The sequence below is a fragment of the Mesorhizobium sp. B2-4-17 genome, from assembly GCF_006441275.1.
In the GTDB taxonomy this organism is placed as follows: domain Bacteria; phylum Pseudomonadota; class Alphaproteobacteria; order Rhizobiales; family Rhizobiaceae; genus Mesorhizobium.
Window position 1 is genome coordinate 1 of record NZ_VFUX01000038.1, and the last position, 56,104, is coordinate 56,104.

A 56,104-nucleotide genomic window follows, 5' to 3' on the forward strand; every position below is an offset into this window, starting at 1 on the left:
GGATGGTTACCTGGCGCCGCTCGACCCGAATTTCGGCGGTTGTGGCCGCACCTTATCGGGCGAGGATGGCGGCTACGTCTTCCGCACCGTCAAGCCCGGACCGTATCCCTGGCCGAACGGCCCCAACGACTGGCGCCCGGCACATATCCATTTCTCGGTTTTCGGCCATGGTTTCGCGCAGCGGCTGATCACGCAGATGTATTTCGAGGGCGACCCGCTGATCTGGAAATGCCCGATCGTGCGCGGCATCGCCGACAAGGCGGCCATAGAGGCGCTGACCGCAATCCTCGACACGCAGGCGACCATTCCGATGGACGCGCTCGCCTACAAGTTCGACATCGTGCTGCGCGGGCGGCGCTCATCGCTGTTCGAAAACCGGCTGGAGGGCAATTGATGGCCCAGTCGCTCGACCGGCTCAGGGAGAGCCCCTCGCAGACCGCCGGACCCTACGTCCATATCGGGCTGACGCCCAATTTCTGCGGCATCGGTGGTGTCTATCCCAGCGACCTCGGTGCAACCATGGTCAACGACAGGACCAAAGGCGAGCGCATCAAACTTCACATCCGGGTCCTCGACGGCACCGGCACGCCGCTCAAGGATGCGCTGATCGAGATCTGGCAGGCGGACGCGGATGGGTTTTACAATTCGCCGGCCGAATTGCGCGGTGCCGCCGATCCGAACTTTTTTGGCTGGGGTCGTTGCCCGACCGACATGGAAACCGGTCTCTGCGCCTTCGAGACGGTCAAGCCGGGCCGTGTGCCTTTTCCAGATGGCCGTCTGATGGCGCCGCATATCACACTGTGGATCGTGGCACGCGGCATCAATGTCGGGCTCAACACCAGGCTCTATTTCTCCGACGAGGAGAAGGCCAATGCCGAGGACCCTATCCTTGCGCGCATCGAGCATCGCCTGCGCGTGCCGACGCTGATCGCCGAGCGTCAGGGCAGTACCTACGTCTTCGATATCCATTTGCAGGGCGAAAAGGAGACGGTCTTCTTCGACAGCTGACCGTGGCCGCCATGACCGTTTCGCCCTTCGATCACCCGCTGCTTTCCGGCCTGCTCGGCGATGAAGAGGCGGCCAGGTATTTTTCCGTCGAAGCCGACATCGCTGCGATGCTCGCTTTCGAGCGGGCACTGGCCGAAGCGGAAGCCGAGCGCGGCGTCATTCCACGTGATGCCGCGGCGGCGATCGTGAAAGCACTGGGATCGTTCCGGCCGGATACGTCGGAGCTGAAGGCGGGCGTCGCCAAGGACGGTGTGGTGGTGCCGGAGTTGGTGCGCCAGATCAAGGCTGCTGTCGGAGTGCCGCACGATACGTACGTCCATTTCGGCGCGACCAGCCAGGATGTCATCGATAGCTCGCTGGTGCTCAGGCTGCGCGGCGCGGTCGACCATATCGGCCTGCTGCTCGGCGAGAACATCGTGCGCCTCACCGGGCTGGAACTGGAGTTCGGGAGCCGCGAGCTCATGGCGACGACGCGCATGCAGCCGGCAATACAAATAACTGCGCGGGATCGGGTCGTTTCGTGGCGGGTGCCGCTTGAGCGTCACCAGGAACGCCTGAAAGAGCTCTCGGGTCGGTTGCTAGTGGTTCAGTTCGGCGGCGCCGCCGGCACGTTGGAAAAGCTCGGCGGCAAGGCCGGCGCGGTGCGCGCCGCGCTCGCCGCCAAGCTCGGTCTTGCCGATGCGCCGCAATGGCATAGCCAGCGCGATACGCTTGCCGAATTCGCCGCCTGGCTGTCGCTGGCGACCGGCGGCCTCGGCAAGTTCGGACAGGACGTCGCGCTGATGGCGCAGACGGGCTCCGAGATCAAGCTGTTGGGCGGCGGCGGTTCCTCGGCCATGCCGCACAAGCAGAATCCGGTGAAGGCGGAAGCATTGGTGGCGCTGGCGCGCTTCAACGCCACGCAGCTCTCCGGGATGCATCAGGCACTGGTGCATGAGCAGGAGCGCTCCGGCGCGGCCTGGACGCTGGAATGGCTCATCCTGCCGCAGATGGTCGTGGCGACCGCGGCCGCGCTCAGGCTTGCGGCCGAGTTGGCCGGACAGATCGAGAGCCTCGGTCATTGATGCGCACACGCGTCGCCATCATTGGGTCCGGACCGTCCGGCCTGCTGCTCGGTCAGTTGCTCGCCACCATTGGCGTCGAGACGATCATGCTTGAACGGTCGAGCTGCGAGCATGTGCTTGGACGTGTGCGCGCGGGTGTGCTCGAACAGGGCACGGTCGATCTGCTCGGCCAAGCGGGCGCGGCGGACAGGCTGCACACCCAGGGCCTGCCGCATGCCGGCATCTCGCTCGCCTTCGATGGCCGCGCGCATCGCATCGACATGGCAACGCTTACCCGCGGCAAGCATGTCACCGTCTATGGCCAGACCGAGGTGACGCTCGATCTGATGCAGAAGCGCGAAGCGGCGGGACTCCCGACCGTCTTCGAAACATCGAATGTCGCGCTGCATGATTTCGGCGGCGCGTCGCCCTTCGTCACCTACGACAAGGACGGCCTCACGCGTCGCATCGACTGCGACTTCATCGCCGGCTGCGACGGCTACCACGGCGTCAGCCGCAAATCGGCGCCGGAAGGCGCGCTGAAGACGTTCGAGCGGCAATACCCATTCGGCTGGCTGGGCGTGCTGGCGGAGGTGCCTCCGGCCGACCACGAGCTGGTCTATGCCAATCACGAGCGCGGTTTTGCGCTCTGCTCGATGCGGTCGCCGCAACGCAGCCGCTACTATGTGCAGGTTCCCGCCGATGAGCGCGTCGAGACCTGGTCCGATGACCGGTTCTGGGACGAGTTGCGCGGGCGCCTGCCGCCACGGATAGCGGCCGCCGTCACCACTGGGCCGTCCTTCGAGAAGTCGATCGCGCCGCTGCGCTCCTTCGTCGCCGAGCCGATGCGCTTCGGCAGGCTGTTCCTGGTCGGAGACGCCGCCCATATCGTGCCGCCGACTGGCGCCAAGGGCCTCAACCTCGCTGCCAGCGACGTGCGCTATCTGTTTGCCGGACTTCGCGAATTCTACAACGGGAAGTCAGAGGCCGGGCTGGACGCCTATTCGTCAAAAGCGCTGGCGCGAGTCTGGAAAGCGGTGCGCTTCTCCTGGTGGATGACGACGATCCTGCACCGTTTTCCGGAGACAGGCGAGTTCGGCCAACGCATCCAGGAAGCCGAGCTCGACTATCTCGTAAATTCCAAGGCTGCATCCACGGCATTGGCCGAAAACTACGTCGGCTTGCCCTATTGATCTGCCTGGACGGTCAGATCCCCTCCAGTGCGATGGCGATGCCCTGGCCGACACCGATGCACATGGTGGCCAAAGCCAGCTTGCCGCCGCGCTCGCGCAGTTCGAGCACCGCGGTACCCGTGATGCGCGCGCCGGACATGCCGAGCGGGTGGCCAAGCGCGATCGCGCCGCCATTGGGGTTCACATGCTCCGCCTTCTCGGAAATTCCGAGTTGGCGGAGCACGGCAATGCCCTGGGAGGCGAAGGCTTCGTTCAATTCGATGACGTCGAACTGTTCGGGTGTCAGGCCGAGGCGGGCGCAAAGCTTCTTCGTCGCCGGCGCCGGTCCGATGCCCATGATGCGCGGCGCCACACCGGCGACGGCACCGCCGAGGATACGGGCGATCGGCGTCAGGCCATGCCTCTTCGCGGCTGCCTCGGACGCGATGATGAGGGCGGCAGCGCCGTCATTGACGCCGGAAGCGTTGCCGGCGGTGACGCTGCCGCCCTGGCGGAACGGCGTCGGCAGTTTGGCCAGCGTCTCAATGGTGGTGCCCGCGCGGGGGTGTTCGTCCTTCACGACGATGATGGCGTCGCCTTTCCCTTGCGGGATGGTCACCGGCGTGATCTCCTTCGCCAACCGGCCATTGGCTTGCGCGGCGACCGCCTTGTCCTGGCTGCGTACCGCGAAGGCGTCCTGGTCGACTCTGCTGACGGAAAAATCCTCGGCGACGTTCTCGCCGGTCTCGGGCATGGAGTCGACGCCATACAGCTTCTTCATCAGCGGGTTGACGAAGCGCCAGCCGATGGTGGTGTCGTAAATCTCGGCATTACGTGAGAAGGCGGTGTCGGCCTTCGGCATGACGAAGGGCGCGCGGCTCATCGATTCGACGCCGCCGGCAATCATCAGCTCGGCCTCGCCTGATTTGATGGCGCGCGCGGCGATGGTGACGGCATCCATGCCCGAGCCGCACAAACGGTTGACGGTCGAACCTGGAATGTCCTGCGGGAGGCCGGCAAGCAGCAGCGCCATGCGCGCCACATTGCGATTGTCCTCGCCGGCCTGGTTGGCGCAGCCATAGACGACGTCATCGGCGGCCGCCCAGTCGACGCCGGCATTGCGCTCGACCAACGCCTTCAACGGAATCGCGCCGAGATCGTCGGCGCGGACGGAGGACAGCGCGCCGCCGAAGCGGCCGATGGGCGTGCGGATGTAATCGCAGATGAAGGCTTCGGTCATCTAGGCAGCTTTCCCTTTGGCGGCCCCTTGATGCGCCGCCTTGGTGCGGGCCTGCAGGTCGCGCAATGTCTTCAGCTCGAGTTCCGTCGGCGTCGGCGTCTCGTCAAGGGCCTGGGCGAACTTGACCGTCCAGCCACAGGTTTCCTGCACCCGCTCGCGGCTGACGCCTGGATGCAGCGAGACGACGGTGAATTCCTTAGTTACCGGATCCGGTTTCCAGATGGCAAGGTCGGTGATCAGCAATGTCGGACCGGCGGTCTCGATGCCGAGGCGCCGGCGATGATCACCGCCCTCGCCATGGCCGAAGGAGGTGAAGAAGTCAATCTTCTCGACCATGCCGCGCTTCGACTGCGCCATGGTGATGTAGACCTGCCTCGACGAGGTGGCGATCTCCGGCGCGCCGCCGCCGCCGGGCAGGCGGGTCTTGGGATGGAAATAGTCGCCGATGACGGTGGTGTTGATGTTGCCGAACTTGTCGAGTTGGGCAGCCCCGAGGAAACCGATCGAGATGCGGCCACCCTGCAGCCAGTAGCGGAACATCTCCGGCACCGCGACGGTAGTGACCGCGGTTTCGGACAGTTCGCCGTCGCCGATCGACAGCGGCAACACGTCGGGCGCGGTGCCGATGGTTCCGCTCTCATAGATCAGCGTGATGTCGGGTGCATGCGTCAGCCTCGCCACGTTGCAAGCGGCGGAGGGCGCACCGATGCCGACGAAACAGACATCGTTGTTCTTCAAGGCGCGGCTGGCGGCGATTGTCATCATCTCGTTCGGGGTGAAGCCCATATCCTTCGCGTCGCTCATGCGGCTTTCCTCAGATGCTCGACTCGACCGGCAAAGTCGTCCCCGCTGCTCTCGATGACGTTCTTCTGAATCCAGGCCTGGAAGCGGTCGCGGTCGGCGGCGATCTCGTCCCATTCCAGATAGGCGGCGTTGTCGCGCTCGTAGTAGCCATTCGCGTAGGAGGGGTGCGAGCCGCCCGGCACGACCGAGATCGCCGCGATCGTCCAGTTCGGCAGCACGGTAAGATTGGGATGGAGGTCATCGAAATTGTCCACGACTTCCTCGACCGTCACCACGGCGCGCTTTGCGGCAAGAACGGCCTCCTTCTGGATGCCGATGATGCCCTCGACCAGCACATTGCCTTTTTTGTCGGCCTTCTGCGCATGGATGAAGGTGACGTCGGGCCGGATCGAAGGCACCGCCGCCAGCACCTCGCCGGTGAACGGACAGGTGACCGACCTGATGTTGGGATTGACGTCAGCCAACCCGGCGCCGCGATAGCCGCGAAACACGGCACAGGGCAGGCCGGCCGCGCCCGCTTCATAGGCGTTGGCCATCCCGGCATGGCTGTGTTCCTCGATCTCGATCAACCGGGGGAAACCGTTCTCGATCGCATCGCGGGCGCGCCGCAGCAGGCCGACGCCGGGGTTGCCGACATAGGAGAAGACGATTTTTTTCGCCATGCCCATGCCGATCATCTGGTCGTAGATCAGGTCGGGCGTCATGCGGATCAGGGTCAAGTCGCGAAACCCCTGGCGGATCGCCTCGTGCGCTGCCGCCGTCGGGATCAGATGGGTGAAGCCTTCGAAGGCAACCGTGTCGCCATTGCTGAGGTTCTCGGCCACGGCCTGTTTGAGCGGCAGGAACTTGACCATCTCGATGGCTCCACCAGCCTATGAAAAGTTCGCATTGCGAACGTAAGTTTTATATGAGATACTCTTAACCTAGGTCTATTTGCAGAGTCAACGCCAATCCGGGGGCGGCCGTGAAAGACGAGACAAGTTCGCGAGATCACGTCGGCTCGCTCGAGCGCGGACTGGCGGTCATGGAGATCTTGGCCCGGCATTCCGCCGGCATGACGCTGACCGAGATGGCCGAGGAAGCGGGGCTGACCCGTGCCGGCGCCCGTCGCTTCCTGCTCACGCTGGCCACGTCCGGCTATGCGACGCAATCCGGCCGCCTGTTCTCCCTGTCACCGCGCCTCCTGACCGTTGCCCGGACTTGGCTTGGCGGCGCCTCGCTATGGACGTTCGCGGTGCCCATCATGCAAGAGGTTGCGGAGCAGTTCGATGAAGCCTGCAATGCTGCGGTGCTGTCGGGGGAGGACGTCGTCTATGTCGCACGCATTCCAGGCCGCCGTATTCTGAGTGTTGCGCTCGACGTCGGCACCAGGCTGCCCGCTTACTGCACCTCGATGGGCCGCGTACTGCTTTCCGGCCTGGCAGCCGATGCGCTGGGAACATTGCTTGCCGGAGCGAAGATCGATCGGCGAACGCCGAAGACGATCACCGATCGGGCGCTTCTGGCCAAGGTCATCGATCGGGCGAGGACGGACGGCTTTGCCATCGTCGATGAAGAGTTGGAGCTTGGCCTGCGCTCGATCGCCGTGCCGATCAGCGACCGCACGCGCCGCATCGTCGGCGCCATTAACGTCTCTACTCAGTCGGCGCGCTTCTCCGTCGAAGCGATGAAGCACGAGATCTTGCCCGTGCTGCGCAAGGCAAAGGGGCGAGTGGAGGAATTTTTCCTGGTTTGAGAGTAGAGGGTGTCGAGGCAGACGCTAACCGATGGCGGTCCCGGTCTAACCGGGGCGGTTTTTTTGCGTTTCGACTGCGGGAGTTTGCGGTCTACGACAGGCGTGATCGACCCGCCAAGTCCGGCAGCGAAGCATGAACCGATGCTATCACGTCCGGCAAGCCAGACACGGGCAAAGGATTGTTGCTGACATATGCTGAGACAATGTCGGCCGTTAGCCGCCGACCGCAGCGAGATCGTTGCCGACGTCGCCAACGATACAAGCTTGCAAATGGCTTCCATGCCTAGCACTAGCGCGGCCCCGCTGGTGTCGTCGTGGCAGTCCGGCGCGGCAGCACTGCGTTATGAGGTGGATTGGCGTCGAACGTCTGCGCCCAGGCGCGGTGTCGATGATGATGGCGTCGAATGGGGCGTGGACGAATCGAGCGGAGCCTGACCACCATGGATGCCGACGAACAGAGGCAATTTGTCGAGGACGTCGCCGATACATTCGTTGCACTGCAGGCGAAGGAGGTCAAGCCGCTGACCGACAGGCTATGGGCGCTGCGTACAACGCGCTCTTGCGACGCCTACCTTTCCGCTCGGCCGTCGGCTTGCTGACATTGTGTCAAATCCAAGAGACACGCCCCGCCGAGGCCGTCTGGAACAGCGCGAGCTTTGGCTTGAGTGATTCCTCAGTTTTGCTTTCGGTCACGGCAAGGGCTTACCGTCCGGCCCCAACTGCTCGATCTTTGCGTCCCCATCGACGGAGACCGTCGCCTGTAGCCGCCGCCGACCCTCAGTGTCTATCAGCACGGTGCCCGAGCCACCCTGGTTGTTGAGAAATAGATAGGCCGAGGCACCGCCCGGGCGATCGAATTTGACATGCGCGCCCTTGTCGTCGATCTCAAGCACTACGCCAGGACCGGAAGCGAGCGGATTGGCAAGTGTGACTGCAGGGCGCCCCGAAGCGTCCGTACGCGCGGTCATGGCAGGTTTGCCGTCGGGGTTTAACAAGACGATCGTGGGCACGCCGTCCCAGGCCGACAGCAGGATGCGGGGATGACCTTGGGCATCCACGATCCGGACTTCCTCGGTAATGACGGGTTGGCTGGGCGGTAGACTGTTCATGAACTCGCTCCTTATCATTGTGTCTCTCGTTGGGATCGACGTCTGAAACGGTCAGCGTCTGGCTTGTGCCGGCCAGTGTCAGCATGGCGATGCCGCCAAAGACCCAACGGAACGCGGCACGCACTGCCGTCGCCGACAGATCGGTTGCATGGGCTCGATAGTTATCACCAGCGCGGCAAAATTGGCAGTCGCGACGCCTGCCAGGACCCGCACGAGCGGCGATGTCCTGTCGATGTCAAGCCCGAGACTGAGTGCGGCCAACATGGCGAGAGCCGCCCCGACAAAATGGACTGTGCCTGCAACGCCCGGCACGAAACGACCTATGACCTCGTCGGAAGCCGCGCGCATGCAATCCTTGGGCGCGGTCTCGCCGATCATCACCTGGGCAAGCGTCATCAGCCCACCCCCGCCCAAGCCCCGGAGTCGATCATCGCGCCCTTGCGCCCGATCGCGTCGCCCGTCGTCCGTACACGCGGCTGCGATGGTGGCTGCCAGCAGCGGTTTCGCAACCCAGGCGATGTGGGCGTGCAGAGCAGTCGCCACAATCGTCTGGTAGAGCACTGCCGAGGAACATGGCGGGTGCGACCGGTGCGAAGGCGGCGACGAATCGATCTGCGCCGGCGTCTCGGTAGCAGCTGGAGCCGAAACAGGTCGGCCAGAAACAGCCGGGTCGGCATCAGGTGGTATGGGAACCACCTCGGTCACAAGGCAAGCCGCAGCAACGCGCGCAAACCGTATGCGAAGGCGGCAACCCCGCTTGAGGAGAGCAGCCACAAGCCTGCGAACCAGCAGAGCTGCCGCGCACGCCCGCTCACGTATCCCACCCTGTCTCGGGCGTGCGCCCGCGAAACACGTAATAGGCGAAGGCGGAATAGGCTAGCACCACGGGTGTGACCACGACGGCACCGATAAGCAGGAAGATGTGGCTTTCGGTCGCGGAGGCCGCCTGCCAAAGTGTTAAGCGGAACGGCACCACGTCGGGGAAGACGACCAGCGCCAGGCCGCCGATACCCGACAGCATCATGACGATGGCAGCGAAAAAGGGAGCACCATCCGCGCCCCGACCGACGCGCATCCAGCAAAAGCCGGCCGCCAGCAGGAAGACCATATCCGGGAAGGCGAACGCCACGGGCCGCTCTTTCCACGCCTCAGTGATCGCCGGCTGCACGAACGGGGCGAGGATCCAGGCGGCCGCCGCGAAAAACACCGTGATCGGCAGCGCGAACCGCAACGCACCTTGCGCAAAGGCGTGCATTTCGCCGGTGCCCTTCATGTAAAGCCAGCCGGCGCCAAGGACGATGTAACCGGCGACCAGGGCGACCGCACATAGCAGTGGAAACGGCGAAAAGACATCGCCGACGCTGCCTGCGAAGGCTTCGCCGTTTACTGCTACTCCCTGGATCAATCCGCCGACAATCAGCCCTTGCATGAGGGCGGCAAGGATGGAGCCGAGACCGAAGGCAACATCCCAGCGACGACGGCCGGCGACCTGTTGAACCCGGAACTCGAAGGACACGCCACGAAGACCAAGCGCCAACAACATAATGATCAGCGGCAGGTAGAAGGCCGGGAGCAGGATGCCGTAGGCGATCGGAAAACCGGCAAGCAGACCGACGCCCGCCATGATCAGCCACGTCTCGTTGCCGTCCCATGTTGGCGTGATCGAGGCGACCATGCGATCACGCACGGCTTCGTCGGGCTGGAGGAGAAGAAGAGCGCCGACCCCAAGATCGAAGCCGTCGAGTAGCACGTAAAACGTCAGCGCGAAGGCGACGAACAGCGCCGAAAGAAGCGGAAGGTCGATCATGGGGCCACCACCTTTTCAACGGTCTTCGGGTTGAGCGCGGGCTTGAGCGATCCGCTCGCTTCCGCGTGCGCCGGCGCATCAGCCGGACCCTTAGCGACGAGCCGCGCGGCAAAGATCAGGAAGGCGCCGAGAAACAGCGCATAGACGCAGGCAAAAGCGATCAACGTGGTCAGCAAAATGCCAGCCGGAACCGGCGACACAGCATCGACCGTGCGCAGGAGGCCGTAGATCACCCACGGCTGGCGGCCAGTCTCGGCCAGGTACCAGCCGCCAAGCGTGGCAAGCACGCCGGACGGCGTCATCCAGACCAGCACCCAGAGGAACCAGCGCGTTGTGAACAGCCGCCTCCGCCAGCGCAGCCAGAGGCCAGCGATCCCGACCGTGAACATCACGATCGCGAGCCCGTACATCACGCGAAAGCCGTAGAACACCAGCCCCATATAGGGCTGCTGATCGGGCGGGGTGTTGCTCAGGCCCTCGACCCGACCGGTCAGGCTATGGGTGAGCCAGATGCTGCCGAGCCAGGGCGTGCCGATTTGGAGCAGGTTGCGCTGGTTCTTCTGATCAGGGATGATAATCCAGTTATACGCGGCTGGCGATGGCGACTGCTTGTCCCAAAAACCTTCGGCCGCCTGCATCTTGGCTGGCTGATGCTGTAACATCTGACCATAGAGGATATCGCCGAGGAAGACCTGGACCCCGATCAGGACGACAGCAAAGCCGGTGCCCATCGACACCGTGCGGCGCGCGAAAGCCTCGTGGCGACCGTGAAGCAGATACCAGGCACCGATCCCGGCGACGGCGAAGGATCCGGTGATCCAGGCCGCCGTGAGCATGTGCGGCAGCCGATAGGGCCATGAAGGGTTGACGATGACCTTCCACCAATCCGTGACGACCAGCCGGCCTTGCTCCATCGCGACTCCGTCGGGCGTCTGCATCCAGCTGTTTGCAGACATAATCCACGAGGCCGACAGGATTGTGCCAACCGCCACCAGACAGGTCGCCGCGAAATGAAGTTTCGGGCCGACCCGGTTCATGCCGAACAGCATGATGCCTAGAAACCCCGCCTCGAGGAAAAACGAGGTCAGCACCTCGAGCCCGATCATCGGACCGATCACCGGTCCGGCAACCTGGCCGAAGCGGGCAAAGCCGAGCCCGAACTCGAACGACAAGACAATGCCGGTAACCACGCCGATGCCGAAGGTCATGGCGAAGATGCCGAGCCAGAAGCGGTAGATTTCCAGGTAGAGCGCGTCGCGCGTCTTCAGCCAAAGCCCTTCTGTGATGGCAAGGAAGGCCGCAAGCCCGATCGAGATGGTTGGAAAAATGATGTGGAAGCTGACGGTAAAGCCAAACTGGATGCGGGCGAGCGTTGCGGGATCGAGCGTCATGCCTGCTGCCTCCCGGTTCTAGCGATGACCCCGACGGCGACGACGACAAACAGCGCCAGCGCGCCGATTGCAGTGCCAAGGCCGAACACGCCTATGATCGCAAAGAAGAAGAAGATGCCGGCCATCGCCGTTACAATCGCTCCGAGCGTCTGCATTGAGGGTCCTCCACGGTACTAATCAGTTGGGCGCGATGCCGAGCTGCTGGTCGACCGTCAGCCGATCCCAGTAGATGGTTACTTCCTGGATTCGGTGATCGGGCGCGTATTTGAGCCGCATGACACCGGCGTGATCGAACTTGCGGTTATTTCCTGGCGTCGTCTTGCCGGTCGCTGGATCGGTGTAGGGCCCACTCCAGGTTCCCGTCACCTGCTCGACCGATACACCGGTCATGCCATCGACCAGCTTGTCGGTTAGTTCGACATGGAAATCGGGATAGGCCTTGAAGATCATCGAAAAGAAGGCGCGGGTGCCGGCGGCGTCGAGTGGCGTGGGATTGCTCGGCTGGTGGATCACGACGTCGGGGGTAAACAGCATCATCACCGTTTCGATGTCGTGGCTGTTCCAGCCGGCTGCCCAGCGATCGATATCGGCATGGGTGAGCGGACCGGCAGTCGGAGCGCCGGTCGTTGCGCTGGTTTGCGCAAGGGACGGCATGGCGAGGACCACGCCAAGCATCGCGACGAGCGACAGGGCCTTCATTTGAATTCTCCTCAAGCCGAACGGATCATGTCGCGCGCATACTCAAGGCCCACGCCGTAGCCGCCGACGATACGCGGCCCGGCTCATAGTTGTCGTGCCGCCTCCGGTCGCGCTGTAGCTCCAGCAGAATTGAAGCCCACGACGTGATGATCGCGCCTGCCTGCTCCAAGCCCGTTGCGACGACCGCCGCCTTCGCGGCCTCATCTTCCCACCGGTTCATGTTGCGCCTTCGATCGGCATCACAGGCAGAACGGCGGCATCATAGGATCGCAATCGACTATCGAGCCGACGTGCTGACAATCACCGGCACGTCGAACGATATGGCCCTGTGTGCCAGCCCCACGGCGGTGAACCGCAGGACTGGCGATCTGCCGGGCCGGCGGCAAAGGCAAGACCGGCCTGTTCATCCACGAGAATGGCGGCCCAGTCGGCGGGTTGCAGCAGTGGAACCGTCACAGGCATCTCCTTCACAGACTGACGATGCCGCCGAGCGTACATTTGAACGGTGCGACAATCTTGGCTAATTATATTGTATTTTGTTGAAAAGCGTTCCGCTGATCGACACGTCGAGACGCGCATGCCTGACGGCCTCCCGCCCATGCGCCCTCACGCCCACACCCCAAGGAGCATTTTCAGTTCTGCAGAACAGTCGTTGCAGCTTCAGGCGGGCGCCGTCTGATTATCGGAGTGGATCACGCTGCGATATGTGGAAGGAGAACGTCATACCGACAGCCCTCCCATGCCCGCCAGGTGCTGATCTCAACGGATGATCAGACGCTCATTCTGATCGGCTTCCAATCGCTGTGGCGTTCGCCACCAAGTCGATCCCCCACGTTGAGGTGCATCGAAGGTCCCTGAGCTTGAGCATTCCGGGGTGTGCTGTTCTAGCTTCCGAGGTACTTGGCCTCAGCGCTCATGCCGCAGCCAGTGGATTGGCCAATTATGCTTTCGTTGCGGTGGGCCAGCTATCAGGTCAGATATCCATTCCAGCCCTTCGGCATGGCGACACGAGATCGCGATCGCGCTGGTCAACGGTACGGCCAGAAATAGCCCGCCCACTCCCCAGATCAGTCCCCAAAGGGTCAGCGACAGCATGATGACGAAGGGGCTGAGGTTCAGAGAATGGCCTAGCAAGGCCGCCTCAATGATGTTCGTCAGGACGAAGTGGACCGCGACGAGTACGGCAAGAACTATGATCGCCGGCCCGAATATGCCGAACTGGATGAGTGCCAGTAGTGCGGGCAAGCCTGCACCAAGGGCACCAACGACAGGGATATAGGTCAGCACGAACATCACAAGGGCCCAGAAGCCGGCGAAATCGAGCCCCACAAGCCGCAGAGTGCCGTAGGTAATCGCTGCCATGGTCAGGCTGAGGACGGTACAGACGCCGAGATAGGCCTGAACCTGCTGGCTAATAAGGTGGATGATGCTGCTCTCGTCTCGGGTGCCGCACATCGAATTGATTCGCCCGAGCTTCGCTGGCAAGTAGCGCTGTTCCGCCAGCAAAAAGCCCACGTAAACCAACACCAGAACGATTTCTGTGACGGAACTGCCGATCGACCCTGCTGCGTTGCCGACGACGGCCATCAGATCGGATGTCTTGAAGAGTGTGTTGACGTCTACTGCAGGAACAAACTGATGCAGAAATGGATGCGACGACCATATCTGTGCGAGCTTCGCGCTGTAGGTGGGGATCTGCTGAATGAGCACATCCATCTCGTTGGAGACGATCAAGATAACAGAGTAGAGGGCAGCAGCGATAAACGCAAAAGCAGCAATCCATGCTGCCCAAGCGGGAAATCGAACATGTCGCAACAAGCTCACAAAGGCATTGAGGACCGCCCAGAGCAGCAGCGCGAAGGCGAGGGGCACCAAAAAGGGCCGACCAAAATAAAGCAGGACCAGGAGCAGAACCGCATTGGACAGCCATCGAGTCAGGTGAAGCCGTTCAAGGGTCATATCCACTCCATTGATCTTGAGCAGTCGGAATTATCTCAAACCGTTGCTTCTTGCATCAAAGAAATCGCGATCCGGAGATGCCCGTTGCGCCTCCGCACGTTTTGTCGGACATTGGGCAGCTGGGCGCACTCTTTCGGGATCTACGAGGCGTGCGTCGATCCGTTGCCGGAGGCTGAGTGTCTGCAGCTGAAGGCTGAACTTATTCTTCGCCGGGTCATGGCGTGCTCCCGGTCGACGGAAACCGTGGCAGTCCGCGCTGCTGTCCCCATCGTTCGAACACCTCGATCATGATCATGCGGCGCCAAAGCAAGGCATGGCGGGCGGAAGTTGTCCGCATACGGGCGTGTCATTGGAGAGGGCGAGCGAGAAGGATTGTCATTCCAGGCTCTTGCCCAGTCGACGGCCGTGAGCGGCGATCGTAACCCCCACAGGCCTGCGCTCAACGTCGTAGGCTTCGAGGGCTGACGGAATATCATCGGTTTTGGCGAGATGGGCCCGCATCGCCAAGGCATCGCCCGCCGCCTTGGCGACGCCCATGGCGGTGTGCGGGCGAACAACAAACGCTGCATCACCTAATAGCGATATACGCCCATTCGCCATCTTCGGCGTCTCGAAATCGAATATGGCTTGGAGAAAAGGCTGCGGCTCAGCGGCGACTGCTGCGGCAAAGGGCGGCGGGAGCTGGGACCTGGCATCCACCAGAAGCTCTTCGCGCCGTTCTGCGGACAAGGCTCCCGGACTGAGGGAGTAGGGATGACTGTGTCCCTTGGTGTCCGTCAAGATTTCAGCAAGCGCTTCAGTGCTTGGGGTTGGACGATACCAGACCCAATTGTATCGGCGAGCACCTGGAGAGATCTCCCCATTAGGTCCAGCAACGAGATATCCGAGAATGTGGGACCGCGGCATGCTATAGAAAGCAAATCTATCCAATAACACTTCGGCCGCTGCCGCTGGAAGCGCCTGTTCTGGAAAGAGACCTCGCCATGCGACATAACCGGCATAGGTGCTCGGAGCGGGCCGACCGAGCACTCCTTCTCGTACAACTGATCCAACGCCGTCCGCACCGATGAGAAGGTCGGCCGCCTCCTCTCCGCCGTCGTCGAACTGGAGCGTCGCTCCTACCTCGTTTTGGGCCACCGATCGCACTGACCGTCCGAGGGTGTAAGCGCCATCAGCAACAAGAGCCTGAAAGGTTCGATAGAGGTGGTCCCATGAGATTTGCATCTGCGGCGTTCCGTACCGCTCGATGATTGTTCCAGACTGATCGAGAAATATCCGCTCCTTGGCGACGACGCCAACCTGGGCGACGTGTTCACAGCCTATCGCCCGCAGTATCGCAAAGATCTCTCTCTGCCCGACCAAGCCAGCGCCACGGCCCGCCAATCCGCTGGCGGACCGCTCGTAAATCTTGACGTCGTTTCCGCGGCGGCGAAGAAGCGATGCCGCAAAGAGGCCTCCGAGAGATCCTCCGACGATCCGGATGCGTCGTTGGGGCAAGGCTCAAGCTCCTACAAAGGGCGGTTCAGGAATGCATCGCCGCCGACGCCAAATGCGATTTCAGCACTCAGGCAATCGTGCCCGAATTTCCTCAGCCAGCGAACCAATCTACGGGTGAGAAGCACCCCGCCGACGTTCGAATTCGTAGGCAAGTATGACAACCAATACCAAACCCGCGATCAAGCCGATGGACTTGAAAAATATATCGAACGCCACAATGCGCTCGGTATCTTTCTGTCCCAGAAATTGTTGGCCGCTACGGCGACAACGACGGTCAAAACGCCCAGTGCGCCAGCCCCCAACCGAACAAATTGGCCTGATATGACAAGGAGAGAACCGATCAACTCTACTGTGATGGCAAGGCTCGCCCACAGCCAGCCCGGATGGAGGCCGAAACGGTTCTGCTCGACGATCGCGCCCGCAAAGTTAGAGGGTTTGGTGGCGGCTCCCACCCAGTATGCGCTTGTCAGATCGATCCACGCGCAGATCTGCGTCCACCTCCACTCGAGTATGATGGTAACCCAGCTCGGTTCCGTTAGCCTCATCGTTTCCCCTATCTTCTCGTCTCGCCCGACGATGCCTCAAGCCCATTTTTGGGTCCGCTGAAAAAATGGGCTCTATTTCAGGCCAAGCACCTCAATTTTGCCGGTCACGTCGGCTGTCGGCCAGATCGGCGAAGTTACGCCAACCGCCACCGCGATCTTCTGGCCTTTGCCGGTGTCGTAGGTGATTACGCCTCCAGCGACGGCGCCGTCGAGATTGGCTGACCAGAGCTTGGTTCCGCTTGCAGAATCGAAGGCATAGAAGTTGCCCGCCATGTCGCCGAACAGGACAATCCCACCAGCGGTCGGCGTAATGCCGCTCGCGATCGGTGCGGGCGCTTTGAACTGCCAAGTTTTCGCACCTGTTACGGCGTCGCTCGCAGTGAGCCAGCCGCCCCATTGGGACTTGTCGTCGTACTTCCCGAATCCGAAACCGTCCTTCGTTCCGCCCCAAGGCTGGCCGACAGACGTGTTTTCTACCGTTTCCTTAGGATCGGTATGGACCGTAGCGCACCAATCCACCTCCCCGGTCAGGATGGTATCATGCAAAACGTCATAGGCCGGGCCATTCCATTCGGCGCCACCTTGAGCGCCGGGACAAAACCGTGTCCCCGTCGGCTTCAACGCCTCCGTGGTGTTGAAGATTGTCGTCACCGGCTCGCGATAGAGCCGCGTGTTCGAGGCCAGATCATAGCCGTAGAGATGTCCGTCTTTCGGCGTGACTGCCATCATACGCTTGCCGGACTTAGTCGTGAACACCGTGGGGGTGGCGGCTTCATCCCAATCGTGAAAGTCGTGAGCCACTATAGGAAAGTGCCGTTGATAGGCACCCGTTCGGGCGTCGAGAACGACAACCGAAGCCGTGAATAGGTTGTCGCCATTGCGATAGGCATTCACAAAATCCGGCGCCGGATTGCCGCCCGGCACGTAGAGCAGTCCAGAGCTCGGATCGAGCGTGTAGGAGGTCCATGTCCCGCCGCCGCTGATCGGGAAACCCTTGGCGTTAATCCAAGACCTCGCCACCGACGGGCTCTTGGCCTGTGGCCCACGAGCCTTATCGCGAGGCCCTTTGGGCACAAGGTAGAATTCCCAGACGATCTTTCCTGTGCTCGCGTCCAGGGCATAGATGCGGCCTTTGACGCCCTTGTTGTCGCCGCCCGCGTTGCCGATGAAGATCATTCCATTCCACGCGATCGGCGAGGCCGGCACCGTCTCTCCCCGCGCGGGATCGGCTATGGTTGTCGCCCAGAGCAGTTTGCCCGTTACCTCGTCGTAGGCCACGACCCGTCCGTCAGTGGTTCCGCGAAACACCTTACCGCCCGCGACGGCGACACCGCGATTTACCTTCAGAGGGCTATGGCGAAACTCCTCGTGCACTCGCCAATTCTCCTGACAGGTATCTGGATTGATGGAGAAGGTATCCTGCTCAGTTGCTCCAAAAAGGGAGCCATCCACCTGAACGAGTCCGGTTTCAAACGACGTTTTGATCGTTGTGTCATAGGTGCACTGAACTTGAAGCGCAGTCACATTTGCGGTGTTGATCTGATCCAGAGAAGAATAGCGCTCTGAGGTGAGAGTACCATTATAGGTTGGCCAATCCGACTGGGCCGCACCCGCCGACGCGGTATTGCTGATAAATCCAGCGAGCGCGAGTGCGGCGCTAGGTAAAGAGAAATTCTGATGCGTGATCTTCATCACTGCGAGCTCCTCCGGTCTAAGCCGACGCGCCTCTTCTCAGGTAGAAGCAGGCATTCCCTGCAGTATACGTCAGGGCAATGATGGCGCCTTGGATGAAGGAAACACGATTTGCCTGTTTGGCACCGATTTAATCACGAGCCCGGAACCAGGGGCGAACGGCGACAACTGCCCATCCCAAAGCTGGGCTGCGTGTGAATAGGAGGCCGAGCCGTTTGCCTAGAGCAGTCCTCGGCCAGGCGCCTACGTTCGTAGTTTACGCCAGTGAAAAAGGTAGTAACGTGTACGTGCGTCTGAATGGCGGATCTATCTGGTTGCTATTGTCGGAGAAAGGTTTTGGAGGTAAATATCAAGCACGTAGCGTTAGGCCATGGGTGACGGCCGTCGGTATGGCGATGTCATTGCGCACAGTCATGGGATTGGCGACGCGCCATCGATTGTAACGCGATCGTTGAGGTCTGCTCAAGTTGGGGTGACAAAGCTCTCTTGCGGTCACGAAAAACTTGGCCGAACAACCCCCATTCCAGCCGAAGATACGTTTATATTAACTATGTATCCTCAATCTGTTGAACATCATGAGTTATGGCGAGGCGGGAAGCGTTTCATCTCTCAAGGGTATGATGCAAACTCTATTCGCATCGTCCATCTTGGGGAGGAGTTTTCGGCGCGCGTTACTCATCCACATATGGGCATCTGCTTCTATATTCCGAGAACTGTTTTAGATGATTTTTCTGACGATGCAGGCGAGCGTCGAGTTGCCGACCTAGCCTGCACTCCGGGAGTGGTCGATCCGGTTTTGGGTCATCTGGCGGCATCGCTCCTTCCCATGTTTCAGCGACCTGAAGAGGTGTGTACGCTGGTTGTCGATCATGTGGCTTTGGCGGTTTGTAGTCACCTTCAGTCGATCTACGGTGGCCTTGTTTCCCGTCGGCCAATGGCGCGGGGCGGCCTATCACCGGCAGCGGAAACCCGCGCGAAAGACTACCTCGCAAGCAGTGCAGGCGAGGACATCACTCTGGCGGATGTAGCCAGCGCATGCCGCCTTTCACGTGGACATTTTATCCGCGCCTTCAGAACCTCGACAGGCCTGACCCCGCACAAATGGTTGCAGCGACACCGCGTTGAGAAGGCGAAGGCGTTGTTCCTGGAGACCGATATTTCGATCGCGGAAATAGCGGTCCTCTGTGGTTTTGCCGATCAAAGCCATCTCACGCGCGTCTTCACCGCTCTCATTGGTGTCAGCCCCGCCCTATGGCGCCGAGAGAGGCGATCTAGCTGGGCATCCGATTAATAGTTCCGTCGACAGTACTGCTCCCCCTTCATCAGATCTGCACTGGCATTGTGGTGATGTTGCCGCCGCGAAAATGGTCGGTCATTTCGATCAGATTGCCGAGTTATTAGAGAGCCCGGGCTGGCCTGACGGCATTCTGCCGCCAACCTATGAGTCCGCTCGGAACGCCGGGAGCAAAGATCCTCGTAGCGGAGTGGTTACGCAGAGGACTGCAAATCCCGCGCAGGACGGTCGTACCCTACGGCTTCGTGCCGATGAAGGTGCCCGCGGATTTCGACGTGTGGGGACTTTTCCATGCGGTCGACGAACGCATCCCTGGTGGGGCTGGACGAAGTCGGCGTCGTTGTCCAGGAATCGTTGGCGGCGGGAGATCTCGCCGATCGAGCGGATAGTGGTGCCGCCGAGCTTGCGTACCCGCCCGGCCAGCGGATCGGTGATGGCCAGAATCTGGTCAGCCTGATCGTCCAGCAGCAGGTGATAATCGCGGAAAATGCGGTCCCGACATGTGCCAGTGGTCTTCAGGATAGAGAGCGAATATGTCGGCCAGCAGGACCGTCGCCGCGGCCGAAATCTCATGCACTGCTTCGCGGGAAAGGCCTGATGGGGTGTGCAATGCCGCACTCACGCGCGATTTTAGACTGTCTTCCATTATCCAAACTCCTCGGTTGAAATTGAGTTTCGATGCCCACTCGAACCGAACCCGGGGTCCAGCGGGTCGTCGTCGGCAACCGTCTCGGGAGGTCCCTCCCGCCGGATTGTCGTTGTCTCAAGATGTGCGGCAGATCCTGTTATTCGGTGTGGACGCCGTTCGTAGGCGCTGCCACGCTTGCCGTTTCGGGTGAGCCGACAGGTGCAAAGAAACTCAAGGCGACCAAGACGACCGGAACGGCAAAGCACCAGGTCCGCGACAGCAGGAAAGCGACCGCCGCGGCAGCGCAGCCAAGCGCGAAAGCCACGACGCTGGCGCTCATCCGCTTGAGCCGCTCCTTGACCGGCTTGAGGTCGCCCTGTGCCGTCCCGCCAATCAGGTCCGCCAGGTCGAGCATGATCTGGGTGGTCGTACCGGTCATGAGTGTCGTGGGCGGCATCTTGGACAGGTGAACACGGTGAAAGGCATTCTGGATCGCCATGGCCGACACCAGGACCATGCCGATGGCGAACGCCGCGAGACTGTTGCCGTCGTCGAAAGGGCCGTGGATCTGGGCAAAGGTGGCGGCGATGATGAAGAGGACGAGCTTCAACCAAAGCAGAACGGTCATGACGGGCTTGCGGCTACGCTCGAGCCGTTGGCTGAGGAGCCGCACCAGCAAGATGACGATACAGAAGACCGGCAGCGCCAGCAGCTTGGAAAGCGCGCCGCCTGTCCCGAGCGCGATCGACGCCCCGAGGGTCACGAAGTTGCCGGTGACATGGGCCGTGAACAGCCCGGCGAGCGCCACGAAGCCGACAGTGTCGACATAGCCACCATTGAAGCTCAGTAGGATGGGAAGGGGCAATCTCGCCATGTTCGTCTCCGCGAAGATCTATTCCGGCTTACCGCCGAATCTCCATTGCCTGCAAGACGAGGCGTGGCGAAACGAATTCCGCCACGCCTCCGTGGGCGAATTGCCCGTCAGCCCTTGATGAAGGCCAGGAGGTCGGGGTTGATGACATCCGCATGGACGGTCAGCATACCGTGCGGATATCCCGGGTAGATCTTCAGGGTGCCGTTCTTCAGGAGCTTCACCGAGAGCTTGGCCGAGTCGTCGATCGGCACGACCTGGTCATCATCGCCGTGCATGACGAGCGTTGGCACCGTGATCTTCTTCAGGTCCTCGGTCTGGTCCGTTTCCGAAAAGGCCTTGATGCCGTCGTAGTGCGCCTTGGCGCTGCCCATCATGCCCTGGCGCCACCAGTTCTGGATAACGCCCGGGTAGACTTTCGCGTTCGGCCGGTTGAAGCCGTAAAACGGGCCGGTGGGGAAATCCAGGAAGAACTGGGCGCGGTTGGCGGCGACTCCGGCGCGGACTCCGTCGAGAGCCTCGATCGGCAGGCCGCCCGGATTGGATGCCGTCTTCACCATGATAGGCGGAACGGCGCTGACGAGGACAGCCTTGGCGACGCGGCCCTGCGGCTGGCCGAACTTGGCAACATAGCGCGCAACTTCGCCGCCACCGGTTGAATGGCCGATGTGAACGGTATTCTTCAGGTCGAGATGTTCCACCACCGCCGAAGCGTCGGCGGCATAGTGGTCCATGTCGTGACCGTTGGAAACCTGGGAGGAACGTCCATGGCCGCGGCGGTCATGGGCGACCACGCGAAAACCCTGGTTGACGAAGAACAGCATCTGGGCGTCCCAGTCGTCGGACGACAGCGGCCAACCATGATGGAACACGATCGGCTGAGCTGCTTTCGGACCCCAGTCCTTGTAGAAGATTTCCACGCCGTCCTTGGTCGTGATGTAGCTCGAAGTCATGGAGCGAGTTCCTTTGTTCTTAGCAGGGGTGGGTTTTTCCGTCGCGAAGGCAGGTAGGGCCATCGCGAGCGAAACAGTCGCGCCCGCCACGAGGGCCTGCCGACGCGAGAGATGAACTAGGTCGGTGTCAGTCATGCCAAATTCCTGTTGTGGGCGTTCGGGACAGAGCGAAGTCTTTCCTCTGTCCGGACGCTGATCCTTTCAGAAACCAGCCGGTCCGGCTTGTCGGTTCCGATCGCGTTTTGAACAAAGTCGTTGGAGCTGCCGCGAGCGCCACCGCTAGTCCAGGGTAAGAATCGCGATTCACCGGGCAATCACAACGGTATCGCCAAAGGAGGCAACCCGACGGGATGGGCCGACCACGCCCGACCAGCGGACATGCCAGTTCAGGAGCGCCGGTTTCGCCGCCACGCCCCCGGAGGTGCGCCTGTTTCCCGGGCAAAGACGCGCGTGAAATGGCTCTGGTCGGCGAAGCCACAGCTTCGGGCGATCTCCCCAAGCGACAGGTTTGAGTTGAGAAGCAGGCCGCCCGACCTCTCGATCCGTCTCTTTGTCAACCATTGGTGCGGGGTCTTGCCGGTCGTGTCGCGGAAGGCGCGCAAAAAAACCACCGACGAAAGATTGCAGGCCGAGGCCAGGTCGTCGACCGCGAAATCGCCGTTCAGTTTGCTGTCGATCATTTCTAGCACCGTTGCGACACGACACGAGGACAGACCATATCGCCGATCGGCCGCCATGGGTTTCCGACAGCCATATTTCTGCAGAAGGTGTATGCCGATCGCGACTGAAAGCTGGTCGACGAACAGTGCGCTTCGCTCGTTCGAACTGCAGCCTTGGGAAAACAGCGCGCCGAGCAGACTCGCAAGCACAAGATCCGCCCCATGCACACCGCGTGACAAGTCGGTGTCTGTGGCGGCACCGTCGCGGTCCGCAAGACGAACCAGGGCGGCTTTCGTCACCTCCAGAAGCGTGAAGTCGAAGGCCCCATGGAGGTCAGCCTTATAGCACTCACTGAAGTCGCGAACATAGACACCGTTCTGATCGAAATCATGGGTGACCGCGCTTTTTCCTGTGAGAATGCTTCGCCGGTGACCGCGTTTGGCCGAAATCCCTATGAGGAATCCTCTGTTGGTCGCCTGCGTTTCCACGCGCTCGATTGCCCCGGAATCCGACGCCTTATGGTAAAATGACATGTAATCGCCAGCGATCCGTCGACTGCTACGCAATTTCGACAGTGGACAGCCAAGGTCGTCCAGTGCACTGCGCGCAATCGGGTTGTCCGCTTCAAGCATATGCTTCAGCCTCCGGTTTCTCGGCCTGCGCGCGGCCGCGGCTTTGACTTGCCGAAAGCACGACCAGCACCGCTGAGTGGAACTGCGGTTAGACCGGCCGCCGCGCCTTAGAACAATCGTGTGTAACCGAGAGCCTGTATTGTATGAAAGTCTCACCACTTGGAATTTCGCCCCCAACCTGGGGGAACTTCGCTGCTTGCCACGCCCTCAGAACGGAAGGCTGAAATCGGCGTTTATCGCACAGCTTTCCGCAACGGATCTACGCGCCTCGCCGGTAGCGTCCCGGCGAAACGCCGACAAGTTCGGCGAACACGCGGGTCATGTGGCTCTGGTCCGCGAAGCCGCAGGCGATGGCGATCTCGGCGATTGGCATGTCCAAACCGAGCAGATCCTTGGCCCGAGCGACCCTATACTCGGTCAGCCAGCGGTGCGGCGTTCGCCCGAAGCTTTCCTTGAAAGCCTTGATAAAATAGCTGCGCGAGAGTTTGCAGGCCGTTGCCAATTCGACCATCGAGAAAGGCTCGCTTGCATGGGCGACGAGAAATTCCGCTGCGCGCTTTTCCTGCCAGGGCGCCAAAACGCCCTTCTTGCTGCAAGGAAAATGCAGCCCGCCATAGGCCTGCGTCAGATGCGCCAGCATCGCGAGGTTGACCTGCTCCAGGAAGAGGCGGTGCGCCTTCTGCGGATGATCGAGTGAAGGAAGCAGCGCACGAGCCAGGCCCAGCATTACATCGTCCCTGGTTCCGGGCGGGCAGGATAGTGCCTGGTACTCCGGGCGGCCGACGTCTTCTGCAAAGGACTTCAGCGAAGCGAAGGGGATCCGGAAACGTACATTGTCGAAGGGCGAAAGGTGTTCGCACCGCCATTGGTCTCGCAAGTCGGTGATGGCCAGATCGCCGCATTGGTGAGCACCGTCGAAGACGAGCTCTGAGCCGCGCCACAGCCTGTGTCGCTCGAAGTCCCTCAACTGGACGATGACGCTGAACGCCCCGCTGCGGGGAACGGGCTCTGACCTGCCGGGATCACGATCGCCCTGGAAGGTGCGGGTCACCTCAATGTCGTTGACGGTGAGAGACAGCACCGTTGGCGCGGTCGACCGCAGTGCTTGAGGCACCTGCACCTGCGACTTCCCGGCCATCCTTTCGGGAGTCGCGGCATTCTCCCCAAGGTTCAGGGCCTCCGGCGTGGCGATGGTATTTCGCAGACACCGACCAAAGACAGAACTCATCGCAAAGTCCTCCCTGCAAACCTATCGATAACCAAGACCAGTTCAGATCAATGAAACAGCCCTCGGCGCCACACGTCGGGCGTGATTCCTGTCTGATCGAAAAACACTTCGTTCAGCTGCGATTCGCCAGCAAATCCGCATTGTTCGGCGACCTCGGCAATCGTTAGCCGCCGGTCATATAGGCACTCCTTCGCCCGCTCGACGCGAAGCAGGGCCAGCCATCTCTGAGGGGTAATGCCGACCGTCGATCCAAAGGCCTCAACGAAATCCGCAGCCGACATCCCGACCTGCTCCGCTATGTCAGCAACCGCTATGTCATCCTGCAGATGGTCTGCCATGAACTCCTTGGCGTCCTTCTCTTGCCAGGCCGAGAGCGGCGCCTCGCCGGCCGCTGCCTTAATCGTATAATGCTGCAAAAGGTGGACGCATGCGGCGATGGCAATTGGGCGCAGTACCGCCTCGACGTCTTGGCGCTCGAACAGTGGCAGCAGGGCGCAGCCAATGTTCCACATGATCCGGTCGCCGGAACCGCGCAGGCAACGCAAGGGCATGGCCTGCGGGGCCTGAGGAATGCTGCCGACCTCGTTAAAGAGGCAATAAGGCAGGTGGAACGCGAGTGCGTCGAGGTCACTGTGCAGCCGAATGGATGCGCCCTCTCGCAAGTCGACCAGACAGACCGAGGCCTTCCTGTAGCAGCGCACCACCGTCTCCACGCCGCCTGCCGCGATGTCGCAATGGTCGGTGTCACGCAAGTAGAGCATCATGAAATAGGCTGGCTGAGCCGGCAGGTGGATTGCCTGGAGATTGCCGGCGCGCACCTGCCGGCAGAGGTGGGTCACCGAGAAATGCGCATTGCCAACCGGCCGTACCGACATGGACGGAGCGGTCGCGACCCCGAAATGGACGCCGACTTCCGTATCCATGCTAAAATCCTGATGCACGTCTTTCTCCTGCCTTGCGCCTGGGCGCTTCCCCGCTCATTCACGAGCGACGCTCTCGGCCCGCTTCGCCTATGCGGAGGAGATATCGGGCGACCTACCAATCGGTGAGCGAGCCGGGGACCGTCGGCACAGTTCACGCGCCGCGAGCACCATAGTCTTTGTCGCCAAGGCAATCTTGCATGTCTGGCTCGTCTTTTTTCCGTTTTTGCTGTCTCGCCACTATTGGCCTACCGCTTCAGCGTGAAACGCAGGCCGCCGATTTCTCTGCGGAATGCGTCTGGGCGTTGGCATGGCCTTGCGGACTCCAAGCCCGTCAAGTCATCCCGAATAGAATCGCAACTGCCTCGCAAGGAGAGGGGAGACTGCTACGGACTGGAACTGCCTTGTCAGGACGGCCTTGGAGCAGGTTTCGCCGTGCTTTCTCGGACAACAAGACTAACCGGTAGAACCGTTTGCAATGGGACGTCGTTGCCAGTGGCTGGGTTCATGAGGCGCAACAGCATGCTGGCGACCGTCTGGCCAGCTTCAAACTGCTGGATTCTCACCGTGGTCAAGCGAGGCTTGATAAGAGCAAGAAACGGCATGTCGTTGAAGCCCGTCACCGAGACATCGTCGGGACACCGAATGCCGCGCTGGCGGAGCTCTTCAATCGCCCCCAGCGCAAGTCGATCATTCGCACAAAGTATGGCTGTAAATTGCTGGTTCGAGTCCAGCAAGCTCCTGGCACAACGGGCGCCTTCCTCTTCGTCGAAACGGCTCGCGGTGGCGACCAGATTCGGATTGAAAGTCAGGGCCAATTTGCTTGCTGCATGGCGGAATGCCGCCAGGCGGGCCTGGCCGGTCGAGAGGTCCTGCGGGCCTGCGAGATGGGCGATGTCGCGGTGGCCAAGATCCCGCAGATGCCGCAGCATCTCATAGATACCGGCTTCTTCATCATTGACGACATAGGGGATATTCGACGGCTCGACTTTGCGGTTCAGTGTGACGACCGGCAGTCCCTCTTCAGCAGCCCTCGCTATCGAGGGGTCGCTCCTGAATGCGGCTGCATGGATGATACCATCGACGCCTCTGTCGCGCAGAACGTCAACAAGGCGGCTCTCGCGTTGCTCCTCACTGTCCGTGTTGACGATTATCGAAGCGTATCCGACCGGCTCGAGCACGTTTTCAATACCCCGCACGATAGGCGGGAAAATGACGTTCGTGATGTCCGGGATCATCACGCCGACCGTCATCGTGCGACTGGTGCGCAATCCGGCGGCAATTCGATTGGGTCGGTATCCAAGCTCTTCGGCTGCCGTCCTCACGCGCTTTGCGACTTCATCGGTAAGCAGTGTGTATCCGACCGGGTCCAGGGCCCTTGACACAGTCGACGCGTGGACACCCGTGTGTCGGGCAATATCCTTGAGCGTAACCCTTCGTTTCTGCATGCCGCCCTCGTGATTCACACATACATAATTGGCGAGATCTGGGAATGCAATCGATTGCGAAAGGGCATTGACTCATATTTCTCTCAATGATAGCCATTCACGCAATCGATTGCATGGAGGCAGCAAACGGTGCGCAATCGATTGCATCGATTGCCGCTGAACGAGGAACTCCGAGCGTCATCATCGAACCAAATAGTACCGGCCTGTTTGACACCCAGATATTGCGTGTCGGGTCTGTCAGAACATTCAAGAGGAGGAGCCAAGCATGCGATTGTCGAGGCTATTTGCAACCGTGGCGGCCACCGCCCTGTTTGCGGGAAGCGCGGTAGCTGAAGACCTGAAGGCGGGGACATCATCCCCGCTCAAGATCGGTATTTCGTTGTCGCTCACAGGGGACTTTGCAGACTCCGGCAAGGCTGCCCAGCGTGGCTACACGCTATGGGCCGCGGAGGTCAACAAAGCGGGCGGAATACTTGGACGGCCGGTGGAAATCAAAGTCGTCAATGATGCCTCGAGCCCGGACCAGGTGGTGACAAATTATCAGAACCTGATCACCCAGGAAAAGGTCGACATCGTCTTTGGGCCTTTCTCGAGCCTGTTGACGATCCCCGCCGCGCGCATAGCGAAGCGTTACGGGTACTCTTTCATCGAACCTGCCGGTGGCGGACCCCACGTCTTTGAGCAACATCTGAACAACCTCTTCTTTGTACAGCCGGCTCAGACGGTGAAGGGCGGCGACGTGTTCGCGGACTATATTCTGGCTCTGCCGCCCGACCAGCGCCCGAAGACTGCTGCCTACGCAAAACTCGACGACCCCTTCGCGGCGCCGATTGCCGACAACATCAAGACGCGGTTCGAAGCGGCCGGAATCAAGACGGTCTACGATCAAACCTATCCCTCGGAATCGGCCGACCTCACCCCAATCATTGCCGGCATTGCCGCGGCCAATCCAGACGTCCTCGTTTCGGGGACACAGGCTTCGGATGCATATGGCCAGGTCAAGGCGATGATCCAGTTGAAGTTCAATCCCAAGTGGCTCTTCATGTCGAATGGCGCCAATTCCCCGACCGAGTTTCCAGACAAGGTGGGTGCCAAGAACACCGAGGGCGTGTTCACCAGCAGCGACTGGTATCCAGGCTCGTCCGCGGCCGGAAGCAAGGACTTCATCAACGCATACATCGCAATGTATGGGGGCGACGCGGACGGGATCGACAACACCTCTGCCGAGGCCTATTCGGCGGGCATGGTATTGGCGCAAGTCGCCAAAAAGACCGGAACAGTCGACAATGCATCGATCATCGAGACCTTGCATAGCGGGGTATGGCCGACGCTCGTCGGCGATCTGAGCTGGGATGCCGATGGCGCGCCGAAAGGCGAATATCTGCTGACCCAGTGGGTCGGTGGCAAGCTGACCACGGTGTTCCCGGCGAACCAGGCGCAGCACGCTCCCGTTTCACCGAAGTCCAATTGGGCACAATAGGGGAGGTGGTGCCATGCACGCTTTGGTTCAAGCAATCATCCTCGGCGTTCTGACCGGGGGTGTTTACGCCCTGATGGCCAGCGGCCAGACACTCATTTTCGGTATCATGAAAGTCGTCAATCTTGCCCAGGCAGCTTTTGTCGTCCTGGCGGCGTATCTGACGTTCAGCTTGTTCACCCTCACCGGCATGGATCCATTTCTCTCGATCCTGATCACGACCCCCCTGCTGTTTGTGATCGGTGCGGTGATCCAATGGACGCTCTTGCGCCCACTGCGCCCTGATGATGCCAATGAACTCTCGCTGCTCGTCACCTTTGCCGTCGCGCTCGGCCTGGAGGGCTTACTTGCGATGGCCTACAACACGACCTTTCGGTCGGTCCAGCCAGGTTACGAGAACTTCAGCTGGACGGTGGCGGGATACCAGGTGAACATGGTCCGGTTCTTCGCCTTTCTGCTTTCCCTGGCGATGCTCGCCGTTCTCTATCTGATCTTGCAGCGCACCAAGTTCGGACGGGCGGTGCGGGCAACGGTACAAAACCCGATGTCTGCCCAGCTGCTGGGCGTCAATTCGAGAATGGTTGCCGCGTTCGGCTTCGGGCTCGGCGCTGCGACCGCGGCAGCGGCGGGAGCCGTCTTCGGCCTCATCTCGCCTTTCAATCCAGGCAGCCATTACGACCTGATCAGCCGCCTGCTGACGATCGTCGTGCTCGGCGGACTCGGGAGCATCGGTGGATCGATCGTCGCGGCGCTGGTGATGGGCGTCGGCTCGGCGGTCATCGCGGCTCTCGTGTCTCCGATCTGGTCCGATTTCTCGTTCTTCGTGGTGCTGCTTCTGGTGCTGTTGGTTCGCCCCACGGGGCTCTTTGGCGCCCGCGTGCGAGGTGCCCTATGAACCGCGTCGGATTGATTTTCGCTATTGCCTTCTTTGGCGTGCTCACACTCTTGCCATTCGGCGTCGGCCCACAGTGGATATTGAACCTGCTGATCTTCACCCTGATGTACGGAGGCCTGGCCAGCGCGTGGAACCTGCTGGGCGGTTACGCAGGCTATCCCTCGCTGGGACACGCCGCATTTTTCGGGCTCGGTGCCTACGCCATTGCCATCGTCTTCGAGAACGGGGTCGGCAACGGATATCTGCCCTTTCTCGTTCTCCCGCTGATCGGGGTGGGAGCCGCTTTGTTGAGCGTGCCCATCGGATGGATCGCCATGCGGACCCGAGCCGATGTTTTTGCCATCGTCACGATCACACTGCTTTTCATCGCTCAAACGCTGGCGTTCAATCTGAGGTCGATCACAGGTGGTGCGCAAGGCAAAGGCGTGGCCGTCCCGTCTTTCCCGGTCGAGACCTATAATTGGCCGTTCTACTACGCGATGCTTGCGCTGCTCGCCGTGGCCATGGGCGCATCGCTCTATTTCAGTCGCTCGAAGATCGGCCTGTCCTTGTCGGCCGTCCGGGCAGACGAAGACAAAGCTCACGGCGTCGGTGTACGGGTAACCGGGGTCAAGCTGATCGCGTTTGGCGTGAGTGTCGGCATCACGGCGATGATCGGGGGCATGTGGGCCTATTATGTGGGATTTATCTATCCGCAATTCGCGGTGGATCCCCTGATTACGATCGGCATGGTGCTGATGACTTTCCTGGGTGGGAGGGCAACGTTGTGGGGGCCTGTCATCGGTGCATTCATTCTGGTGCCGGCTCAGCAATATTTTGCCTACCAATTCGGGGCGAGCCAGTTCTACCTGCTGGCCTACGCGGCCATCTTCCTGATCATCATGCTGCTGTTGCCGCGTGGAATCCTCCCGACGATCACCGACCGCCTGCGCAACCGACGCAAGCGGCAGGCAGGGCAGCCTACAATCACGGCCTTGCCCAAGGCGGACTCGAGACAGGATACAGGAATGATTGAAGAACTGCGGGGAGCGTGACGATGACAGCATTGTTGGAAGTCGAAGGGCTGAGCAAGCGCTTCGGGGGCGTCACCGCTGTCGACAACTGCACTTTCTCGGTCGAGGAAGGAACAATCACCGCGCTGATCGGGCCGAACGGTTCAGGCAAGACGACCGCCTTCAACATGATTACCGGCTATCTGAAGTCTGATTCAGGAGCCATCCGCTTCGACGGTCATCTGGTACAAAAGCCAAATCCCTCCGGGCTGTACCGGAAAGGGCTGTCGCGCACGTTCCAGCAGGCGCGGATCTTCCCCGAATTGTCCGTGCAAGAAAACCTCGTGATCGCCGCGGGCTATTCCTGGCGCGGATTGTTCGGCGCAAGACTCACGAGGGCCGATCGGATCCGGGCGGGCAAGATGCTTGAGGAGTTCCGTCTCTCCGGTCTGGCCGACCTGCCGGCCGCCGACCTCTCCTACGGCCAGCGCAAACTGCTCGAGTTCGCCGCGGTTCTGATGAGCCGGCCAAAGCTTGTGCTGCTCGACGAGCCAACGGCTGGCGTCAACCCTGTAATGATCGACACGATGGAGCGCCATATCCGAGCCCGACACCAGGAGGGGGTCAGCTTCCTCATCGTCGAACACGACATGCAACTGGTCATGCGCCTCTGCGATCCCGTGATCGTCCTCGATCGGGGGGCGACGATCGCCGTGGGCACACCGGGCGACGTGCAGATGAATCCGCTCGTCCTGGATGCGTATCTCGGCGATTGAGGAGAATGAAGTGAAATCAATGATGCTCAATTCGAATGCACGGCCGGAAACCCCGAGCCATGGCAATTCGACCATTCTCACCCTTCTGGGAGTGACGGCCGGTTACGGTGCGGGCCTGATCCTCAAAGGCGTCGATCTGACCGTCGAAACCGGCAAGATCGTATGCCTTATCGGCCCCAATGGTGCGGGAAAGTCGACCGTCCTCAAGACGATCAGTGGGCTCCTGCACCCCAAGGGAGGCCAGGTGCTGCTTCGAGGCGAGGACATCAGTCGTCTGTCGTCGAGGGATCGGTTGACGCGAGGGGTGGTCCATGTACCGCAGGACCGGAGTCTCTTTCCGGCGATGTCGGTATGGGAGAATGTGATGATGGGTGCCTTCATCCTTTCCGATCACGCGCTGATCCGCAACCGTATGGAGCGGATTACCGAGCTCTTCCCGATAGTCGGCAAACGGCGCCATGCGGCAGCGGGATCGCTCTCGGGGGGAGAACAAAAGCAGGTGGAACTTGCGCGTTCGTTGATGCTCGACCCGACGCTGATCCTGCTCGACGAGCCATCGATAGGGCTCGACCCCAAAGCGCGCAAATCGGTTTTCGGCTCGATTGCGGCGCTGGCGGAGGACGGGCGAACCATCCTCCTCGTCGAACAGAATGCGCGATCGGGGCTGGCGGTGGCGCATCACGCCGCGGTTCTCGAGGCTGGCCGCATCGCGCTTACCGGCACGGGGGTCGGGTTGCTCAATGATCCGGAAGTGGCGCGGCTCTACCTCGGCGCTAGCGCAAACGGAGCCATGGGCTCGACAGTTGCCGCCGTACATGAGGTGATGCATGTCTGACATCTCCGACCAATCTCGTGGAAGGGTTGGGTGGGTCAAGGCTCGAGAACGCGCAAGTGACCGCGAACTAAGCACAGGATGACGACCTTCATTGCTTGTAAAGTCGGGGCCACCAGGCCGCGAAAACCGAATGGCAACCAGATCATTTGAAATCGATCTGGTCTGACGCAAACGCGCCTTTCCTCAAGAAGTCGTCCAGTTCTTTTCGGTCAAATGTTTGCAGGGTTTCAGGGCCAATGAACTGCAAACTCCTCATAAAGGAAGCATCGGTCGCATAGATCGACATTGTTCCGCCGGGGCGCAGAACCCTGCAGGCTTCCGCGATCGCGCTTCCGAAGGGCGAACAGAAATACATCACGTTGACAGCCAGACTGCTGTTAGCGGCACTATCCAGTGGTAGCCGTTCGAAGGACCCGTGGATCAGTTTCAGCTTTCCATCTCAAATTGCGGCGCATTATGATCCGGACGGCAATGCGCTTCGGTTTCTAGAAGTCGGACCAGATCGATTGATTTTCATGGCTGTCGGCGGCTGCCATCATGAACGCACAGGAGATCGCTACCGGAGTGTCTCTTTCGCCGGGCACACTGGTCAGGGTCGTAGGGATATCGGCGGCACGGTCGGAGGTGGCCCGCGACGGCGAGCGCCTCGGCTTCGTGCCGACAGCCAGTTTTGCCCCGATGCAGTGAAATTCCTTCGTCTTATGGAGACGCTGCCAGACCGCTTCACCGGGGTCCGCGGCTAGCGTCGGGCTGCAGCAGCAGGCTGCGGTACTAGAGGCAGTTCACAGCGGATAGTCCGATCGCGGGTCAGGTTTCATCAAAGACGCAGGTCGTCTGCATCTTTACGTGCTGTGCTACAGCTATAGAGCGATACGTCTTGATAATCGGGCATCTCCGCATGAATTCGCGCGTCAATTCACGAAATTGCTCCATATCGACAACGTTGACACAAATGAGAATGTCCGTGTCGCTGGTTATCACGTCGCAGCATGAGACGTGGGGCGAAGATCTCAAGACGTCCAGGAGCTCGTTGAACGTCTGAAGCTGATGGGATGACAGCGATATCTCAACCCAGATCGCCATCTTGCGCTCTGCATAGGCGCGGCTGAGATCGATACATCTCCAACAATCACGCGGTCGCCGCGCCGGCCGATTTTCAGGAGTGATCCGCCGCGCGCCCCAGGACCTACTCCGCGGCCGTCTCCGATGGCGCCTCTGCCGGCCCCGAAGGCTCGGCCTCGGCACGGGGCTTGCGCCGTGAAAACAGCGACCTGAGCGTGACGTAGAACACCGGCGTCAGGAACAGGCCGACAAAGGTGACGCCGAGCATGCCGGAGAACACCGCGGTGCCGAGCGACTGGCGCATCTCTGCGCCCGGGCCTGTTGCGATCATCAGCGGCACGACGCCGAGGATGAACGCGAAGGCGGTCATCAGGATCGGTCGCAGCCTGAGCCGGCAGGCTTCGACGGCAGCCTCGGCGACCGACAGGCCGCGTTCCTGCGCTTGCCGCGCGAATTCCACGATCAGGATCGCGTTCTTGGCGGCAAGCCCGATCAGCACGATGAGGCCGATCTGCACGAGGATGTTATTATCCAGTCCACGGAAAGACACGCCGAGCAACGCCGCGAGCACGCCGAGCGGTACCACCAGCACAATGGCGAACGGCAGCACCCAGCTTTCATATTGCGCCGCCAGCGCTAGGAACACGAACAGCACCGACAGTCCGAAGATATAGACGGCGGCATTGCCGGTGTTGCGCTCCTGATAGGCGAGCTCGGTCCATTCATAGGAGGTACCGGCCGGCAGTGTCTCTGCGGTGATCTTTTCCATCGATGCCAGCGCGTCGCCTGTGGACACGCCGGGTGCGGCGTTGCCCTGCAGCGGCACCGAGACGTACATGTTGTAGCGCTGGACCAGCGCCGGGCCGGTGACGTCGCGGATCTCGATCAACGTGCCAAGCGGAACCAGCGCGCCGGTCGCCGAGCGCACTTTCAGTTTCAGGATGTCGGCGCGATCGAGGCGGAACGACTGGTCGGCCTGCGCCCGCACCTGGTAGACGCGCCCGAAAGCGTTGAAGTCGTTGACGTAGGCGGTGCCGAGATTGGTCGACAGCGTCTCGAAGATGCTGGGGATCGGCACGTTGAGGATGCGCGCCTTGTCGCGATCGATAGCCAGGAAGAATTGCGGGCTCGACGCGGAGAAGGTGGTGAACACGCCCGTCAGCCCCGCCGTCTTGTTGGCCTTCCCGGCGATTTGGTAGGCAAGGGCCAGGATCTGGCGCATGTCGGCGCTGTTGCGCTCCTGGATCTGCAGCTTGAAGCCGCCGGCATTGCCGACGCCGCGGATCGGCGGCGGCGGCAGCGCGATGATGAAGGCTTCCTTGATGCTCTGCAGGCTGCCGAACAGATTGCCGATGACCTGGGTCGCCGACTGGCCGGCTTTCAGCCGCTCGTCAAACGGTCGGAATCGGGCGAAGATCACGCCGGCATTGCTGGCGTTGGTGAAGGTCGCGCCGGAGAAGCCGGCGAAAGCGACTGCGTAGTCGACCCCTGGTGTCTTCTGGATGATCTGCGACGCCTGTTGGATGACCGCATCGGTCCTCGACAGCGAGGAGCCGTCCGGCAACTGGATGACGACGATGGCATAGCCCTGGTCGAGCGACGGAATGAAACCGCGCGGCACCGCCTGCACCATGTAGACCGTGGCGCAGATGAGGCCCACGAACACGGCCAGCATGGCGCCGATCGCCAGCCACGAGCCGACCAGCACGCGCACGATGCTCGAATACCAATGGGCGAGCCTGTCAAAGCCAGTGTTGAAGCCGTCGGCGAGCGCCCGTCCGAACCGCGCCAGGAAAAAGCGCGGCGGCGCCGCAGCGGCATGGTGCGGCTTGAACAGCAGTGCGGCCAGCGCCGGCGAAAGCGTCAGCGAATTGAATGCCGAGATCGCCGTCGACACCGCGATGGTGATCGCAAACTGCAGGTAGAACTGCCCGGAAATGCCGGGGATGAAGGCAGTCGGCAGGAACACGGCGATCAGCACCAGCGAGATCGCGATAACAGCCGTTCCGACTTCGTCCATGGTCAGGTGCGCCGCCGGATTGGGCGCCAGCCCACTGGCGATATTGCGCTCGACATTCTCGACCACGACGATCGCATCGTCGACGACGATGCCGATCGCCAGAACGAGGCCGAACAGCGTCAGCATGTTGAGCGAGAAGCCGGCGGCGTAAAGCACCGCCAGCGTGCCGATCAGCGACACCGGGATCGCTACGATCGGCACGATCGCCATGCGCCAGGATTGCAGGAAGACGATGATCACGATGATGACCAGCACCATCGCCTCGAGGATCGTCTTGTAGACCTCCTGGATCGATTCGGCGACGAACTCGGTCGGATTATAGACGATGTCGTAGCTCAACCCCTTCGGGAAATCCTTGGAAAGCTCCTTCATCTTGTCCTGAATCTCTTCGGCTGCGGCGAGCGCATTGGTGCCCGGCCGCTGGAAGATGGCGAGCGCCACCGCCGGTTTGCCGTTGAGATAGGAGTTGGTGACGTAATCCTTGGCGCCGAGTTCGATGCGCGCAACGTCCTGCAGCGAGATCAGGCGGCCGTCTTCGGTCGATTTGACGATCACGTACCGGAAGTCGCGTGCGTCGTTGAAGCGCCCTTGCGTGGTGACCGTGTACTGGAACGCCGAGCCGGTGTTGGTCGGCGGCGCGCCGATCGAGCCTCCCGACACCTGGACATTCTGGTCGCGCAGCGCCTGCACCACATCGCCCGAGGTCATCCCGAGCGCGGACAGTTTTTCCGGATCGAGCCAGATGCGCAGCGAATATTCGCGTTCGCCGAAGATGATGAGGTCGCCGACGCCGTCCAGCCTGAGCAGTATGTCGCGCACCCGCGAGCGGGCGTAGTTCGAGACGTAGAGCTGGTCGTATGTGTTGTCGGGCGACAGCATGTGCACGACCATCATCAGGTCAGGCGAGCTCTTGGTGGTGGTGATGCCGAGGCGGCGGACTTCTTCGGGCAGGCGCGGCTCGGCGACCGACACGCGGTTCTGCACCAGCACCTGCGCCTGATCGAGATTGGTGCCCAGCTTGAAGGTGATGGTCAGCGCCATCGCCCCGTCGCCCGACGAATAGGACGACATGTAGAGCATGCCCTCGACGCCGTTGATCTCCTGCTCGATCGGCGTTGCCACCGTGGCCGCGACCGTCTCGGCGTCGGCGCCCGGATATTGCGCGCGAACGACAATGGTCGGCGGCGCGATCTCGGGATATTGCGCGACCGGCAGCTGGGTATAGGCAATCCCGCCGAGGATCAAAAGGACGATCGAAACGACCGATGCGAAGATCGGACGGTCGACGAAGAAATGGGCGAACCTCATTGCTGCAACCCGGCGGTCTCGACCTTGGGCGGCAGCGTCACCATCTCGACCTTCACCTTGGTGCCGGGCCTGGCATGCATCAGCCCGTTGACGATGATCGTCTCGCCGCCGGTCAGGCCCGAGCGGATCACCCGGTAGCCGTCGAGAAGCGGGCCGGTGCGCACGGGCTTGGCCGACACCATCCCGGCCTCATCCACCAGGAACACGATGCGGCGATCCTGATCGGCGCCGATCGCCTCGTCGGGCACCAGCACGCCGCTATGCGGCAGCGACCCCGGCACGTTGATGCGCCCGAACATGCCTGGCTGGAGAACGCCGTCGGCGTTGGCAAATCTTGCACGCACCCGCATGGTGCCGGTGGCGTTGTCGATTCGGTTCTCGGCAAAATCGAGCTTGCCTTTGAACACCGCCTCGGCGCGGTCGGCGACGCTGACAGCCACATCGAGCCCACCGGCGCCTTCCTGCATGGTGCCGCCACGCTGCTTGGCGTCGCGGGCGTAGCTGAAATACAGGCGCTCATCGACGTCGAAATAGAAGTCGATCGGATCGCGCGTAACGATGGTCGTCAGCAAGGTGGAATCCGGCTGCACGAGGTTGCCGACCGACACCAGCCGGCGGTCGATGCGGCCGGACAAGGGCGCCTTGATCTCGGTGAATTCCATGTTCAGGCTGGCGGTCGTCAGCGCAGCCGTCGCGCCCTGCATCTGCGCCTGCGCCGAAAGGTATTCCCGCCGGCGGTCGTCGACCGTCGCGGTTGATATATTGCCGGTCTTGGCGAGTTCGTCGGCGCGATCCAGCTGCATCTTGGAGAATTCGAGCAGACTCTTGGCGACATCCACTTGCGATTTGGCGGCATCATAAGCCGCTTGGTACGGACGCTGGTCGATGGTGAACAGCAGGTCGCCCTTGTTGACCAGTGCGCCGTCCTGGAAGCTGACCTTGTCCAGATAGCCGCTGACGCGCGAACGGATGGCGACCTGGTCGACGGCTTCGAAGCGCCCGACGAACTCGTCGTCTTCGACGATTTCACGGACCACCGGCTTGGCCGCCGTCACCACGGGTAGCTGCTGGTCCTGCGCAAACGCAGTGCTGCTGAAAGCCATGCCGAGCAGGAATGCCGCCGACGCGGCGGCGCGGGCAAGCCAGCCGGCCGATCGACCGGGTCGCCCGCCCGCGTCGCGATGCAATTGCCCATTCTCTGGGGTGTCCATTTGCGTCCCCGCTCACTGGACCCGGAGGTCGGTTGATCCGCTTCTACGCTCAGGCTTTTCGTCGAGATCAGAGCACTGCAGTGTTGTGCATGGCAACATGATCATTTTCCATGTGGGCTGAAATGTCCACCCAGTGGCTGGCTCGCCACCCGTCTTCCTCCTGACCCACCTGAGGTCTCTGGAGTGCCCGGATGCACCAGGCTTGCGCGCTGCATTCGACTTGACAACAGCCGAGGCCCAGTTTCGCAACGCCGCCTTACGTCGGGCGATGGCATCAATGCGACGGCAGTTGCACACGGCGTCGGCCACGAAGCCGCTCGCACCCAGCTCAAAGCGGTATTCGCCAAAACCAACCCACACCGCCGCACCCGCATAGATATCGATTATCGGCACGGCCAACCCGTCACTACTGATTGCCCTGACGATCGGCTGGAAAACGATCGCCGAACATCGGGAGGCCGCTGACAGACTCCGCTTGAGTCGCTTCGTCCTGCAAAACGTCCCAGTGCTCGGCGAGTTTGCCATCCTCGAAACGCAAAACGTCGGCGGCGATCCATGAGGCGGGCCGGCCGTGGCCGGAAAAGCGCCCATGCGCGATCACGTAATCTCCTTCTGCGAGGATCAGGTGATTTTCGTAGCGGAGAGTGTTGGGAAGGGCGCGAACCAGATTGAACAGGCCATCGCGGCCCGGAGGAATATGCGCGCTGTGCTGAATGTAGCCTGGCGACCAAAACGTCGCTGCCTTTTCGTAATCACGTCTGTTGAACAGCGTGTCGAAAGCTTCGAGAACGATCGCCTTGTTTTGAACATCATTAGTCATCGCTATCCCCTGTGCGGATGATTACCCAGGCCCCGCGATGCGAAGCTGACCATCTTCCATGATCCAATACCTCGACAGCAACCAACCTCAAATGACGAAGATGCGGGTAATTTGGGACATGCTGGGTAGTTGCTTGTTTAAGCTTCGCGATGCACCCGCAGCGCACTTGACCAAGCAAAAACGAAATGGGCGCACGCCAACCGGCAATTCTGCGCCCTTCGCTCAGTTCTGTAGGCGAAGGCGCGCCACATCCGCCGGCGCGATGTGCGACGGACTGCTGCCGAACCGCGCGGTCACATAGTTGGCGATCGCTGCGATTTCGGTGTCGGAGTATGAGTGGGCGAAGCTAGGCATATAGGGACGCCCCGTGCCCGGCCTGCCGGTGCCGCCGAGGATCATCTGGACGACATTCGCGGCGCTCGGATCGTTGAGCGCACGCACGCCGGTAAGCTGCGCTTCGCCGATGACAGCTCCAGCGCCGGTCCAGGCGTGACAGCTCACGCAATTGCCCTCGAACATGCGCTGGCCGACTGGATTGTCGAGGTCCGCCAGCCGCGGCGTCGCAGGGGCCGGCCCCGCGAGTTCTGGCAGATCGCTTGCCACCGCAGGCACGCTGCGCAGGTAGGTGACGATGGCGGCGATGTCGGATTTCGTCAACTTCGAGAGGCTGAGCTCGAGCGCCTCCCCCATCGGTCCCGAGGCAACGCCACGCCCTTTTGCATGGCTCGCCGACAGGTACTCGGTGAGTTCCTCCGCCGACCACGTGCCGACGCCACTCACCTTTTCGGCGCTGATATTGTAGGCGTTCCAGCCCTCGGCGACCCCACCGGCGAATTTACGCCGCTGGTCGAGCGCCTGCATCAGGTTGCGCGGGGTATGGCACTCGCCGCAATGACCCGCCGCCTCGACCAGATAGGCGCCGCGGTTCCATTCCGCGCTTTGCCCCTCCACGGGGCGGAAGCGATGGTCCGCGTTAAAAAGGCCGGCCCAGACGGTCATCAGCCACCGCTGATTGTATGGGAAAGCGAAGGTGTTGGGCTTGTTCGCCTGCTTCACCGGCTTCAGCGAGAAGAGATAGGCCTTGATCGCCAGCGCGTCGTCATCGGTCAGCAGCGTGTAAGAGGGGTAAGGAAAGGCGGGATAGTAGCGCGAGCCGTCCGGCGCGACGCCGCGATGCACCGCGTTGAGGAAGTCCGTGTCGGTCCATTTGCCGATGCCGGTTTCGGGATCGGGCGTCAGGTTCGGCGTGTAGATGGTGCCGAACGGCAGCACGAAGGGGCGCCCGCCGGCGAAGGGCACTCCGCCCTTTGCGGTGTGGCAGGCCGCGCAGTCCGCCATGTGGGCGACGTAGGCTCCTCTCGCCGCGGGGTCAGTTTCCGTGAAGTCATCCGGGACGCCGGTGAGCGAAGGGCCTTGGTACGCGGCCAGTTCGACGGGCGTACCTGTAGCGAAGGCATACGGGCCAGGCTGAAAGACCATCCAGCCGACGACCCCGGCAGCCACTATGCCTGCGACAATGGCGATCGTGGCCAGCCATAGTATTGTTCGCCTGATCCGCATGCTCACACCGCCTTTGCAATCAGCGGCGCGTCGATCGGCATGCGCGTCAGCTGCACACCCGTCGCGGCGAAGACGGCATTCGCGACAGCGGGTTGCACGACCACCGTTCCCGGTTCGCCGATCCCGCCCGAATTCTCGGTGCTCGCCACGACATGCACCTCGACCGCCGGCATCTCGTCGATTCGCAGGATGCGGTAGTCGTTGAAGTTGCCCTGCTCGACCGCCCCGCCGGCAAGGGTGATCTTGCCGTATAGAACCGCGGAGAGCCCGAAGGTGACACCGCCCTGGATCTGCGCCAACAGGATGTCCGGATTGACGACGTTGCCGACATCCGCGGCAACCACCACGCGGGTGACCCGCACGTCGCCTGCGTCGCTTACCGCGACATCCGCGATCGCGGCGAGATAGCTGCCAAAGGCGTTCATCAGCGCGAAACCCCGTCCCCGACGCGTGCCAAAGGGCGATGCCGGCGCCGGCGTCTCCCAGCCGGCCTTCTCGGCCACCAAGTTCAGCACGCCAAGGGCGCGGGGGCTCTTGTCCAGCATGCCGCGCCGGAAGACAAGAGGATCAACGCCGGTCTTGCGCGCCATCAGGTCCATGAAGCATTCGATCGAGAAGATGCTGCCGTTCGGGCCGACGCCGCGCCAGAAGGCCGGGGGGAGCACGCTGTCGTGGCGGATGTATTCAACCAGCATATCCCCCACCGCATAGGGAATCTCCGCCGCCCCGTCGACCGCATCTACATCGATCCCGTCCTTGAAGGCGGGTGGCAGCCAGCGCGCCATGATCGAGGCGCCGGTGACGCGGTGGTGCCAGGCGGCGACCCTGCCGTTCTCCAGGCGCGCCTTCAGCCGGTCGTGGTAGAGCGGGCGGTAGAGCTCCTGGCGGATGTCTTCTTCGCGTGACCACACCACCTTCACCGGCCCCTCGACATGGGCGGCGATGCGGACCGCGGTGACGACGCCGTCGGCTTCGAGCCGGCGGCCGAAGCCGCCGCCGATCAAATGGTTGTTGATCGTCACCTTCGCGGGATCGATGCCGAGGACCTTGGCGGCGCCTGCCTGAGCAAAGCCTGGCACCTGCGTACCGACCCAGACCTCGCAAGCTCCATCATGCACATGCACGGTGCAGTTCGTCATTTCCATCGGCGCGTGCGCGAGGTGGGGCAGTTCATAGGTCGCCTCGAACAGCGTGCCATCCTTCAGTTTGGCCGGCGCGTTACCCTCCTGCTTGGCGACGACGCCGGCGCCCTCCGACGCCTTCTCGAGGTCCGCCCAGAGTTGCGCCTGGTCGAGGCCGGCATGGACGCCGGGTGCCCACTCGATCGTGAGCGCATTCAGCCCCTGCATGGCCGCCCACGTGTTGTCGCCGACCACGGCGACGAGATCGTCGAGCACCACCACCTGCCGTACGCCGGCGATGGCGACGGCCCTCGACTGATCGACCGAACCGACCTTGCCGCCGATCACCGGCGAGGCCATCAGCGTGGCAAACTTCATGCCCGGCCGCATCACGTCGATCCCGTAGACCGTTTTCCCGATAGCCTTGTCCGGCGTGTCGATGCGGTGCACCGGCTTGCCGATCAGGCGGAACTGCGCGGGGTCCTTCAGCTTGACCTCGGCGGGTGGCTGGAGGCCGGCGGCTTGATCCGCCACCTCGCCATAGCGGATCGATCGCCCGCTCGCTGGTTCCGTGATGACGCCGTTCTCGGTGGTGAGGCCGGCAGGATCGACGCCCCATTTGGCGGCGGCTGCCTGGATGAGCATGGCGCGAGCCGTCGCTCCTGCCTTCCGGAGTGGTCCGCTCCAAACCATGGTTGTCGTCGACCCGCCCGTTGCCTGAATGACGAAAACCGGGCTGCCGTAGTTGGCCTGATCGGCCGGCGCATGTGCCGCGATCACCTTGTCGAGCCTGACATCGAGTTCCTCGGCGAGGCACTGGGCCTGCGAGGTATAGACGCCCTGACCCATCTCCACCGCCGGCAGTGTGACGGTCACCGTGTCTTCGGGACCGATATGGATGAAGGCATTGAAGCGCGCGCCGTTCGGCGCCGGTTCGTCCGCTTGCGGCTGCGCCTGCGCGCGTGCACGGGCCAGCGGCAACTCGATGGCGATCAGGAGACCGCCGGCAAGGGCCGCGCCGCGCAGCACGCTTCGGCGCGAAAGTCGCGGGTCCGCGGGAAACCGTGGATCAGGATCGTGCGGCATGCTTGATCCCCTCGCGGATTCGGACATAGGTGCCGCAGCGGCAGAGATTGCCGGCCATCGCCGCGTCGATTGCTGCGTCGTCCGGCTGAGCGTTCGCAGCCAACAATGCCGAGGCGGACATGATCTGCCCAGGCTGGCAGTAACCGCACTGGATGACTTCGAGGTCGAGCCAGGCTTTCTGGATTTTCGCTCCGGTGGCAGTGTCCCGGACGCCCTCGATGGTGGTGATCGCGCCGGCGCCGACCGATCCGACCGGCAACTGGCAGGAGCGCACCGCGACGCCGTCAAGGTGTACCGTGCATGCCCCGCATTGCGCGATGCCGCAGCCGAATTTGGTGCCGGTCATGCCGAGCACGTCACGCAAGACCCAGAGCAGCGGCATCTGCTCCGGGACATCGACGCTGTGGGCGGAGCCGTTGATTTTGAGGTCTATCACCTTCCCCCTCCTTCTAGCAGGCCCTCGCGGCGCCGGAAGCCGGTTGGATAGTCAAAGTGCACCCGAGGGGTTAGCCTGAATGCGTCGGCTCACCTTGGATTCTAAGCCGAAGAAACTTCCGACAAGAAGGTCAAATAAACCCCTAATTCGCGACATGAGCAATCCGCATCGACCGAACGCCGGTCCTTGATGACGGGCCTAATTGAAGCGGTGCTCTGGCATGGCAAAGTGGCAAGGCCCGCGCAGAGGAAGGTCACTTCGTTAAACGGGCTTTCGCCTGGCCCCGAAGAGCAAGGTCGCCAACAACGAGGCAAAGGCCAGGACGATGACGATTATCCCATAGATTTCGGCGACTTTAACGAGGCCTATCGACACCGAGAAGTAGCCTGCGAGGATCGCAGGAAGCGCGAACGACAGGTAGCCAACGATATAAAAAACAGACAGCAAGCCCGCACGTTCGTCGATCGCGGCAAGCGGTAGAAGGGTTCGCAGCGCGCCGGCAAAGGTGGCACCGAAACCGGTGCCCGCGATCAAGGTACCGAACAGCATGATCGATGCGAGTTGGGCATGCACTCCGCCAAGGGTTATCGCGATGCCGGCAGCCAGGGCGATGATCCCACCCCCCAGCACACGGCTCGGCGGAACCGGACCAACCGCAAGGACGGTGAGCACTCCGCTGAAGGTCAGCGCGGCGACGACAAACCCGCCGACGATCGGTTGGGTTGCCCCGGTCGCAATCCGAACCAAACTTGGCATCAGCGAAAAATAAAAGCCGCCCAGCGCCCAGGAAGCGACGATTGCCGGCGCGACTTGGGCAAGGGCGCCCCGGGCCTCTCGTGGCACGCGCACGTGCGGAAGCAACGAACGGATAGCGCCGGGGCGAGGCGGCGCGGTCTCCGGCATATGGAAAAGTATCACTGCCTCGATAGCAGACAGAACCATCAGCACCCCGTAGACGAGCTGTTGCGGATAGGGGGCATAAGTGACCAGGATCGCCGCGCCGAGGCTGCCGATGGTCAACCCGGTGAACGCGGTGATGCTGTTCAGGACGATACCGCGCTTAGAGGCGGTGTCGAGAATAGCCGCACCCAGCGTTGTAGTGGCGAAGCCTGTTGCAAAGCCTTGGACCGAACGTGCGGCAACCAGAGCGAAAACCGAATTGGCCGTCATGAACAAGACCATTGCGACGATATTCAAAAGAAGTGCGGCGGTGATGGCCGGCCGGCGGCCAATGTAATCGGAAAGCGATCCAACCGTCAGCAAAGCTCCCAGTAGGCAGATGACGTAAGCCGCGAAGATCACCGTTATATGGAGAGGACCCAGGCCAAGGCTTTCTCGATAATGTTCATAGAGCGGTGTTGGAGCGGAGCCGCTGGCGCCAAAGGTCATGGCGGCGATCACCGCCACAGTGGTGGTTGCGGTGCGAGAGAGCAAGACACGGCGTGGGTGCTGAGACTTTGACACACCGTGACTCCTTTCGCATCGGCTATAGGCGCGACGCGACCGCTTGCAGTCAGTTATCCGGTTTGCTCACGCATCCGCGGCCTCGCATCCGCGGTTTCCAGATGCTCCGCCCGAATCCGGAGGCAGAGCCGGAATTCATCCCCTTATCCGCGCGATCTCGGCGCGGGCCGCGCCTACGAGTTCCTCATTGGTCTGAGCGTGGCCCCACAGGCCCCATCCACCAAGCGTCGCCTCGGTCAGAAGCACCCACGTGCGCGTCTTCAGTTCAGGGTCGTTCGCGGCTGCCGCTACCAGGTCAGTCAGTTGTCCCACCAGTGCGATTTGCTTGTCGCGATCGAGAGCGCCGGCATTGGTTAGCACCTGAACCCGCACGTAATTCTCGTCGCCGTCCACATTGGAGATTGCTCCTTCGGGCATTTCGTGGACGAAGGCAGCCGTATTTTTCCGGAACATCGGAATATCCGGGACCTGCTCCACCGCCTTGACGACCGCGGCCGCATCCTTGGCGAGCTTGTGGATGTCCGCGAATGTGCCGGCTGCCGCATAGACATCGATCATAGGCATTGAGCGCTCCTTCGGGCTTAGGTCAGCGTCATCCAGAAATTACCAGTTGCCGGATTGGTAGCCGCCGCCAATCCAGGAGGCGAGTTCTATCGCGTACTCATTTGCCGCTTCTTCCCAGATACGATGCTCGGCTTCGAGCAGCACATAACGGTTATGAGGCAGCCGCTCGGCGAGAAATTGTCCGTTCGCGGCGGGGACAATGGGGTCGCTCTTGCCGGCGACAATCAGCACCGGCGTTTTGATGTCCGGCAGCAGCTTTTCGAGCTTGGGCAGGTCGGGGATATAACCGCGCACGAACTGCACGGCGTCCTCGAGGCGCCGCCCGGCCGATGCCGCCTTGAAGTCTTCAATGATCGGCGCTGGCGTCAGTTTCGCGGCCGCGACCAGATAGTCCCCGACGCCTTTCGCCCCGTCGATGGCAGCGAAGGCCCCGGGCGGGGAATTGATCATGTCTTTCAGCGCGCCTGCCGCGAGATCAGTGCGCACAGCCGCACCACCCAGCGCGAGGCTCTTGAACAAATCAGGTTTCCTGTGCGCGGCGAACAGCACTGCGAGCGCACCGACATCGGGGGCGACGGCGTGCGCTTCCTTCACATCGAAGTGCGCGAGCAGCTTGATGACAAAATCGCTCATCGCTTCGGGCGCCATGACATCGGGGCGGCTCTCAGAGCGGCCAAAGCCTGGCAGATCGACCGCGATCAACGGATGCTCCTGAGCCAGTCGCGGGACGACGTTGCGGAAGGAATAGATGCTTTCCGGCCAAGGCGCCGTGAGCAGTATAGGCGTTCCATAGTCCTTGCCGTTTCGCGCATAGCGAATGTTGAGGCCGTCAATCGTGGCCGTGGATACAGCGCCGATGTCGGGCAGGGCGTTGTCGCTCATGATGACTCCGATTCCTGGTGGATGCCCAGCACTCTAAAGTCGGCAGCGGAAACCCGAAACGACATAAATACCAAAAATTCAGGACATGCATCGTGCCCACAGACCGTGGCCTGAATAGCGGCATCTACGTCGTTGGCAATCAGAGCTCCGCGCTTAGGCTAATGACAGCGTACGGCTCACGCGCACGTCTTTTGTCATCTCTGGAGGTCACAATGGATGCAATTGCAACACACGTACTCGCAGCCCATGGCGGCCTCGAACGGTGGCGAAGATTCGAGGCGGTTTCCGCGCGTCTCGTGCAGGGCGGCGCATTGTGGGAGCTTAAACGTCAACCCGATACGCTGGCAGACACGGCGGTCACCGTTGGAACGCGTAGCGAGTGGGTGTCGCATTTTCCGTTCGGCGAGCACCGCTACCGGTCGCGGTTCAGGCCCGAGCGCGTTAGCCTCGAGACAGCCGACGGCGAAACGATGTCGGAACTGCGAAGCCCACGGTCGACGTTTCAAAATCACACGATCGAGACGCCGTGGAACAGTCTCCAACTCGCATATTTTGCTGGCACCGCGATGTGGACTTATATGAATTTGCCGTTTCTGCTCGCGTGGCCCGGTCTAAAGGTGGAAGAGACTGCTGCGCGTGCTGAAGCAGGCGAGTCTTGGCGCGGTCTACGCCTCACATTTCCCCCCGATATAGCAACGCACTGCCGGGTGCAGACCCTGTACGTAGACGACGGTGGGTTGATGCGCCGACATGACTACGATGTCGACATTGCGGGCGGCGCGCCAGGCGCGCACTTCCTTTCCGACTACACAGAGGTTGCCGGCATCAAGCTTCCGACCAAGCACCGGGTGTTTCCCCGGCTTGAGGATGGCAGAGCGGGCACAGAACCGCTCTTCGTTTCCATCGACGTGTCGGAGATTGTTTTCGAATGAGGCCGTCTCGCCCCTTTTGCGCTGCCAACCCAATAGGCCTGCCAACGCGGGGGCGGTAGTAGGCAGGAACGCGCATCTAGTATTCCGCGAGCGGACCAGCTGCGGCGCGAAACGTCTGGGCCGGCTCGCCAAATTCCCGCACGAAGGCGCGGCGCATTCTTTCTCGATCACCAAATCCTGTTTCCCTGGCAATCACTTCTATCGGTAGGCGGCTTTGCTCCAGCATAAGCTTGGCTTTCTCGAGTCGCAGGGACTTCACGACTTTTCCTGGCGACCGGCCAGTCTCTTGATGAAAGACCCGCGTGAATTGCCTGGGGCTGAGGCAGGCCACGCGAGCAAGGTCCTCAACGTCAAGCGGTGCGTGCAGATTGTTCCGCGCATAAGTGAGCACCCTTTGCACACGATCAGAAGTGGGATCGAGCTGCAGCAAAACCGATCTCTGCGACTGTCCGCCCGCCCGACGGGATCCCATCACCAGGTGGGCAGCGACCGCGCGCGCGAATTCCCTGTCATGGTCATGATCGATCATTGAAAGGGCGAGATCTGTGGCGGCGCTCATTCCCGCAGAGCTCCAGAATGTGCCATCAACCACAAAAAGTTGGTCCGCCTGAACTGCACAGCGCGGGAAGCGATGCTGAAGTTCATTGACGTGACGCCAGTGTGTTGTCGCGCGCTTCCCGTCCAGAAGACCTGCGGCTCCGGCCGTGAAGGCCCCATTGCCGATGGCGACGATCCTGCGTGTGCTCGCGGCTGTGGCGCGAAGATAGTCGGTCAACGGCGCTGGCGCTTCAAAGGGTTCGGACGCGTCGCTGAGCAGGAGGGTGTCATAATCATGGTCTTGCAGAGGTGATGTTTGGACATCGAAGCCGAGCGAGCCGCGTACTGTCCCGCCTGTGGCGGAGACGACGCACAGATCGTACACATTCGCTTTGGCGACCTCGTTGGCTGCTTCAAACGCTGATAGCACGCAGAAGCTCTGCGTGAGAAAATCAGGCGACACCGCCAGGGCGACGCGCAATGTATCCTTAGAATCGCGCCACAATCCTTCGCTCCCTTCGGGTTGTCTATTCCCCACCAGCCCCCCAGAAGAATTGGACGCAAATGCCATTTTGTTGGGATTTCGCCTCAGAATGTTGCCCGGTCCAGACCGCGTAGCCGGCCGCAATACAGCGATTACCCTCGTTAGCCGACCCCGTGACAGGCATCGGCCGAGGCGCAGATCCAATCGTCGGCATCCAATCCTCCCGCCTGCGTCAGGCACGCATGATATCAGGGCTATGATAGTCGTCATAGTCGGATTATGATTTCCGTCATAGCAGGAAGAGATTTTGTGGCCACGGCGTGTCCGAAAAGGCGGCATTTACGTCATTGGGCTTGGCAGTTGGGGCGCTAATTTGGAATGGGTGCAACACACAAAGGAACGAGCATATGGCTATGACAGTCGAGGAAGCGACCAGGATCGTGACACCGCTATATGAAGCGTTAAACAGACCCGCAGAGAAGGACGTCGGCGCGCTGTTGGCGAAGGCGGCCCATCCCGATTACAAATCGTATGGCACGAACCAAGATTTCATGACGCGCGACCAACTCGCTCAGGTTTTCAGCGGCATAGGTAAAGCCATACCCGACCTTCGGTGGACAATCGAAGAGGTTCACCCAATCGGCGACGACAAAATAGTCGTGCGCGGTAACGCCACTGGCACACCAGTGGGCGAGATATTCGGCGCAAAACCAACTGGCAAGAGCTTTGAGACCATATCGATCGATTTGTTCACGGTCCGGGATGGCAAGCTCGCGCAGGCCTATCACGTTGAGAATTGGGTGGATGCGCTGGAGCAGATGGCCAAGAAATAACGCCCAACGAAAGGAGCACCATCGTGGCAGTACAGCCCAATGCCGCATCAGCCGGCACATTCAGAATCGGCGGCGAGATCGAAATCAACCGGCTGGGTTTCGGCTCAATGCGCCTCACCGGACGCGGCATTTGGGGCGAGCCGGCAGACAGGGCTGAATGCCTGCGCACATTAGGGACTTTGCGCAGGCTCGGCGTGAACTTCGTGGACACCGCCAATTCGTACGGCCCCGACGTTTCGGAGAAGCTCATCCGCGAGGCGCTCCATCCATATGACGGCATGCTCATCGCAACCAAAGCCGGCTTTACCCGCGAGGGGCCCGACGCGTGGACGCCAAAGGGCAACCCTGATCATCTCATCGCGGAAGCAAAGCGAAGCGCCCAAAAACTCGGCGTCGAGCAAATCGGACTCTGGCAATTGCACAGAATCGATCCGAAGGTGCCGCAGGACGAGCAGTTCGGCGCGATACGCCAGATGCTCGACAGCGGCCTAGTCAGACATGCCGGCCTCAGCGAGGTGACAGTCCCGCAGATCGAAGCCGCGCGACGCGTGTTCGGCGTAGCGACCGTACAAAACCGGTACAATCTCACGGATCGCGGCAGCCAGGACGTGCTCGATTATTGCGACACGAACGGGATCGGCTTCATCCCCTGGTTTCCGCTTGCGTCAGGTCGACTCACAGGGTCGGGATCACGGCTGGATAAGATCGCGAAGGCGCATGACGCATCGCCCGGTCAGATCGCGCTGGCGTGGTTGCTTCGCACCAGTCCGATGATGTTACCAATCCCCGGCACGTCGAAGGTTTGGCATGCTGAAGAAAACATCGCGGCTGCGGAGATCACGTTGACCGACGACGAGTTCGAAACTCTCGAAACGCTCGGGCACGACAAGCGGTGATCATCGTTGAACCAGGGAAGGCCACATGACAGCCTCGCGCGACAGCACCATAACAGCGCCGACACAGTTTCTCGCCGTCGACAGCAAGCGGTACGCGTATCGACGGTTCGGTGCCGGAGCAGGACTTCCGCTCTTCTGCCTGCAGCATTTCCAGGGGACGCTCGACTACTGGGATCCCGCAGTCGTCGATCCGCTTGCCGAAGGTAGGGAAGTCATTCTGTTCGATAAGGCCGGCGTTGGCCGTTCGAACGGGACGGTGCCTGGCACGATCGCGGACATGACGGCGCATGCGATTGCGTTCCTTGACGGTCTGCGGCGGCAATTGTCTTTGAAGGCGGATCGTTTCTCATCGGGTATCGCGAATCTAGGCGCGTGGTGCGTGACCGCCTGGGCGGTCAATCGGTGTCGCTGTGGCAGTTCATTCGCGGATCGAAAGATCCCAACCTGATCTCGGTCCTTCTCGAAGATTCAGCCGCACTGGTCGGCATCGGCTTGGCGGCTATCGGTGTGACTGGGTCCGGGCTGCTTGGCGTGAGTTGGGCAGATGGCGCGGCGTCGGTGGCGATCGGCCTCCTGCTTGTTGGTGTCGCTTTCGTACTCGCCAACGAAACCCGTAGCTTGATTGCCGGCGAAGCGGTCGCGCCAATGGTGATGGAGCTAATAGAGGCGCTTTCAAGCGTTGGCTCGGTGAGCGGTGTCGAGGACATTGCGACCCTGCATTTAGGCCCGAATTCCATCCTTGTGGCGCTCACCCTCGTCGTTCGGGGCGACGCCACCACCAAAACCCTGAAGGCTGATATCGCGGATATCACCCAGGCGCTCAAAGCTGTCGATGAGCGCATTAGGTATGTCTACGTCCGTCCGTCCGAAAGAAAGCACTAGGCCTGGGCGCTAAGCTGCGCCTAACTTTCCTCGCCGCTGGACCGCGAGCACGGCGCTATTGTAACGTTCGCCCGCGCACCGCAGTTCTCCCTGCCGTTCGTTGCGCGGGTAAGCAAGTTGGCAAGCGAAGTAAGACAGCGAATGATCAATGAGGCGATGGTCCTCCTGGCGCGCAAGGGCGTGCAGGGGACGTCGTTCTCAGAAGTGCTCGATGCAGCGGATGCGCCGCGTGGTTCACTCTACCACCATTTTCCCGGCGGCAAGGATGAACTCGTGCTCGCGGCCATGGATGAGGCGAGCCGCCAGGCCTTGCTGGTCGTCGAGACCGCGCGCGGGAAGCGGGCGGACAAGGTGGCGGAAGTGTTTATCGGTTTCTGGCGCGCCGTTCTAACGCGTTCAGGTCTCGAAGCAGGATGCGCGCTCGTTGCCGTGACGCTCGGCGCGGACAATGATTCACAACGCGAGCGCGCCGGAGAGATATTCAGGCGCTGGCGCAAGCTGCTGCGTGAAATGCTCGCCGACGGTGGCGTGCCCGGTGATCGCGCCGAGGGCCTTGCAGCAAGCTTGCTCTCGTCATGCGAAGGCGGGGTCGCGCTGGCGCGCGCGGAAAAATCGATCAAGCCCTTCAATCTCGCTGCGGCAGAGCAATTGCGCGCCATCAAAGCGGCGATGAAGTAGCGGGCGATTTCAAGCGGCGAAATCTGCGCGCGCTATGGCCCCCGATCACAACTCGGGTCATTTGACGCCGATGTAGCGCAATCGCCCTGCTGTCCTTCTCTATTCGGGTGACGGTGAAGATTGATCGCGAAGCCAGCAAACGCACGGGTGCGGCCTCTTCGCCACGCCGCCGGCGTTTGGCCGGTTGCTTTTGAGAAGGTGGATGAGAAATGGCTGGCGTCGGAAAATCCGCAAGTTGCAGCGATTTCTCGCAGGCCAAGTTCAGAATTCTCAAGCGCGGCTTTGGCAGCCTCAATGCGGCGTTCAATCAGCCACCGATGCGGGGGACGGCCGGTCGTCAGACGGAACGCCCGCGCAAAGTGGCTTGGCGAGACGCCGCATGTGCGCGCAACATCTGCGAGCGCGACCGAGCGGCTCAAATTTGCTTCGAGATAGTCCTTGGCGCGTCGCTCCTGCCACGGCGCAAGTCCACCGTAATTCGGCCGACGCACGCCGCGCGGAGAGCCGGCGTACGCTGTGGTGATATGCGCGTGGAAGACCAGAGCGAGCTGATCGAGCAGAAGCTGGTCGGCAGTCAATCGCCGCTCAAGAAGCGGGACAACCGCCGAGGCGAGGTGAAAGAGCACCGGATCAAGCACGTCGAAGTCAGGGGGCTTTAGCCCCTCTGGCAACTGGCCGTATGTGGTGTCGGAAAGCTCGTCGATGGCCGTTTTTGAGATGTAGAAACGCAGGAAATCGAACGATGAATGAAACCCGACAACAGGTTCAGTCTCCAAGTGACAGGCGATCAACCCAGTTTGCGGAATGGGGGGAATGATGGTTTCCCGCCCGTTCTGCCACATCCGCAGTTGGGGCAGGGCGGCCAACATGACGTGGACAACGTAGGCGTCTTCGGCGCGCGCTTTCTTCGTGAACCAGCGGCTGTCCCGGTCACAACGCAGCCGCGTGAAGGCCAGTGGCGGGCAGTCGCCGACCTGCGACACGAGCGTCGGTGCCGGCATCCGGAACCGCTCGCTGACCTCGATCTCCACGTCCTTTGTGCTCATGGGCGTCTCGCGCCTTCGATCATAGATTTCACCTTAGGGAGATTAGGAGCACCTGAATTGTGAAATCCGACCACATTTTTGTAAAACCGCCGCCGTCATGATCTCGAGCCCAAGCCGGCGTGACCAGATATTTCTTGCCCATCGTTTGCGCACGAACGGGCGAGCTAGTCCGCGCAGATCCGGAAGTCGAAATCACAGTGCTCACCGAGATTGATCATGACGTATGGCGGCGCGCCGTCATGCCATGTCGCGACAAACCCCAATTGCCGCGCGTCGTCGGCGATCGGATTCAAGTCGTCAGTCTCCCGCACACGAAAGACGATCTCGTGATACGAGCGCAGCATCGTCTCCGCGTCAGACGTGGGCCCTGCGTCCAGTGGATGATCGAGTAGGTCGAGAAAGATGCCCCGCGGCTCCATCTGGAGGCGCGTCGTCGGACCGTCGACGTCTACCGTGGCAAACCCCAGGCGCTGAGCCATGAGGCCTACTTGATTGCTGTTGTGCCGCACATGCAGTTCGACACCGACAAGATGTGGAATGTCGAAGTCCGCTTCGACAAGAGCGAGCTCAGACCCATCGGGATCGGAGAGACACAGATATTCGTCCTCAAACGCCCATGCACGCCCTGTTGGCTGAATCCTAGCTGCCGCGAGGTTTGAAATCCAATCGTCGAGAGCTTCTCGCCTTACCCCAAGCGCAACGCCCCCAAGCGGTTTGAATGCAGGCAATGCGCTCATGAGCCCAGGGCGGGCGACAAAAGTAAGAAACGGCTCCGCGGGAAGGAAACTCGCCTGCTTTGTCTTGCACTCGCGCGGTGGCTCCGCCGACTGAAGTTTCAGGACCGTTGTGTAGAACCCCGCAATCCGTTGCAAGCTGCCGGTTGCGAGAATAACGCGATGAAGACGGGCCGGAGCGCTCACGATAGCCACGATGCCTCTTGGTCAAGCGGGAACTCTCGTGATTTGCGCCAGCGCCCTGGGGTCATTCCAGTGACGCCGGTGAAAGTGCGTGAGAAATGACTTTGATCCACGAAGCCACATGCTACCGCAATCTGTGCCAGCGACATGCCTTCCGAACGCATCAAATCCTTGGCGATCTCGACTCGCCGCCGCATCAGCCAGCGATGCGGAGCGAAGCCGGTACTTTGAGCGAAGGCACGAGAAAAATGGCTGGGCGAGAGACCGCACTCGCGAGCGAGTGAACCCAGTGACAGAGAGCCATCGAGATGACTGTCAAGAAGATTGCGTGCCCGGCGCAACTGCCACGGCGCCAGGCCACCCCGGTCCGCGAGGCGCGGGAGGCCGAGGCCGCCATACCGTTGCGCGATATGGAGATTGAGCGCATCCGCGATACGGTCAACGACGATCGCGACGCCCGCATGGGCACCGTCCAATGCGCGGTCTAAGCAGGAGCCGAGGTGGCGCATAACCGGGTCCATGGTGGCGGCTCCGGGTTTGACATCGAGCTTGTTGATCCGCGGCACACCATGCGCGTCGGCGATCCGGTCGAACGTCCGTCGCAAAAGGAGTACATCAATGGTCTTTCCCGGTGGGTTTTCGGTAGCGCATGGTGCCGTCGCCAACCGGACCAGGCACTGATGGGCCGCCGGATAGAGCATGATGGGGATCAGTTCGCCGTCAACGCGCAAAGTCGTGGCGGGTTGTTTCCGGCGCTGCAGATCCAGGACCACGCTCTGGCTTGTTACTCGAGAACCCGGCTGACGAAGCATGACGTCTTCAACCGAGCCGAGGGGGGCCCGGACGCGGAAGAAGTCCTTTTGCCTTCGGGCCTGGCCTTCCTTTAATTCCATAGTCCGGAGTTCCCTCCATCGCCAAAGCCTTGCCCAGTCCCGAGGCCCACAGCAGGTGAAGGTATCTAAGACACGAGCGGCGGACTAGTGGCAGGCGCTAAGTGCCATCTACCCACCCGCCAAGCGGGCTCGCGGTTCCAAACGCTTGCCTAGACGAGCCTGCCCGCGCGAAACCCGAAGCATCTACGTGTTTGAATCTAGAAAGTCTGAGATTGCTGAGGCGATCTGCGAGGCGGTCACACGGCCGACCATGCGCTTCGTGCCGGTGAAATCGCCCGAGCAGCAAAGTGTGATGATGCTGGTCCGGTTGATGCTCAACCGCCAGCGAACGCAGATATCGAACACGTTGCGGGCACACCTATCCGAGTTCGGGGTCGTAGCGCCGGTCGGGCGGAATGGGATTGAGCAGCTGCTCGTCGTCGTCAACGACCAGAACGACGACAGGATACCAGCTGACGCGCGGCTATGCCTGCGCATGCTCGAGGCGCAACTCAGGGTCGTGAAGCAACAGATCCTCGAGAACGATCGCAGGGTTCGGGCAAGTGCGCGTGAGACCGAGCTTGGTCGCAGGTTGATGGAGATCCCAGGCGTCGGCCCGCTGCTGGCAAGTGCATTCGTGCCTAGGGTCGCCGATGCGCATGCGTTCAAGTCGGGGCACTGTCTATCGGCCTGGATTGGACTCGTGCCGAAGCAGAATTCTAGCGGCGGAAAAGAGAAGCTCGGCAGTATCTCCAAGGCCGGCAATCGCTACTTGCGACAGTTGCTCGTGGTGGGTGCGATGGCGGTCAGGCGTTAGCGATACCGAGACGCTAGTTCGGCCCCGCGACCGCCATCGAACAGGGCGCGATTTGCGTCCGCGACAGCGGAGAGCCTGCCCCGTTCCCCCAAGGCCGGGATGCAGATCGTGTCACCCCGCCGGAGGCCGGCCAAGGATGCCTTAACGACATCGGCCGGCTCCATCACCGGCACATTGGGCCTGAGGACCGGCTTGCCGTCGATGTCATGGAATTCTGTCCTGACGACTGCGGGACAAAGCGCCTGGACGCGAACACCTTTGCCCTGGAGTTCAGCCGCGAGAAGCTCGCTGAACGTCGTGACGAAGGCCTTCGTGGCGGCATAGACCGAGCGCTTCGGCATGAACGGGGAGTTCAGGCTTCCACTGAAGCTGAGTAGTGAAGAGACATTGATGATGGCGCCTTCGCCGCGCGCAATCATCGCAGGAAGTGCCGCATGCGACAGACGCATGACCGCAGTTACCTGCACGGCGACCTCTTCCTCGGCGCGGTCGATCGAGAGGTCGACGAACGGCATGTAGGTCTGGAACCCGGCGTTGTTGACGAGTAGCGATACGTCCCCGGCCCGGATCCGCTGCTCCACCTTGTCGAGGCCTTCCGACAGCGCCAGATCGGCGACGATGGTTTCCGCGGAGGCGCCGCCGGCCTTGATCTCGCGGGCTACCGACTCGAGCCGGTCGCGTCTGCGGGCGACGAGCACGATGTCGTACCCGTCGCTGGCCAGGCGCTCGGTAAAAGCTTTGCCGATTCCGGAGGATGCTCCGGTAATGACAGCGACGCCCAAAGAACTCCCGGTGGAATTGGTCACCTCCGTCCTCCCAATGTTTCGTGCCGATGAATTGACCCCTGAATGTCCAACAATATCGCCTGCGATCGGTTTTGTACTAACCAAATCTCGTCCTGAGCTCAGAGCGGTGCTGCTCCTTTAAGGCAAGATGCGGCTTTCTAGCGCGGCATGCCGAAAGCGGATCGTTCGCTTCAAGGCGGTCGAGGGGCCGTGGCGGAATGCCTTTGTGCAGGCAGGCATTAGAAGCTCCTAAAATGGGAGGGATGTCCTCTATTGGAAGAGTCAACTCACCACATTTCCCGAGTGCACACGCGCGCCCGACAGCACACCCGATCACGCCAAAATCAATTGCGGAATTCACACGCCTGTCGCACTGTCCGGGTTTCGTAGCTTTCGAGGAGGAAAGGCTATGTTGTACCCCGGTCAGTGCTTGGGGCCGTGCGAGATCGATATGCTCTCTCGCGTGTGCCGCATTTTATGCAACGAGAACGGCACTCCCCTTGAATCGCAGCAGGCCCAGCGCATCGCGTCCCACCTGCTCAAGCTATTTATGAACGGCCTGATAACCGAGGAGGAACTGCTGGACGCCGAGAGGAACCGGGCTGGACGGCTAAAGCAGCCGCTCCAGCATCAGCTTCCGCCCCAGAACGTTGTGGCCGACAGCCAGCTGCACCTCGGCTAGGAAGTTGCCCAGCTCCCCGGCCGGTGCCGCCTGCCTTTTCACAGACGGAGGCGAAGCAATTGAGGCAGAGTTTGTGAATGCTGGAGCAGGCGTTGAAGCCAGCCAGTTCACTGCCGCTGTCCTGAACGAGGCGATTGAGGTTGGTGATGTCGGAGCTCAAGTTTCGCACCCCGTCGATCGAGAGCAAGGTAGCGCCCAAACTAAAGTCTGGATGGACGTCCGCTCAGCCTTCCCACTGTTGGCCACGCGGCGCGGTGGTGCCGCGGTGGCCGCCAAGACCGGCCGTAAGCGCCGAGGCTTTCCCCGCGCTATTTGCCTACGATCCAGTCCAACAATCGGGGATCTACGATCGGAGAGCCGGTATATACCCGGACAAGTTCCTCAGCGTATTTTCGCAACTCGCTCTCCGGGATGCTTTCTTCCAAGACCGATTTTAGAAAGGTCGTCCTCAGAATATCCGCATCGAGTGCTGACAGTCCATGTTTCGCCATGTTTTCCCTCGTGCCCCACGAGGGCGAAAGCCATTCCTCGTGCGCGGCCGCACGATAACAATTGGAGATGGTTTGGCGAGTCAAAATCCCGTGCTGGCCTGTCAGTCGGCCCCCGAAACGGACTTCCGCTGCAATGCCAGCTTTGCGCGGCAGTCTTTCCCCGATCCCTTCCATTCACCAAAAGCGGTCATCGCTATTGCAGAGGCCACAGGCAGCTTTGCGCCACAAGCTGACATTGGCTCGCCGCTCCATTGCAGCACAATTCCTGAGACGTGATCCACGCTCAATAATCGAATTACATGCTATCTTTCTTATCCGAAGTGAGATGATGAACCAAATGCGGAAGATCGCAGCGATTCTGGTCGCGGATGTGGTTGGCTATAGCCGCCTCGCAGAAGCGGATGAGGA

Annotated in this window: 54 protein-coding genes and 3 pseudogenes (1 of these 57 cut by a window edge); 22 read left to right on the plus strand and 35 right to left on the minus strand. The window is 61.4% G+C overall.

The window, feature by feature from the left end; translation table 11 throughout:
• From FJ548_RS25210 to pobA, 4 genes and pseudogenes are all read left to right on the plus strand, one after another.
• Positions 1-394: pseudogene (locus FJ548_RS25210) on the plus strand (protocatechuate 3,4-dioxygenase subunit beta); the annotation flags it as partial.
• Positions 394-1,008, plus strand: coding sequence for a protocatechuate 3,4-dioxygenase subunit alpha (gene pcaG / locus FJ548_RS25215; protein WP_140779272.1), 615 nt, complete (start codon positions 394-396; stop codon positions 1,006-1,008). The pseudogene FJ548_RS25210 and the gene pcaG, both read left to right, overlap by 1 nt.
• Positions 1,009-1,019: 11 nt before the next feature.
• Entirely contained in the window at positions 1,020-2,072 is a 1,053-nt protein-coding gene (locus tag FJ548_RS25220) for a 3-carboxy-cis,cis-muconate cycloisomerase (RefSeq protein ID WP_140779273.1), read from the plus strand.
• Positions 2,072-3,244, plus strand: coding sequence for a 4-hydroxybenzoate 3-monooxygenase (gene pobA, locus FJ548_RS25225; RefSeq protein ID WP_140779320.1), 1,173 nt, complete (start codon positions 2,072-2,074; stop codon positions 3,242-3,244). Before FJ548_RS25220 ends, pobA begins: the two co-directional genes overlap by 1 nt.
• 13 nt (positions 3,245-3,257) lie before the next feature.
• On the opposite strand, the gene pcaF is transcribed toward pobA, so the two are convergent.
• From pcaF to FJ548_RS25240, 3 genes are read right to left on the minus strand one after another with little or no spacing between them, the layout of a single operon-like run.
• Positions 3,258-4,463: a 3-oxoadipyl-CoA thiolase gene (pcaF, locus tag FJ548_RS25230; protein WP_140779274.1), complete on the minus strand. Its 1,206-nt coding sequence runs from the start codon at positions 4,461-4,463 to the stop codon at positions 3,258-3,260.
• A complete protein-coding gene (locus tag FJ548_RS25235; RefSeq protein WP_140779275.1) occupies positions 4,464-5,267 on the minus strand; it encodes a CoA-transferase subunit beta in 804 nt (267 codons plus the stop codon). It abuts the gene before it with no gap.
• Positions 5,264-6,121: a CoA transferase subunit A gene (locus tag FJ548_RS25240; RefSeq protein WP_140779276.1), complete on the minus strand. Its 858-nt coding sequence runs from the start codon at positions 6,119-6,121 to the stop codon at positions 5,264-5,266. Before FJ548_RS25240 ends, FJ548_RS25235 begins: the two co-directional genes overlap by 4 nt.
• Before the next feature lie 110 nt (positions 6,122-6,231).
• Here FJ548_RS25240 and FJ548_RS25245 point away from each other — a divergent pair, with 110 nt between their 5' ends.
• A complete protein-coding gene (locus FJ548_RS25245) occupies positions 6,232-7,002 on the plus strand; it encodes an IclR family transcriptional regulator C-terminal domain-containing protein (RefSeq protein ID WP_140779277.1) in 771 nt (256 codons plus the stop codon).
• Positions 7,003-7,111: 109 nt separating this feature from the next.
• Here the strand turns inward: FJ548_RS25245 and FJ548_RS25250 are convergent.
• Positions 7,112-7,264: pseudogene (locus FJ548_RS25250) on the minus strand (MucR family transcriptional regulator); the annotation flags it as partial.
• A 142-nt stretch (positions 7,265-7,406) separates the two neighbouring features.
• Here FJ548_RS25250 and FJ548_RS25255 point away from each other — a divergent pair.
• Positions 7,407-7,601, plus strand: a complete 195-nt coding sequence (locus FJ548_RS25255) for a hypothetical protein (protein WP_140779278.1) — start codon at positions 7,407-7,409, stop codon at positions 7,599-7,601.
• A gap of 90 nt (positions 7,602-7,691) precedes the next feature.
• On the opposite strand, the gene FJ548_RS25260 is transcribed toward FJ548_RS25255, so the two are convergent.
• From FJ548_RS25260 to FJ548_RS25305, 10 genes are all read right to left on the minus strand, one after another.
• Complete coding sequence (locus FJ548_RS25260) at positions 7,692-8,111, minus strand: hypothetical protein (RefSeq protein WP_140779279.1); 420 nt, start codon at positions 8,109-8,111, stop codon at positions 7,692-7,694.
• Between the two features lie 78 nt (positions 8,112-8,189).
• A complete protein-coding gene (locus FJ548_RS25265; RefSeq protein ID WP_140779280.1) occupies positions 8,190-8,507 on the minus strand; it encodes a hypothetical protein in 318 nt (105 codons plus the stop codon).
• A 415-nt stretch (positions 8,508-8,922) separates the two neighbouring features.
• Positions 8,923-9,918, minus strand: coding sequence for a cytochrome d ubiquinol oxidase subunit II (gene cydB / locus FJ548_RS25270; RefSeq protein WP_140779281.1), 996 nt, complete (start codon positions 9,916-9,918; stop codon positions 8,923-8,925).
• On the minus strand, positions 9,915-11,309 hold the full coding sequence (locus FJ548_RS25275) for a cytochrome ubiquinol oxidase subunit I (protein WP_140779282.1): 1,395 nt from the start codon (positions 11,307-11,309) through the stop codon (positions 9,915-9,917). Before FJ548_RS25275 ends, cydB begins: the two co-directional genes overlap by 4 nt.
• Positions 11,306-11,464, minus strand: coding sequence for a hypothetical protein (locus tag FJ548_RS30035; RefSeq protein WP_181168903.1), 159 nt, complete (start codon positions 11,462-11,464; stop codon positions 11,306-11,308). The genes FJ548_RS25275 and FJ548_RS30035 overlap by 4 nt, the downstream gene beginning before the upstream one ends.
• A 22-nt stretch (positions 11,465-11,486) precedes the next feature.
• Positions 11,487-12,008, minus strand: a complete 522-nt coding sequence (locus tag FJ548_RS25280; protein WP_140779283.1) for an ester cyclase — start codon at positions 12,006-12,008, stop codon at positions 11,487-11,489.
• 906 nt (positions 12,009-12,914) lie between these two features.
• Positions 12,915-13,967, minus strand: a complete 1,053-nt coding sequence (locus FJ548_RS25290) for an AI-2E family transporter (protein WP_140779284.1) — start codon at positions 13,965-13,967, stop codon at positions 12,915-12,917.
• 375 nt (positions 13,968-14,342) lie between these two features.
• On the minus strand, positions 14,343-15,464 hold the full coding sequence (locus FJ548_RS25295; RefSeq protein ID WP_140779285.1) for an FAD binding domain-containing protein: 1,122 nt from the start codon (positions 15,462-15,464) through the stop codon (positions 14,343-14,345).
• A gap of 179 nt (positions 15,465-15,643) precedes the next feature.
• Positions 15,644-16,009 (minus strand): DoxX family protein, encoded by a 366-nt coding sequence (locus FJ548_RS25300; protein ID WP_246678764.1) that lies wholly within the window; start codon positions 16,007-16,009, stop codon positions 15,644-15,646.
• 72 nt (positions 16,010-16,081) lie between these two features.
• Positions 16,082-17,701: a PQQ-binding-like beta-propeller repeat protein gene (locus FJ548_RS25305; RefSeq protein ID WP_246678768.1), complete on the minus strand. Its 1,620-nt coding sequence runs from the start codon at positions 17,699-17,701 to the stop codon at positions 16,082-16,084.
• Between the two features lie 370 nt (positions 17,702-18,071).
• Between FJ548_RS25305 and FJ548_RS25310 the strand changes: the two genes are divergently transcribed.
• Entirely contained in the window at positions 18,072-18,992 is a 921-nt protein-coding gene (locus FJ548_RS25310) for an AraC family transcriptional regulator (RefSeq protein WP_140779287.1), read from the plus strand.
• 321 nt (positions 18,993-19,313) lie between these two features.
• On the opposite strand, the pseudogene FJ548_RS30590 reads toward FJ548_RS25310, so the two are convergent.
• From FJ548_RS30590 to FJ548_RS25345, 7 genes and pseudogenes are all read right to left on the minus strand, one after another.
• Positions 19,314-19,641, minus strand: a pseudogene (locus FJ548_RS30590) (ferritin-like domain-containing protein); the annotation flags it as partial.
• Positions 19,642-19,780: 139 nt separating this feature from the next.
• Positions 19,781-20,497, minus strand: coding sequence for a DUF1275 family protein (locus FJ548_RS25320; RefSeq protein WP_140779289.1), 717 nt, complete (start codon positions 20,495-20,497; stop codon positions 19,781-19,783).
• Positions 20,498-20,604: 107 nt separating this feature from the next.
• Positions 20,605-21,582, minus strand: coding sequence for an alpha/beta hydrolase (locus FJ548_RS25325; RefSeq protein WP_140779290.1), 978 nt, complete (start codon positions 21,580-21,582; stop codon positions 20,605-20,607).
• A 251-nt stretch (positions 21,583-21,833) separates the two neighbouring features.
• Complete coding sequence (locus FJ548_RS25330) at positions 21,834-22,739, minus strand: AraC family transcriptional regulator (RefSeq protein WP_140779291.1); 906 nt, start codon at positions 22,737-22,739, stop codon at positions 21,834-21,836.
• Positions 22,740-22,998: 259 nt separating this feature from the next.
• Positions 22,999-23,796: an AraC family transcriptional regulator gene (locus tag FJ548_RS25335; protein ID WP_246678769.1), complete on the minus strand. Its 798-nt coding sequence runs from the start codon at positions 23,794-23,796 to the stop codon at positions 22,999-23,001.
• Between the two features lie 218 nt (positions 23,797-24,014).
• Positions 24,015-24,890: an AraC family transcriptional regulator gene (locus tag FJ548_RS25340; RefSeq protein WP_140779292.1), complete on the minus strand. Its 876-nt coding sequence runs from the start codon at positions 24,888-24,890 to the stop codon at positions 24,015-24,017.
• Positions 24,891-25,294: 404 nt separating this feature from the next.
• Positions 25,295-26,335 (minus strand): LacI family DNA-binding transcriptional regulator, encoded by a 1,041-nt coding sequence (locus FJ548_RS25345; protein WP_140779293.1) that lies wholly within the window; start codon positions 26,333-26,335, stop codon positions 25,295-25,297.
• A 265-nt stretch (positions 26,336-26,600) separates the two neighbouring features.
• On the opposite strand from FJ548_RS25345, the gene FJ548_RS25350 reads away from it, so the two are divergent.
• From FJ548_RS25350 to FJ548_RS30040, 6 genes are all read left to right on the plus strand, one after another.
• Positions 26,601-27,815, plus strand: a complete 1,215-nt coding sequence (locus tag FJ548_RS25350) for an amino acid ABC transporter substrate-binding protein (protein ID WP_140779294.1) — start codon at positions 26,601-26,603, stop codon at positions 27,813-27,815.
• Between the two features lie 13 nt (positions 27,816-27,828).
• Complete coding sequence (locus FJ548_RS25355) at positions 27,829-28,707, plus strand: branched-chain amino acid ABC transporter permease (RefSeq protein WP_140779295.1); 879 nt, start codon at positions 27,829-27,831, stop codon at positions 28,705-28,707.
• A complete protein-coding gene (locus FJ548_RS25360) occupies positions 28,704-29,741 on the plus strand; it encodes a branched-chain amino acid ABC transporter permease (protein ID WP_140779296.1) in 1,038 nt (345 codons plus the stop codon). Before FJ548_RS25355 ends, FJ548_RS25360 begins: the two co-directional genes overlap by 4 nt.
• Before the next feature lie 2 nt (positions 29,742-29,743).
• Positions 29,744-30,475, plus strand: coding sequence for an ABC transporter ATP-binding protein (locus FJ548_RS25365; RefSeq protein ID WP_140779297.1), 732 nt, complete (start codon positions 29,744-29,746; stop codon positions 30,473-30,475).
• Between the two features lie 19 nt (positions 30,476-30,494).
• Positions 30,495-31,310, plus strand: coding sequence for an ABC transporter ATP-binding protein (locus FJ548_RS25370; RefSeq protein ID WP_246678770.1), 816 nt, complete (start codon positions 30,495-30,497; stop codon positions 31,308-31,310).
• Between the two features lie 537 nt (positions 31,311-31,847).
• Complete coding sequence (locus FJ548_RS30040; RefSeq protein ID WP_181168904.1) at positions 31,848-31,997, plus strand: hypothetical protein; 150 nt, start codon at positions 31,848-31,850, stop codon at positions 31,995-31,997.
• A 499-nt stretch (positions 31,998-32,496) separates the two neighbouring features.
• Here FJ548_RS30040 and FJ548_RS25380 read toward each other — a convergent pair whose 3' ends face one another.
• The 9 genes from FJ548_RS25380 to FJ548_RS25420 all read right to left on the minus strand — a co-directional run bounded on the left by FJ548_RS25380 (position 32,497) and on the right by FJ548_RS25420 (position 44,844).
• Positions 32,497-35,700 (minus strand): multidrug efflux RND transporter permease subunit, encoded by a 3,204-nt coding sequence (locus FJ548_RS25380; RefSeq protein WP_140779299.1) that lies wholly within the window; start codon positions 35,698-35,700, stop codon positions 32,497-32,499.
• The gene (locus tag FJ548_RS25385; protein WP_181168907.1) at positions 35,697-36,803 is read right to left on the minus strand and encodes an efflux RND transporter periplasmic adaptor subunit; all 1,107 of its coding nucleotides are present in this window, start codon (positions 36,801-36,803) and stop codon (positions 35,697-35,699) included. Before FJ548_RS25385 ends, FJ548_RS25380 begins: the two co-directional genes overlap by 4 nt.
• Positions 36,804-37,317: 514 nt before the next feature.
• Entirely contained in the window at positions 37,318-37,731 is a 414-nt protein-coding gene (locus tag FJ548_RS25390) for a nuclear transport factor 2 family protein (RefSeq protein WP_140779301.1), read from the minus strand.
• 222 nt (positions 37,732-37,953) lie between these two features.
• On the minus strand, positions 37,954-39,291 hold the full coding sequence (locus tag FJ548_RS25395) for a c-type cytochrome (RefSeq protein ID WP_140779302.1): 1,338 nt from the start codon (positions 39,289-39,291) through the stop codon (positions 37,954-37,956).
• A 2-nt stretch (positions 39,292-39,293) separates the two neighbouring features.
• A complete protein-coding gene (locus FJ548_RS25400) occupies positions 39,294-41,498 on the minus strand; it encodes a molybdopterin cofactor-binding domain-containing protein (RefSeq protein WP_140779303.1) in 2,205 nt (734 codons plus the stop codon).
• Positions 41,482-41,934, minus strand: a complete 453-nt coding sequence (locus tag FJ548_RS25405) for a (2Fe-2S)-binding protein (protein WP_140779304.1) — start codon at positions 41,932-41,934, stop codon at positions 41,482-41,484. The genes FJ548_RS25400 and FJ548_RS25405 overlap by 17 nt, the downstream gene beginning before the upstream one ends.
• 261 nt (positions 41,935-42,195) lie before the next feature.
• Positions 42,196-43,323 (minus strand): MFS transporter, encoded by a 1,128-nt coding sequence (locus FJ548_RS25410; RefSeq protein WP_140779305.1) that lies wholly within the window; start codon positions 43,321-43,323, stop codon positions 42,196-42,198.
• Positions 43,324-43,533: 210 nt separating this feature from the next.
• Positions 43,534-43,956: a hypothetical protein gene (locus FJ548_RS25415; protein ID WP_140779306.1), complete on the minus strand. Its 423-nt coding sequence runs from the start codon at positions 43,954-43,956 to the stop codon at positions 43,534-43,536.
• Positions 43,957-44,001: 45 nt separating this feature from the next.
• A complete protein-coding gene (locus tag FJ548_RS25420; RefSeq protein WP_140779307.1) occupies positions 44,002-44,844 on the minus strand; it encodes an alpha/beta hydrolase in 843 nt (280 codons plus the stop codon).
• A gap of 212 nt (positions 44,845-45,056) precedes the next feature.
• Here FJ548_RS25420 and FJ548_RS25425 point away from each other — a divergent pair, with 212 nt between their 5' ends.
• Positions 45,057-45,776 carry a hypothetical protein gene (locus FJ548_RS25425; protein ID WP_140779308.1) on the plus strand — a complete coding sequence of 240 codons (720 nt, stop codon included), beginning with the start codon at positions 45,057-45,059 and terminating at the stop codon, positions 45,774-45,776.
• 76 nt (positions 45,777-45,852) lie between these two features.
• Here the strand turns inward: FJ548_RS25425 and FJ548_RS25430 are convergent, their stop codons facing one another.
• Positions 45,853-46,794, minus strand: coding sequence for a helix-turn-helix domain-containing protein (locus tag FJ548_RS25430; protein ID WP_140779309.1), 942 nt, complete (start codon positions 46,792-46,794; stop codon positions 45,853-45,855).
• 410 nt (positions 46,795-47,204) lie between these two features.
• Between FJ548_RS25430 and FJ548_RS25435 the strand changes: the two genes are divergently transcribed.
• From FJ548_RS25435 to FJ548_RS25455, 5 genes are all read left to right on the plus strand, one after another.
• Entirely contained in the window at positions 47,205-47,630 is a 426-nt protein-coding gene (locus FJ548_RS25435) for an ester cyclase (protein WP_140779310.1), read from the plus strand.
• A gap of 23 nt (positions 47,631-47,653) precedes the next feature.
• Entirely contained in the window at positions 47,654-48,526 is an 873-nt protein-coding gene (locus FJ548_RS25440) for an aldo/keto reductase (protein WP_246678765.1), read from the plus strand.
• A 25-nt stretch (positions 48,527-48,551) separates the two neighbouring features.
• Entirely contained in the window at positions 48,552-48,974 is a 423-nt protein-coding gene (locus FJ548_RS25445; protein WP_140779311.1) for a hypothetical protein, read from the plus strand.
• Positions 48,929-49,408: a hypothetical protein gene (locus tag FJ548_RS25450; protein ID WP_140779312.1), complete on the plus strand. Its 480-nt coding sequence runs from the start codon at positions 48,929-48,931 to the stop codon at positions 49,406-49,408. The genes FJ548_RS25445 and FJ548_RS25450 overlap by 46 nt, the downstream gene beginning before the upstream one ends.
• A 141-nt stretch (positions 49,409-49,549) precedes the next feature.
• On the plus strand, positions 49,550-50,086 hold the full coding sequence (locus FJ548_RS25455) for a TetR/AcrR family transcriptional regulator (protein WP_210242694.1): 537 nt from the start codon (positions 49,550-49,552) through the stop codon (positions 50,084-50,086).
• Between the two features lie 32 nt (positions 50,087-50,118).
• On the opposite strand, the gene FJ548_RS25460 is transcribed toward FJ548_RS25455, so the two are convergent.
• From FJ548_RS25460 to FJ548_RS25470, 3 genes are all read right to left on the minus strand, one after another.
• The gene (locus tag FJ548_RS25460) at positions 50,119-51,132 is read right to left on the minus strand and encodes an AraC family transcriptional regulator (protein WP_140779314.1); all 1,014 of its coding nucleotides are present in this window, start codon (positions 51,130-51,132) and stop codon (positions 50,119-50,121) included.
• 164 nt (positions 51,133-51,296) lie between these two features.
• Positions 51,297-52,061, minus strand: a complete 765-nt coding sequence (locus tag FJ548_RS25465) for a hypothetical protein (RefSeq protein ID WP_140779315.1) — start codon at positions 52,059-52,061, stop codon at positions 51,297-51,299.
• Entirely contained in the window at positions 52,049-52,942 is an 894-nt protein-coding gene (locus tag FJ548_RS25470) for an AraC family transcriptional regulator (protein WP_140779316.1), read from the minus strand. Before FJ548_RS25470 ends, FJ548_RS25465 begins: the two co-directional genes overlap by 13 nt.
• Before the next feature lie 187 nt (positions 52,943-53,129).
• On the opposite strand from FJ548_RS25470, the gene FJ548_RS25475 reads away from it, so the two are divergent.
• A complete protein-coding gene (locus FJ548_RS25475) occupies positions 53,130-53,738 on the plus strand; it encodes an IS110 family transposase (RefSeq protein ID WP_246678766.1) in 609 nt (202 codons plus the stop codon).
• Here the strand turns inward: FJ548_RS25475 and FJ548_RS25480 are convergent.
• Positions 53,735-54,544 (minus strand): SDR family oxidoreductase, encoded by an 810-nt coding sequence (locus FJ548_RS25480; protein ID WP_181168905.1) that lies wholly within the window; start codon positions 54,542-54,544, stop codon positions 53,735-53,737. The genes FJ548_RS25475 and FJ548_RS25480 overlap by 4 nt on opposite strands.
• Before the next feature lie 430 nt (positions 54,545-54,974).
• On the opposite strand from FJ548_RS25480, the gene FJ548_RS25485 reads away from it, so the two are divergent.
• Both FJ548_RS25485 and FJ548_RS25490 read left to right on the plus strand, forming a co-directional pair.
• On the plus strand, positions 54,975-55,205 hold the full coding sequence (locus FJ548_RS25485) for a hypothetical protein (protein WP_246678767.1): 231 nt from the start codon (positions 54,975-54,977) through the stop codon (positions 55,203-55,205).
• Positions 55,206-56,033: 828 nt separating this feature from the next.
• A protein-coding gene (locus FJ548_RS25490; RefSeq protein ID WP_181168906.1) for an adenylate/guanylate cyclase domain-containing protein crosses the window boundary here: on the plus strand, positions 56,034-56,104 show its 5' portion. 1,663 nt of this gene lie beyond the right edge of the window; only the first 71 of its 1,734 coding nucleotides appear in the window; it begins with the start codon at positions 56,034-56,036; the stop codon falls past the right edge of the window.

What these genes read in the sequence shown, in the direction of transcription:
- pcaG (WP_140779272.1), top strand. Translation starts at nt 394, where the DNA reads ATGGCCCAGTCGCTCGACCGGCTCAGGGAGAGCCCCTCGCAGACCGCC.
- FJ548_RS25220 (WP_140779273.1), top strand. Translation starts at nt 1,020, where the DNA reads ATGACCGTTTCGCCCTTCGATCACCCGCTGCTTTCCGGCCTGCTCGGC.
- pobA (WP_140779320.1), top strand. Translation starts at nt 2,072, where the DNA reads ATGCGCACACGCGTCGCCATCATTGGGTCCGGACCGTCCGGCCTGCTG.
- pcaF (WP_140779274.1), bottom strand. Translation starts at nt 4,463, where the DNA reads ATGACCGAAGCCTTCATCTGCGATTACATCCGCACGCCCATCGGCCGC.
- FJ548_RS25235 (WP_140779275.1), bottom strand. Translation starts at nt 5,267, where the DNA reads ATGAGCGACGCGAAGGATATGGGCTTCACCCCGAACGAGATGATGACA.
- FJ548_RS25240 (WP_140779276.1), bottom strand. Translation starts at nt 6,121, where the DNA reads ATGGTCAAGTTCCTGCCGCTCAAACAGGCCGTGGCCGAGAACCTCAGC.
- FJ548_RS25255 (WP_140779278.1), top strand. Translation starts at nt 7,407, where the DNA reads ATGGGGCGTGGACGAATCGAGCGGAGCCTGACCACCATGGATGCCGAC.
- FJ548_RS25260 (WP_140779279.1), bottom strand. Translation starts at nt 8,111, where the DNA reads ATGAACAGTCTACCGCCCAGCCAACCCGTCATTACCGAGGAAGTCCGG.
- FJ548_RS25265 (WP_140779280.1), bottom strand. Translation starts at nt 8,507, where the DNA reads ATGACGCTTGCCCAGGTGATGATCGGCGAGACCGCGCCCAAGGATTGC.
- cydB (WP_140779281.1), bottom strand. Translation starts at nt 9,918, where the DNA reads ATGATCGACCTTCCGCTTCTTTCGGCGCTGTTCGTCGCCTTCGCGCTG.
- FJ548_RS25275 (WP_140779282.1), bottom strand. Translation starts at nt 11,309, where the DNA reads ATGACGCTCGATCCCGCAACGCTCGCCCGCATCCAGTTTGGCTTTACC.
- FJ548_RS30035 (WP_181168903.1), bottom strand. Translation starts at nt 11,464, where the DNA reads ATGCAGACGCTCGGAGCGATTGTAACGGCGATGGCCGGCATCTTCTTC.
- FJ548_RS25280 (WP_140779283.1), bottom strand. Translation starts at nt 12,008, where the DNA reads ATGAAGGCCCTGTCGCTCGTCGCGATGCTTGGCGTGGTCCTCGCCATG.
- FJ548_RS25290 (WP_140779284.1), bottom strand. Translation starts at nt 13,967, where the DNA reads ATGACCCTTGAACGGCTTCACCTGACTCGATGGCTGTCCAATGCGGTT.
- FJ548_RS25300 (WP_246678764.1), bottom strand. Translation starts at nt 16,009, where the DNA reads ATGAGGCTAACGGAACCGAGCTGGGTTACCATCATACTCGAGTGGAGG.
- FJ548_RS25305 (WP_246678768.1), bottom strand. Translation starts at nt 17,701, where the DNA reads ATGAAGATCACGCATCAGAATTTCTCTTTACCTAGCGCCGCACTCGCG.
- FJ548_RS25310 (WP_140779287.1), top strand. Translation starts at nt 18,072, where the DNA reads ATGGGTGACGGCCGTCGGTATGGCGATGTCATTGCGCACAGTCATGGG.
- FJ548_RS25320 (WP_140779289.1), bottom strand. Translation starts at nt 20,497, where the DNA reads ATGGCGAGATTGCCCCTTCCCATCCTACTGAGCTTCAATGGTGGCTAT.
- FJ548_RS25325 (WP_140779290.1), bottom strand. Translation starts at nt 21,582, where the DNA reads ATGACTGACACCGACCTAGTTCATCTCTCGCGTCGGCAGGCCCTCGTG.
- FJ548_RS25330 (WP_140779291.1), bottom strand. Translation starts at nt 22,739, where the DNA reads ATGCTTGAAGCGGACAACCCGATTGCGCGCAGTGCACTGGACGACCTT.
- FJ548_RS25340 (WP_140779292.1), bottom strand. Translation starts at nt 24,890, where the DNA reads ATGGATACGGAAGTCGGCGTCCATTTCGGGGTCGCGACCGCTCCGTCC.
- FJ548_RS25345 (WP_140779293.1), bottom strand. Translation starts at nt 26,335, where the DNA reads ATGCAGAAACGAAGGGTTACGCTCAAGGATATTGCCCGACACACGGGT.
- FJ548_RS25350 (WP_140779294.1), top strand. Translation starts at nt 26,601, where the DNA reads ATGCGATTGTCGAGGCTATTTGCAACCGTGGCGGCCACCGCCCTGTTT.
- FJ548_RS25355 (WP_140779295.1), top strand. Translation starts at nt 27,829, where the DNA reads ATGCACGCTTTGGTTCAAGCAATCATCCTCGGCGTTCTGACCGGGGGT.
- FJ548_RS25360 (WP_140779296.1), top strand. Translation starts at nt 28,704, where the DNA reads ATGAACCGCGTCGGATTGATTTTCGCTATTGCCTTCTTTGGCGTGCTC.
- FJ548_RS25365 (WP_140779297.1), top strand. Translation starts at nt 29,744, where the DNA reads ATGACAGCATTGTTGGAAGTCGAAGGGCTGAGCAAGCGCTTCGGGGGC.
- FJ548_RS25370 (WP_246678770.1), top strand. Translation starts at nt 30,495, where the DNA reads ATGATGCTCAATTCGAATGCACGGCCGGAAACCCCGAGCCATGGCAAT.
- FJ548_RS30040 (WP_181168904.1), top strand. Translation starts at nt 31,848, where the DNA reads ATGAACGCACAGGAGATCGCTACCGGAGTGTCTCTTTCGCCGGGCACA.
- FJ548_RS25380 (WP_140779299.1), bottom strand. Translation starts at nt 35,700, where the DNA reads ATGAGGTTCGCCCATTTCTTCGTCGACCGTCCGATCTTCGCATCGGTC.
- FJ548_RS25385 (WP_181168907.1), bottom strand. Translation starts at nt 36,803, where the DNA reads ATGGCTTTCAGCAGCACTGCGTTTGCGCAGGACCAGCAGCTACCCGTG.
- FJ548_RS25390 (WP_140779301.1), bottom strand. Translation starts at nt 37,731, where the DNA reads ATGACTAATGATGTTCAAAACAAGGCGATCGTTCTCGAAGCTTTCGAC.
- FJ548_RS25395 (WP_140779302.1), bottom strand. Translation starts at nt 39,291, where the DNA reads ATGCGGATCAGGCGAACAATACTATGGCTGGCCACGATCGCCATTGTC.
- FJ548_RS25400 (WP_140779303.1), bottom strand. Translation starts at nt 41,498, where the DNA reads ATGCCGCACGATCCTGATCCACGGTTTCCCGCGGACCCGCGACTTTCG.
- FJ548_RS25410 (WP_140779305.1), bottom strand. Translation starts at nt 43,323, where the DNA reads ATGACCTTTGGCGCCAGCGGCTCCGCTCCAACACCGCTCTATGAACAT.
- FJ548_RS25415 (WP_140779306.1), bottom strand. Translation starts at nt 43,956, where the DNA reads ATGATCGATGTCTATGCGGCAGCCGGCACATTCGCGGACATCCACAAG.
- FJ548_RS25420 (WP_140779307.1), bottom strand. Translation starts at nt 44,844, where the DNA reads ATGAGCGACAACGCCCTGCCCGACATCGGCGCTGTATCCACGGCCACG.
- FJ548_RS25425 (WP_140779308.1), top strand. Translation starts at nt 45,057, where the DNA reads ATGGATGCAATTGCAACACACGTACTCGCAGCCCATGGCGGCCTCGAA.
- FJ548_RS25435 (WP_140779310.1), top strand. Translation starts at nt 47,205, where the DNA reads ATGGCTATGACAGTCGAGGAAGCGACCAGGATCGTGACACCGCTATAT.
- FJ548_RS25445 (WP_140779311.1), top strand. Translation starts at nt 48,552, where the DNA reads ATGACAGCCTCGCGCGACAGCACCATAACAGCGCCGACACAGTTTCTC.
- FJ548_RS25455 (WP_210242694.1), top strand. Translation starts at nt 49,550, where the DNA reads ATGATCAATGAGGCGATGGTCCTCCTGGCGCGCAAGGGCGTGCAGGGG.
- FJ548_RS25460 (WP_140779314.1), bottom strand. Translation starts at nt 51,132, where the DNA reads ATGAGCACAAAGGACGTGGAGATCGAGGTCAGCGAGCGGTTCCGGATG.
- FJ548_RS25470 (WP_140779316.1), bottom strand. Translation starts at nt 52,942, where the DNA reads ATGGAATTAAAGGAAGGCCAGGCCCGAAGGCAAAAGGACTTCTTCCGC.
- FJ548_RS25485 (WP_246678767.1), top strand. Translation starts at nt 54,975, where the DNA reads ATGCTCTCTCGCGTGTGCCGCATTTTATGCAACGAGAACGGCACTCCC.